Source organism: Salipiger bermudensis (assembly GCF_020171625.1).
Lineage (GTDB): Bacteria > Pseudomonadota > Alphaproteobacteria > Rhodobacterales > Rhodobacteraceae > Salipiger > Salipiger bermudensis_B.
This window is the reverse complement of sequence record NZ_JAIUZY010000018.1, coordinates 1-52,197: the sequence shown is the minus strand read 5'-3', so window position 1 is coordinate 52,197 and position 52,197 is coordinate 1. Positions and strand designations below refer to the sequence as shown.

Below are 52,197 nucleotides of genomic sequence, written 5' to 3'. Positions count from 1 at the left end.
TTGTAGTCAGACCAGTTGGTGGTGCGGTAGCGGGCGGGCTCGGGCTTGCTCATGCCGCCCGTCTAACTGCATGGATTCGTAATGTGAATCCTTCATGGCGAGAGTTCTGCAACAACGCCTATTCGAGGGCAAATCGCTCGCTTGAAGCGAAACTGTTCGCAACCCTACTCGTCTGGGTCACATAAATAGTGAGGGAGATAGTTGAAGCCGCCCACCAATATTCTTCCATCATACCTATATGACTCACAGTTCTTTAAGAAGCTATCGCGCTCCTCTTCCTTGTCTATTATCTCCATAATTTGCTTATTATCCAAATTTCCACCAACAATGCTACCGCGCCAGTTCCGCTTGGCGTATAATAAGATGAACTTCGAATGCACAATATCAAATGTTATCTCTTTGACTTCAAATGGACCGTCCAGAACCCCCTCGCCCTCTATTTGGAGACCGTAGAACGGCAAGAAGGAAAGCTCTATTTCTTTAGCTCTTCGATAAATGACATATCGATCGCGCTCTAACCAAGCCGCATTATACTTCTCACTCTCGAACGAAACTCTCCGATACTGGTCCTCTTGCAGTATGCACTGATACGATACCTTCTTTCTGAACACGACCTAAACCTCGCCCGAAACACTTGGCTGGAGTTATATTTTAGGTCGAGCTCATTGCCAAGTGATCGTGGAAAAATTCCGCAAACCTATTCCCTCCGAAAGCACACTACGCTCGACCATCGGTTCAGCGTTATTTTATTTGACCTGAAATAAGTTGAGTTCAGACATGTCCCGCTGCCACCGCCGCGCGTGCTTCTGGGTGCGCCGCCAAGAGTTTCTGATCGTGCGCGCCGCGATCGTTCTGCTGCTGCTGGTGCACGCGGCGCTGCTGCTCCGCTGAATGAGACGCGCCCGCGTGAGACCCGCGGGCGCTTTTCGGCCACCTGTGTGCGGGGACTCGGGTGGGCGTCCGCCGTGTCGGTTGTTCATTGCCCGAACAGGAAAGGACTCCGCCGATGCCGCTCGACAGACTGATCGACCTTCTCGCAGAAGCCGCAGTCCGCAAGCTCTCGCAGGAGCGGGAGGCAAAGGACGCAACGCCTGACGCGATGTTTCCACTCTACTCGAGATTGCGGCCATACGATGTCCTCATTCTCCTGAGACACAAGATTCAACAGCGCCTTGCGCTCGACAGACCAAAGACGGAATGACCATGACTGCCCAGACCACCGCCCTTCTCTACCTGCGCGCGGCAAGCGCGGGCGTAGCCGCCATCGCCGAACAGCGTCGGCTCTGCATCGGCTACGCCGAAGCGCGCGGGTGGCGTATCCTCGGCGTCGTCGTCGACAACGGGGTTAGCGGGATGCGTGACGCCCCCGGCCTGACGATCTTGCGGGTGCGCATTGCGGGCGGCGAAGCGCAGGCCGTCATCGCGACGGATCTGGCGCGCATCTCGCGCGATCCCGAACGGGTTCAGGCGTTCGCCCGGTTCTGCCGGCAGCACGGGGCGGACTTGTGCTTCGCCGAGCACAAGGTCAATCTCGACGCCCTTCTCAGAGAGACTGATTGCGCCGAAGCGGACGATGACGACAGCCTCTACGCCGCCCGGGAGCCCCGCCAATGATCACATCCCTCGAAGCCCCCCGCCGCGTCGCGCTCTACGCCCGCTACTCGACCGACTTGCAGAATCCGATGTCGGTCGAGGACCAGTTCCGGCAAGCGGAGCGCTACGCCAGGCAGCAAGGCTGGACGATCGTCGAGCGCTTCTCGGACAGCGCGGTCAGCGGCACGGCGGGCCGGACCCGGCCGGACTTCACGCGCCTGTCAGACGCGCTCCACCAGGGGAGGTTCGACATCGTCCTTGCCGAGTCCCTCGACCGGATTTCCCGCGACCAGGAGCACCTGGCCGGCTTCTACAAGGCCGCGAAGACCGCGCGGGTCGAGATCCACACGGTCGGGCGCGGCAAGGTGGATGCGCTCACGCTGGGGCTCTCGTCGATGATGAGCGCCATGTTCCTCGAGGAGCTCTCGGACAAGGTGCGCCGCGGCATCGAGGGCAAGGTGCTGAAGGGTCTGAGCGGCGGCGGTCGTATCTACGGATACCGCCCCGGCACCGACGAGCGCTGTGCCCCGGTGAAGGGCACACTGGCCATCGACGAGATCGAAGCCGCGGTCGTGCGGAGCATCTTTCGCGACTACGCCGCCGGCCTGTCGCCCATCAAGATCGCCAGTCGCCTCAACGAGGAAGGGATCGCCTCTCCGTCGGTGGGCTCGAAGCGCAAGTCGTCGGGGCACTGGAAGCAGAACACGATCAACGGCAACCGCGCGCGCGGCACCGGCATCCTGAACAACGAACTCTATGTCGTGACCCGCATCTGGAACCGGCTGACCTACACGAAGCACCACCAAACCGAGAAGAAGCGCTCGACGCTGAACCCAGAGAGCGTGTGGCACGTATTCGAGGTGCCCGAGCTCAGGATCGTCGATCAGGACCTCTGGGACGCCGTGAAGGCGCGCCAGGCGGCGCAGACGAGGCGACGGTCCAAGGTGCCCACCACCGACCGGAACCGCCTGTCATCGGGCCAGACGCTCCGGCGCCGGAAGTATCTGCTGTCGGGGCTCCTGCACTGCGGGCTCTGTGGCGGACGGATGACCGTCTCCGGGGCCGGCAAATACAAGACCTATTACTGCGCCGACGCCAAGGAGAAGGGCCCGAGCGTCTGCACGGGCTTCCGGGGCCTCAGGGAGAGCGTCGCCCTGCCCCTGATCCTGTCGGCCCTGAAGGCCGACCTGATGAAGCCCGAGGCCTACGCACGATTCCGGGATCGCGTGCATCACCAACTGAAGGCAGGCCAGAGCACCGCGGACGATACGCTGCGTCTTCACGACGCGCGGGTGCGGCAGCTGGAGGTGGAACAACGCAACCTGGTCGCCCTGGCGAAGCAGGGGCTGGGCTCGGAGTCGCTCGTCGCCGAGCTTCAGAAGATCGATGCCGACCTCGCGCGCCTCGCGGCCACCCGCGACGAGATCGTCCCGCCGGATATCGAGCTGCCCGAGGGGCTGCCCGAGCTCTATCAGGAGATGGTCGCGAGCCTGGCGGCGAGCCTCTCAGAGGAGAGCGTTGTCGGTCGAGCGGCCGACGAGCTGCATGAGCTGGTCGACCGGATTGAGGTCGATTGGGACGATGAGGCGAAGGCGCATCTTCTGACCATCGAGGGCAATCTGCTGGAGATGCTACGCAAATCGGCGCCGGAGGATCTCGGCGCCGTGCGTGGTTCTGCGATTTTCGCGGAAGTTGGTTGCGGGAGCAGGCAACCGCCGTTACCTACCTGACCTTGTCTGCGCCGTATGAATGTTCTTTTCGCATTAGCGACGAGAAGGAACCTGACCAGTGCGTAGGGGCGGCAGCGTGCCCAGAGCCGCGCGGCACACCTTAACGAGCGAGAGCCGCTTAGCATCTGCCCGAACGGCACCAAACGTAGAAAGGGTCAATGGCGGCAGGTGTGTCCGTAACCTGCCTTTCCCTCGCTCCCAGCCCCAACCTGCCGTTCAGCCCCTCGCCGATCGCCGCGGTGCGGCTTCACCATACCGGCCATTCGTCCATCGCGCAGCATTTTCGGAGGCTGAAGGTCGGCTGGGCGGGACCTTTCTGCCGTTCGCCGCAACGCAACAAGGGGGTGCGGGCGGTCCTCCGGGCACCTGCGCCCGAAGGAATTCCACCGAGGAGCTCACGTGTGGTTGTACCAGATCGGCGAGGAATAGGCGCGCTCGGTGATGAGCATGGGCACTTCATCGGCCATCAAGACGCCGTACCGCTTGGCCGTTCATGTCAGTGTGACGAATTCAGCAGCGTATGCGCCAGTCTGACCAACTCGTCCTCAAACTCGGGAGACCCGATGAAGGAGGACTCCTCCATGATCGCTGCGCGCAGGGTACCTACAATTGCGCGCGTCGCAACAAAGGCTGTCACCGGGCGCACTTTGGGTATCGTGCCACTTGGCAATCTCGGCGCATTTGAAAGAACGTCCTGCATCGCTTCATCCACGGGGCGGGTCAGCTCTTCCGACAGGCCGTTTGCAATAAGTGCCTCGATCAGGGCCTTGCGGGTTCTCTGTCGGCCATGGAACCCTTCGATGAGCGCCCGAATGGCAAGCCTCAGACGCTCGTCCAGCTCACATCCTGTTTCGCGTTGAGAAAGGCTGTCGGTAACCGCTGACCCTGTGAGGGAAAGCTCCTGTCGCGCCAGGGCGATCAAGATGGCGTTCTTGTCAGGAAAATACTGATAGAGCGTGCCGATACTGACCCCGGCGCGCTCAGCCACGGCATTGGTGGTGAACCTACCATCACCCCCCTGCAGAATCCGAGCAGCGGCCTCGAGAATGGCGTCAACACTTGCCAGGGCCCGTGCCTGCCTCGGGATTTTTCGATAAGTATCAGTACTTTTCATCACGACACCTGAGTTACGCCGGCTACCGGGAAAGCGAGTAGGGAAATCTGAGCATAGCTCATATTTTCTCTTCAAGACATCATTCTTCCCGCAAGGACCCGATACTATGAAACTCGATCTTCTCCTCTTCATCCTCTCACGGAAACTGCGCGCTGCGTCGCGAGGCAACGATGCAACCCGCGCGCTCCTGCGGGGGCGCACCACCTCGGTCCGCATCCGGACCGCGGATAACAAGGCCGGCAGGCTGTTTGTCTTCAGCGATGGCGCTGTGTTCAGCAAATCTGGTGCCAGCGGCGATGCGGACGTGACGATGACATGGAAAAACGCGGCCACCGCGTTCCGCGCAATGAAATCGGGCGATGCTTCGGTCATGGCACGCGCACTCGAGGTCGGCGATCTTCAGCTCGACGGCGATATGGAGGCGGCGCAATGGTTACGCAGTCTGACCCAGTCCATGAACGGCGCGCCTGAACGCCTTGGGAGCGATGAAACGGTGGCGGTGCTTGGCCTCGGCAAGATGGGCTCCGGCCTGGCGCACAACATCCAGCGGGCCGGTTTCGATCTGGTTGTCTACAACCGTACCGCCTCCAAGGCGCAGCCTTTTGTCGATGCGGGCGGGCGCCTTACCGAAACACCCCGCGATGCCGCAGCTGAGGCCTCGATCATTGTCACGAGTCTGATGGACGACACCTCCGTGCGCGACATCGTCACCTCGCCGGAGGGCATCCTCGCAGGCATGAAGCCCGGTACCATCCACATGTGTGCAACCACCATCTCACCAGAACTGGCACAAGAGATGGCTGAGCTGCACCACGAGAAGGGCTGCCATTTCGTCTCCGCCGCAGTCGTCGGGCGTCCGGACTCGGCCGAGGCCGGGAAGTTGATCTCCCTCCTGTCGGGGGACGACACCGCGGTGGCGCGCTGCATGCCGGTCTGCGAGAGCTATTCGGCGACCACGATGCGCCTCGGCGAGCGCGCCGGCCTCGCAAATTACGCGAAGCTCTCGGTCAACTACTTCGCCGTGTCGAGCATGGAGCTCATGGGCCAGATCTATGCCTATGGCGACGCGGTCGGCATTGACCGTGCCTTCTACGGCCGGCTGTTCGAAAGCAGCTACGCCAACCCTACCCTGAAAATGTATGCTGCGAAAATTCGCGATAGGGACTTCTCGGAGAATGTCGGCTTCGAACTCACCGCCGGACTAAAGGATGTGAAGCTGATGAACGACGCATCCGCCGCGACCTCGGGCTCTCTCGACTTTGCCCCAATCATTATCGAGAAGATGCAGAAGGCGATTGCCAGAGGCTGGGACCATCGTGACTGGTGTGCCTTCACCGAGCTTTCCCGGCCCTCGAAAGGCTGAGCGGTCGCGGGCGCATGGCTGAAAGCTGCCATGCGCCCGGTCCTTGGCATGGCTGCGGTACTGCTGATGTCTCCAAGAAAGCATCGAGCGTCGCGGGATCCTTCCAACGTCCTTCATGATGGATGATTGAACGAGGCCTGCGCCGCGTCTGTCGCCGTTCTACCCTGTCGAGTGGCTCGAAAGTGCGTAGCTGGTGGGCGATCCGATCCGAGAGTTCTGCCCAAATGTCATTGTCACCACATCGGGTTTGCAGCGAAGCCCTAAGGACCCGAGAAATTGTTGGAAAACCCCGTCAGTGTGGCGCGTATCAAGCCGGACAAACTGGCCCTTGAGATCGGCCAGCAGGGACGTTGCGAGCGCGACTGCATCGCTTCCGAGCTCCGCCGTGATCGGCCCGATGACGTACCCCCGTCCGAACCTTCGCCGCATTGCGAAGCCGACCACTTTCCCCGCACGCTCGATCACTCGAATATCCGATATCGCCAGCAGTCCCGACAAAACCGCAGTCCGGTCGGCGTCGTAGGACATCTGGTCGAGCTCCAGCACTTTGGAAAAATCTCCAGGGGCGAAATCCCGGATCGGGGCAAAGGCAATCAAGTCGACCTTCAGCACACCTTCGTACTTGAAGACCGGCTCACCTCGTTTCGCGCCGAGCCCGCGATAGAAAAGTACGTCGCCCTGGCAGGCATTGAGGAATGCCCTTGGGCCGCCACTGCGTTCTACGGCCTCACGTGCCAACATATCGGCAAGACCCGAGGAGCGGAGCTTTGGATTTGCGATAACCATGCCGACCGCGGCGGCGCCATCGCCGTAGGGAAAGCACATTGCCGAGCCATGCACGCGCTGCATTTCGTCGACCGCAACAATCCCGATGCCTGTCTCCAGGTTCGCCGCCCAGTCGGACCGACGGTGAGGCCAGCCCACACAAGCTGAAAGGCGATGCAGAGCATCGAGATGGCACGCACGCATTGCAGTGATGCTGAGACAGTAGCTGTCAATTTGGCGCTGAAAGGAAATGTAGGTCATTCTCTGGTTTCCCTGCGCGGTCGGGCGCGCTTGCATCGCGATCATTCGGACCGAATGCACTCGCAGGCAAGGTTGCAGTATTAGGCGCCAACAGCAAGGCCAGGGGCGTTGTAAGCCTCACGACCTTCGCACGACCAAGCGCCGCGATGCAGCATCCAGACGGGCCAAGAAGGTCAGCAGGGCGGACAAAGCGGACTTTTTCCTTACGCTGGCTCCCGCATTCAAGGCCCATGATCCTGCTATCCCTTGTCCTCTATGATCTCGGTCTGCAACCCCACGAGGATCAGCGTGTTCTCATGGTCGAGAAAGGTCCTCTCGTCCGGATAGACCTTTTGCTCGTAGGTCTCGGAGCCGAGCACGGCTCGCATGCCTTCGGGACTGTCGAACCAGATCTCGGCGGTGCCGTCGAAATTGGCCTGCGGAACGGGTAAGTCGCCATCAACCGGGTGGGTCTGTATATAGCGCAGCACATGAGTCTGCGCTTCGGGGATCGAGCGGAAGAGAGGACCGTGCGTTTCGCGATGGTGCCGCACGAAAGCGGCGTGGTCGATCTCTGGATTGCGCTTGAGCAGCATGGTCATCTTGATCATTGTGTGGTTCCTTCAGGGATGTGGGGTCCAGCGGGGCGCCACGGCATCCGCAGGCAGGTCAATACCGCCGGGATAGCTCAGGAGTTCGAACAGCGTGCCCCATGGGGCGCGGCCGTAAATGCCCGCATTGCCGACCTTGTCCTCGTTATTGGCAAGCGGATGCGGCCCCTTCAGCAATGTGCCTCCGGCCGCGGTGAAGGCGGCGCAGGCCGCATCTATGTCGTCAACGTAGAGGCCGAGGTGTGTAAGCCCCAGATCTTGAAGGCTTGCAGGATCGGATTGCGCCCCATCCTTCATCCGGAAAAGCTCGAGGCAGGGCCCATTCCCGATCCGGACGAGGCGCATGTGGGTGATCCGTGTGCCCGAAGAGAGGCCGAGTTCGGCTTCCGGACCTTCGCCTTCCATGTCGGGGCCGTCTGCCGGCAGCACGTCGTAAAGCGTGACGGCCCCGAAGGCTTCGGACAGGAAACGGGTCGCCGCATCGATGTCGGGCACCGTTAGGCCCGCGTGATCAACCCCGCGAATGCCGGGCGAGGCGAACTGCTCGCTGGCAAGGCTGGCGAGGTCGGTCACGGTTGACGCGCCTCCTGTCGCCACTTCCTCGAGCGCTGCGTTGAATTCTTGGGTATGGGGCTGGACGAGGTGCGTCTTGAAGGCGTCGTCGTCGCGGTATTCCTCAAGCATCACCACTGCACCGCCGTCTTCGGCAAAGGCCTCGAAGCGAATGTTACCAGCCTCGCGGCGCACCTGTTCCGCCAGCGTCTCCACCAGCGCTGCCAGTCTTTCGGCTTGCCCGGCTTTGGGTGTGGCCCTTGCGATCATAGTCCGTGTCATATTTGTCTCCGTTTTGCGATGCCGCGCTGCGGCAGTCACAGGGCCAACAGGAGCATGACCAGCTCTGTTCCGGAAAGTTCTGGTATAAATAGAAAATCTATCAATATTTTATCAAAACTTCATTCATGTGGAACTTTAACGGCCAATGATCCAGTCGATCACCCGCGCGCTTGAGATCCTCGACGCTGTTGCCCACGCAGGCGGCGCTGCGCCGCTCGGAGAAATTGCGGCCAAGACGGGCCTCAAGACGACGACCGCTCACAATATTCTGAGGACACTACAGGACGCCGGTTACATCCGCCGTCGCCCCGGCGACATGCGCTATCACCTTGGGGATCGCATCCTGAACCTCGCCCGCGTGGTGGGCGACGACGATGCCTTGCGCCGCCGTTTGCGTCCCACGCTCGAGCAGATGGCAGCCCGCACCAGTAAGACGGTTTTCCTCGCTGTGCCCTCTGGCGACGAAGTCTTCTTTCTCGATGCGATAGAGAGCCCACGCACGCTCCGAGCCTCAAGCCAACGTGGTGAGCGCCTCCCAATGGCGGGCTCAGCCATCGGTCTTCTTTTCCTCGCATTCCTCCCGGCTCTTCGCCGCCGAATGTTCGAGGTTCACGCGCACCGCATCGGCCCCGGGATTGAAGCCGAGATTGGCACCATAGCTACACGCGGCCAAGCCCTCGACCGCGAGAACTGGTCTCCCGGCCTAAATTGCGTCGCCGTTCCTTGGCGCGACGACGGAGAAGTCCGCGCGGGCTTCGGGCTCGCCGGGCCAAGCAGCCGCCTGACTGCCAGTCGTCTGGAAGAGATGGCCCAGATCATGCGTGAGCTTGCGTCGGATGCGGGTGGCGGCAGTCAAGAATAAGGAAATTGGATGTCGTAGAAGGGCTCGAACCGGACATCCGCTGCGCTTGGTTCGAAGGTCCGCAGACCGCAGCGAACGGGCGGACGACCGTAGTCTAAAAAATGCCCGGCACGAAGGGCCGTGCGCAGACGTCGGCCGCGTATGCTTCAAGGTCAGGAGTGCAGGACAGAGCCGACCTTTACCTCAATTGGTCTTAACGGCGGCTGTCGGTGGCGAGCATCAGCAGAGCTGGCCCTTCAGGCGCGGCGTAGGAATGCGCGACGTCTCCGGGAAACCGGAAGTAATCGCCGACGGAAAGTTTCACGATCTCGTCCGGAAGGCCGAGTTCAATCTGCCCCTGGCAGACGACAGCGTGTTCGACCGTGCCCGGCGGATGCGGTTCGGAATGCCGGATAGCACCTGCCGCCAGAGTAACGCGGAACAAATCACGCCGCTGATCGGCGTTCCCCCTGTTCAGCAGCACCACTGCGTAGTCGGACTGCTCCGAACGCATGGCTGTCCCGTCGTGTGCGCGGATCAAAGTGCGCTCCTGCGATGCCCCCTCGAAAAGCGCGCTTACGGGGATCCCGAGCGAAGTTGCGATCGCCCACATGGTCTCAACGCTGGGATTGCCTTTGCCCGCTTCCAGTTGCGACAGCGTCGACTTCGCCAGCCCGGCTTGTGCCGCCAATGCCGAGAGAGACAGGTTGGCCATTTCCCGCTCTCGGCGGACTGCGGCTGCGATGAGGTCATTCAGTGTCATGTGTTCGATATAGAATATTTTCGTTCGCCTTGACAAACAAACTTTCACGTTCATTTAATCGAACATCGTTCATCATGGGATGAAAAGCATGACCTGCAGCGCCCTTCCAGAACAGACCCGGCATGACGCTTTTCGCTCTGGTCTCTGCGATGCGATCCCGATTTCTCTCGGGGTCGGCATTTACGGCTTGGCATTCGGCATCCTCGCAGCGGGCCAGGGCCTGTCCGCAGCGATGACAGGCTTCATGAGCGCTTTTGTCTTTGCCGGGGCCGGCCAGATCGTCGCGCTGGAGCGGCTTGGGACTAGTGCTGGCGCCATGATCGCACTGGTGGCCGGGCTTGCGCTCAACCTTCGGCTGCTGCTGATGACTGCTTCCCTTCGGGACGAATTGGGGGGAAGGCCCTTGTGGCAGATCGTGTTGGGATTACACCTGACGGCTGACGAGAACTGGGTGTTGATGCACGCAGCGCGCAATCGGGGTGTCCCGGCGGGATATCATTATCTGCTGGGGGCCGGTGTCAGTCTCTTCCTGGCGTGGGTGGCGGCGACGACCGCCGGGGCTGCGTTCTCCGGAAATATCCCCGACCTTGGTACCGGCGTCATGGATTTCGCCTTCACGGCGGCTTTCATCCTATTGCTAACGAGCCTCTGGCAGCGGCGTGGCGATCTTGCTCCGTGGATGATCTCTGCATCCGTTGCAGCGCTCTGGAGCCTCGTGCTGCCTTTTGATCCTTCGTGGGGCCTGCTCTTCGGGGCGATCGTCGGGGCTGCGTATGCCGGGGTGCGATCCCATGACTGATCACGCCATCGTCATCACCGGATTGATTGCCGGGACAGCCGCGATACGTGGGGTCGGTTATCTGATCGGCTCACGGCTGCCGTCCAAGGGGCCTTGGGCCGTGGGCCTGAACGCACTGCCCGGCTGCATGATCGCGGCGCTTCTTGCGATCACGCTCGCCCCGGCAGGCCCCCCGGAATGGGGCGCTGCCTTGGTCTCGCTGGGTGTCGCACTCTGGTCGCGGAGCTTGCCGCTGACGATGGCCATCGGCGTTGCAACAATAGCCCTGTTGAATTCCATACTCTAACCTTGGAGGCGACACGGGACGCGGCGCTGATCCGGGAGGAGCCCTTTCGCGTAGACCTTGGCGAGGCACGCTGCCTTACGGAGTCGAACTGTCCCTTCTGCCCGGCCATCCCTCGAGTCCCTGCTGCGCCACGGCCATCAAGGTCTTGCATGGAAATCCGGCCTTGGCCTGAACGGCTATGCCGTGGGCCAGAGCGAGCACATAGGCAGCGAGGGTCTCGCAGTCGGTATCGGGCGGCAGGTCACCTTCTTCTTGCGCGCGCTCGAAACGATGTCGCAACGCGGCCTCGCCCTCGGCACGCCATGCGACAAGCGCCCGTCTGGCAGGTTCGGCCTCGTCAGAGCCCGCCAACCCTCCGTTGAGACCGAAGCATCCCATTCTGTCGTCATAGCGCGTGCTGAGCTCGACCGCGCCGAAGAGCACCGCTTTCGCGACCTCTATCGATGTTGCCAGTTCCAGCGCCTTCGAGACGTAGTCGGCGTAATGTTCGGTATATCGCGTGAGGGCCCGAAGGAAGAGGGCTTCCTTGTTGCCGAAGGCGGAGTATAGCGAGGGACGCTCGAGACCGGTTGCCGCAACGAGGTCGGCGTAGGACGTTCCCTCGTAGCCCTTGCGCCAGAAGACCGCGAGCGCGGCATCAAGCGCCTGCTCTACGTTGAAGGTGCGTTTGCGCCCCATAGTCATCACCAGTTTCCATTCATAACGATCATTATGAAACGCTTGACGACGCGTGTCCAGTTTTGTAACGGCCATTAAATAATGACCGTTACAAAATGGAAAGACCGTTATGCCCGCCACAAATCGCAAGTTCACCCTCGCAGCACGCCCCGAGGGCGCAGCCAGACGTAGTGACTTTGCCTTTATCGAAGACGCCGTGCCGTCACCGGCGGAAGGAGAAGTCCTGCTTCGCAACATCCTGTTCTCGATCGATCCCTATCAGCGGAACCTGATGGGGAATGGCTCGTCAGAGTGGCCGGTCATCGATATCGGCGCTCCGATGGGAGGACCGACTGTCGCAGTGATCGAGGAGAGCCGGCATCCGGGGTTTGCCACCGGGAACTACGTGCAAAGTTGGTCGGGTTGGCAGGATTATGCCATCTCTGACGGCTCTGACCTGCGCAAACTAGATCCCGACACGGCTCCGCTTCCGACAGCGCTTGGCCCCCTCGGCCTGACCGGGTTCACCGCCTGGTACGGCATGACGAATGTGCATGAGTTCAAGGCCGGCGGCACGCTGGTCATCACCGGCGCTGCGGGTTCCGTCGGATCGATGGCTGTCCAACTGGGCAAGCGGCGTGGGCTGCGCGTCGTCGGCGTCGCTGGTGGCAAGGATAAGGTTGCCTACCTCAAGGACACGCTCGGGGTGGACGCGGCCATCGACTACAAGGCTGAAGACTTCGAGGAGCAAGTGAGGCGCGCTCTACCTGAAGGGATCGACGCGCTTTTCGAAAACGTTGGCGGGCCCATATTTCCGGTACTGATGGAGCATTTCAACACGAACGCAAAGATGGTGATTTGCGGAACAATCTCCGACTACAGCGAGACGGAGCCGCCCGCGGGGCCCAACTACCTGCCGCGCCTGATCTCCCTGATCCACTACCGCTTTGTCGACATCAAGGCGTTCGCGACACCTTTCGTCATGCACCTCATGCCCGAGTTCCTCGACGAGATGACACCATTGGTGGTGAATGGAGAGATCACGTATCGCGAAGACCTCCTAGAGGGCTTCGACAGTTTGCCCAATACATTCATGACTCTTTTCGACGGGACGCACAGCGGTAAGAAACTCATTGTGAAAGCGTGATTTGTGGCTGGCTGGCCGACCAAGCGGTCCGCCAGCCCCTGGTGTGAGCAAGCGTGGTAGCCCGGCTTGCAATCACTGGCCGCGCGAACGGATGAGCCAAAGGCTTGCGCAATCTTGGCAGCGCTGTGCTCGGCGGCCATGCGGGCGACAAGCAATTCTCGACGATGGCGAAGAGGCGGGAGTCCGATGCGGAGTGTCGTTTCCTGAGCGTCCCAAGCTCGGGTTTACCGACTGACGTCCCGTTTTACCGGAAGAATACCTTTCTGAGATATCACTATCAGACCTGCCAGCGTACTGTTTGCAAACATCCACTCATGCCTACTCCACCGTTCCCAGCGGCAGCGTCGTGCGGTCGCGTAGCCGCTCGAGGGCGAAGACCGTCTCGACCTTTCTCAGCGTCACCGCCGAGGTGAGTGCCTCGTAGAACCGGTCGAAGGCGGCCATGTCCGGAACCACCACGCGCAACAGGTAATCGTACGATCCCGCCATGCGGTAGACGTCGCGGATGGCCTCGATCTCGTCCACCGCCCTGAGGAACGCCGACCGCCACGCAGCGCTGTGCTCGGCCGTCTCGAGCGAGACGAAGGCTGTCACCCCCAGACCGAACGCGTCGGGGTCGAGCAGCGCGACGCGGCCACGGATCGTGCCCGCCTCCTCGTGCTTCTGGATGCGCTTCCAGCAGGGGGTCTGCGACAGGCCCACGCGGTCGGCGATCCGCGCCACCGGCATGGTTGCGTCATGCTGCAGCAAGTCGAGGATCTTAAGGTCGATGCGGTCGAACGGCATGGTCCCTCCCTGGTCCATCCGGGCCACCCGGCCCTGAGTCGACCAGAGCATGGCACAATTCACCTAAATGTCGACCGCTTTTATCGTGTTTATCGGTTAAGGCTCGCTTCACGGCTTTTTTGCCTGTAGATTGAATGGGCCCGCCCCAGGACCAAGGCTTCGTGACCGATGATCACCCACAAGACCAAGTACGCGCTCAAGGCCCTTACGGTGCTGGCAGACGAAGCCGCCGGAGACGCCGCCGCCCTTCGGATCGAGGAGGTCGCGGACCGCTCCGGCGCCCCGAAGCGGTTCCTCGAGCACATCCTTCTGGATCTCAAACGCGCCGGGCTGATCGGAAGCCGCCGCGGGCGCAACGGCGGTTACGTCCTCATCAAGGAGCCGAAGCTGGTGTCTCTGGCTGAGATCCTGCGGCTGATCGACGGACCGCTGGCGCCCCTGCCCTGCCTGTCACGGCGGGCCTACCAGAAATGCGCCGATTGCGACGAGGCGACCTGCCGCGTACGGGCGGTTTTCGGCGACTTTTATGCCACCTACATCCTGATGATCGAATCCCTCACGCTTGCCGATCTTCAGCAGGACTTGGATCCGCTCGAGCGGTTTGCCCTGCCCGGGCCCGGCGCCGGAGAATAATCTTCCACCGCGGCGGATAAAAACGCCACGGATTTGCTTTTGCAATACACGACTAACCCTGTCGATATTTAGGTGTCAGGCGACGCTGGCGGTCTCCCCGGCCCATGAGGCCGGCTCTGCCCCGTCCGCCTGACACGAAACCGACAGGGTGACGCAAAGGAAATCCGCATGCCCAGAAGCCAGACAACCGCCGGCACGCCGTTCCATCGCCGCGCGATCCTCGCACTGATCGCCGCCGGCCTCGCCGCGACCACCGCTCCCGGTGCCCGCGCGCAGGAAGAGGTCCAGATCCTCAACGTGTCCTACGATCCGACGCGGGAATTCTACCGCGAGTACAATGCCTGGTTTGCCGACTGGTGGCAGGCCGAGGGCAATGGCCGGCTGACGCTGCGCCAGTCCCATGGCGGGTCCGGCGGACAGGCCCGCGCGGTCATCGACGGGCTCGAGGCGTCGGTGGTCACGCTGGCGCTCTCCGCCGACATCGACGCCATCGCGACACGCACCGGCAAAATCCCGGAGGACTGGCAGAGCCGGCTTGCGCACAACTCGGCGCCCTATACCTCGACCATCGTGTTCCTGGTGCGGGACGGGAACCCCAAGGGCATCACCGACTGGGGTGACCTCGTGGCCGAGGACGTGGAGGTCATCACCCCCAACCCCAAGACCTCGGGCGGCGCGCGCTGGAACTTCCTCGCGGCCTGGGCCTGGGCGCTCGACGCCTACGGCGGAGACGAGGCGCAGGCGCGCGACTACATGGCGCAGCTCTTTGCCAACGTGCCGGTGCTCGACACCGGGGCGCGCGGGGCGACCAACACCTTCGCGCAGCGCGGCCTCGGCGACGTGCTGCTGGCCTGGGAGAACGAGGCCTTCCTCGCGCTCGAGGAACAGGGCGAGAATGCCTTCGACATTGTGGTGCCGTCGATCTCCATGCTGGCGGAGCCGCCGGTGACGGTGGTGGATGGCAACATCACCTCCAATGCACAGCGCGAGGCCGCCTTCGCCTACCTTCGGCAGCTCTACAGCCCCGAGGCGCAAGCCCTGGCGGTCCGGCATCACTACCGCGCCTGGGACACCTCGAAGGTGCCGCAGGACGAGCTGGACCGCTTCCCGCAGCTGACCCGCATCTCCATCGACGAATTCGGCGGCTGGGCCGAGGCGCAGCCGAGGTTCTTCGGTGACGGCGGGATCTTCGACCAGATCTACGAGGGCAGATGACATGGCCACCCACCGCTTCGTCGCACCCTCGCCGTTGCCGGGCTTTGGCCTCGGCTTCGGCATCACCATGGCGGCGCTGTCCGCCGTGGTGCTCCTGCCCATCGCCTTCCTGCTGGGGCGGGGCATCGCCCTTGGCCCGACAGAGCTGTGGGGCATGGTGAACACGCCGCGCATCTGGGCCGCGCTGGGGCTGTCGTTCCGGGCAGCGTTGATCGCGTCACTGGTCAACCTGGTCTTCGGCCTGCTGCTGGCCTGGGTGCTGGTGCGCTACCGATTTCCGGGGCGCCGCCTCATCGACGCGGCGGTGGACCTGCCCTTCGCGCTGCCCACGGCGGTGGCAGGCATCGCGCTGACCGCGCTCTACGCCCCGAACGGCGCCTTCGGGCAGCTCCTGCCGGTGCGGGTCGCCTATGCCGAGCCGGGCATCTGGCTGGCGCTGATCTTCATCGGACTGCCCTTCGTGGTGCGCAGCGTGCAGCCGGTGCTCGAAGAGCTCGACCCCGAGCTCGAGGAAGCGTCGGCCACCCTTGGCGCCTCCCGCGCGGTGACGCTGCGGCGGGTGGTGCTGCCGACCCTGACACCGGCCCTTCTGACCGGCTTCGCGCTCGCACTGGCGCGGTCGGTCGGAGAATACGGCTCGGTGATCTTCATCGCCGGTAACCTGCCCTTCGAGACCGAGATCGCGCCGCTGCTCATCGTGATCCGGCTCGAGGAATACAACTACGACGCCGCTGCCGCGATCGGGATCGCCATGCTGATGATCTCGTTTGCCATGCTGCTTGCCCTCAACCTCATCCAGACCGGGACCAGACGGAGGACCGGACATGCCTGACCCCCATCGCCCCGCCCCGGGATCGGGGATCGCCCTCGCCATCGCCTGCGGGCTTTGCGGCCTTGCCATAGCATCCTTTGTCGGCGCGTCCGGCGCTGGATGGGGGTGGGTGCTGCTTGCATGGGCGCTCGGCGGGCCCGCAACGCTTGGCGGGTTCCTCACCACGATGGCGGTGCAGGACGCCATCCATCGGAGGCCCCGGTGTCCCCACTGGCCCCGGCACGCCAGGAGATCCGTGAATGTCTGATGTCGTCCACCCTGTTCCCGTCACCACCGAGCCACGCGGAGTGCGCTTTCTGGTGATCCTGCTGGTGCTGTCGCTGGTCGCCGTACTGCTGCTCGCCCCCCTCGCCGCGGTGTTCTCCGAGGCGCTGGCAGACGGCCTGCCCGCGGCGCTGCAGGCGCTGGCCCAGCCCGACGCCCGCTCGGCCATCGGCCTGACGCTGCTGGTGGCAGTGATCACTGTGCCGCTCAATGCCGCTGTCGGCATCGCCGCCGCATGGGCCATTGCCCGCTTCGACTTCCGCGGCAAGGCGTTTCTGGTGACGCTCATCGACCTGCCCTTCTCGGTCTCGCCGGTGGTGGCAGGGCTGGCACTGGTGCTGCTCTTCGGCAGCAACAGCACCCTTGGCGGCTGGCTGATCACCCATGACATGCGGATCGTCTTCGCCCTGCCCGGCATCATCCTGGCGACCCTCTTCGTCACCTTCCCCTTCGTGGCCCGCGAGCTCATCCCCGTGATGATCGAACAGGGCCGCGCCGAGGAAGAGGCGGCGCTGACCCTCGGGGCCTCGGGCTGGCGCGCCTTCCGCACCGTGACCCTGCCCAACATCCGCTGGGCGCTGCTCTATGGCGTGCTTCTGTGCAATGCCCGCGCGATGGGTGAATTCGGCGCCGTGGCCGTCGTCTCGGGCAAGATACGGGGCGAGACCACCACCATGCCGATCATGGTCGAGATGCTCTACAACGAGTACCTCGCCACCGCCGCCTTCAGCCTTGCCGCCGCGCTTGCGCTGCTGGCCCTCGTCACGCTTGCCCTGAAATCGTTGCTGGAATGGCGCCACGCCGACCTGCTGGCCGCCACCCGCCGTCACTGAGAGGACCGAATCCATGAACATCGACATCGAAGACCTCACCAAGAGCTTCGGCGCCCAGACCGCGCTGCACCCGGTGTCCCTCACCATCCCGTCCGGGGCGCTGGTGGCGCTGCTTGGCCCCTCGGGGTCCGGCAAGACCACGCTGCTGCGCATCCTTGGCGGGCTCGAGATCCCGAGCGCGGGGCGCGTGCGCTTCGACGGGCAGGATGCCACCGGCCTCAGGGTACAGGATCGGCGCGCGGGGTTCGTGTTCCAGCACTACGCCCTCTTCCGACACATGACGGTGTTCGAGAACATCGCCTACGGGCTGCGCGCCCGCCCCCGCCGCAGCCGCCCGACCAAGGCCGAGATCGACCGGCGCGTGCTACGCCTGCTGGACCTCATCCAGCTGCCGGACATCGGGCCGCGCTATCCATCGCAGCTGTCCGGCGGCCAGCGCCAGCGCGTTGCCCTCGCGCGGGCGCTAGCGATCGACCCGCGCATGTTGCTGCTGGACGAGCCCTTCGGCGCGCTCGACGCCAAGGTCCGCAAGGACCTGCGCCAGGGCCTGCGCGAGATCCACGACAGCACCGGGCTCACCACGGTCTTCGTCACGCACGACCAGGACGAGGCGATGGAGCTGGCGGACGTGGTGGTGGTGATGTCCATGGGCCGGATCGAGCAGGTCGGCCCCCCGGTCGAGCTCCGCAGCCGCCCCGCAAGCCGCTTCGTGGAGATGTTCTTGGCGCGGTGAAGACCGGGCGTGGGGGCATGGTAGCACAGCTGCAGTAACGGCCGGTCAGAGCACCGCCCGGATAAGACCGAGGAGCGGTGTCGGAAGACACGACTGGAGGTGCTGCCATGTCTCCCTTCGGCCCTCTCCGGACATTCGCCAAGCTGGCTTTGCTGCAGCGCAGCTTCCCCAAACCGGCCATCCGTGGCATCGTGCAGCAAGGTCTGGCACACCGAGGTCAGCTCCGCGAACAAGTGCGCTTTCGCTGCGGCTTCACGAAAGTCCACTTCTTGTCCTTAGAATGAATTTGATTTGAATCGCTCAAGCAGACGCCGCCGAACGAAAATGCATCGATCGCGTGATGGAAGCGCCATCTTCAAAGGCTCTCTGCGAGTTTTCATCATCCAATAATGTGTTATAGCAAGAAACACTGAGTTGATTTAGCGCCACCTTACATGTCCGTTGCCCCATCCCATCCTCAGCAAACCGAACGCCTCGCCGCGCTTTACGCTTACGAAATCCTCGAAACCGAGCGGGAACGCGAATTCGATGACATCGTGCAGCTTGCCGCCGCCGCCTGCGGCACCTCGATCTCCGTGATCAATTTCATCGATGCCGAGCGGCAGTGGTTCAAGGCCGAAACAGGCCTCGGTGTGCGCGAAACGCCTTTGGCCACGTCGCTATGCTCGCACGTCATTCTGGAGGATGAGTTTGTCGAAATCCACGACACGTTGCTGGATCAGAGAATGTCCGACAACCCGCTCTGCTGCGGCGATCCCGGGCTGCGGTTCTATGCCGGCGCGCTTTTGAAGACAGCCGAAGGACTACCGCTCGGGACATTGTGCGTTCTCGACTACGAGCCGAGGGAGCTGACGCCACTCCAGCGCGACACGCTCCGCGTCTTGGCTAACCAGGTCATGGCGCAACTCGATCTCCGAAAGATGCTCAGACACGCCGAAATGCTGCGGAAAGAGGTAGACCATCGAGTAAAAAACTCGCTGCAGTCCCTGTCGTCGCTCGTTCGCCTCGCGGGTCGAAACGCAAAGGCGGAGGAGACGACAGAGGCGCTTGCAACGATAGGGTCCAGGATCGACGCAGTCACGATGCTCCACCAGGAACTCTACCGCACGGATGCGGGACATATCATCGAGATCGGTCGGTACATCGAAAACCTGATGTCGCACTTCCGGCAGATTGCGCCGGACAACGTCACGCTAAAATGTCAGGTGACCGATACGAAAGTGACCTCGAACCAGGCTGTCGCGGTTGGCACGCTGATCAACGAGTTCGTCGCGAACGCGTTCAAGCATGCGTTCCCTGACAATCGCCCCGGACAGATCGACGTCATCGTGACGCGGAATGCGGATACTCGCATTCTGGTGACTTGCCGGGACAACGGTGTTGGGCTGTCGAAGGACGCCGAGCTGTCGACCGGCGGTCTTGGCATGCAGATCGCGGCGGTGATATCAGCGGAACTTGACGCCAAGCTCGACGTGGACACGAAGTTAGATGGCCTCATCGTGACCTTCGAGTTCGACAGCATGCTGTCACAATAGGGGCATTGGGTTCCTAGCAGTTTGCCGCGCAGAGGTGGCTCGGTTTGTCTGAACAGGTTCCGGGAGTTCTCTAAGTGGTTTTCCGCCTCGGTTATGCCGCTGCCAGCTCGGGCAGCGGCAAGTTGAAGTAAGCTCGATCCGGCGTCCTGCCGTCAAGGGATCAATGGGGGCGGCGTCCGTTGTAGAAGCCGATGTAGCGACCGATGCCGGTGCGCGCCTCGGAGACGCTGGCGTAGGCCCGGAGGTAGACCTCCTCGTACTTGATGCTCCGCCACAGGCGCTCGACGAAGACGTTGTCATGCCACGCGCCCTTGCCGTCCATGCTGATTTTGATCTGCCGGGCCGCCAGAACCTTGATGAAGTCGGTGGATGTGAACTGGCTGCCCTGATCGCTGTTGAAGATCTCGGGCTGACTGTGCTTCGCCAAGGCTTCCTCCAGCGCCTCGATGCAGAAGCTCGCATCCAGCGTGATTGATACCCGCCAGGCCAGGACACGGCGCTTGGCCCAGTCGACCACCGCCGCGAGGTAGATGAAACCTCGGGCCATCGGGATGTAGGTAGTATCCATTGCCCAGACAGGGTTGGGGCGCGTGATGGAGAGGTTCCTGAGCAGGTAGGGGTAGATCTTGTGGCCCGGGGCTGGTTTCGAGGTGTTGGGCTTGCGATACAGGGCCTCGATGCCCATGTGCTTCATCAGCGTGGCGACGTGAAGGCGTCCCACGACGAACCCCTCCCGGACAAGCAGACCTTGTAGCATCCGGCTGCCCGCGAATGGTAATTCCATGTGCAACTGGTCGATTCGGTGCATCAGCTTCAGATCAGCATCGCCAACCGGCTGGGGCTGATAGTAGATGCTGCTCCGGCTGGTCCCGAGGACCCTGGCCTGGCGCGACAAACCGAGCTTTGCTTTCCGATCCATCATCTTTTCGCGCTCGGCAGCAGACCCGCCTTGCCAAGCGCATCGGATAAAAAATCGTTCTCAAGCGTTAACTCTCCGATCTTTGCATGCAGAGTCTTCACGTCGATCTTGGGCTCGCCATCGCCCTTTGGGGCTTCGCCGAATACGCCAGTCGCACCTTCCAAGAGTTGGTCTCGCCATTATTTAATCTGGTTCGGGTGCAGGTCGAAATCCTGCGCCAGCTCGACCAGTGTCTTCTCACCCTTGATCGCTGCCACCGCCACTTTCGCCTTGAACGCCGGGCCGTGATTCCGGCGCGATCGTCTTGCCATGGGTCTTCTCCTTGCTCGCAGCATCATACCGCTGTTGCGCGGAAAATCCACTTATCTCGGCTGTTCAGATTTCCCCGGCCACCTCTCCTTTGCCTGGACGGATCGGCTCCGCCGGTCCAGCGTGCGCATATCGATGGACGGGAAGGACCGCTTCCTCGACAACATCTTCATCGAGAGATTTTGGCGTAGCCCGAAATACGAATGCGTCTTCCTGCATGCCTGGGAGACCGGTTTTAAGACAAAGGCAGCCATCCGGAAATGGATGAGCTTCTACAACCACCAGCGCCCGCATTCAGCCCTGGGCGGCCAGCCTCCAGCGCTGGTCTACTGGCAGAGAAATGATAACAACCAACCCGATCAGCAGGTGCAACGAGTAGCTTAAATTATGCCAGATCCTGTCCAAGGGACGGGGAGTGGCTCAAACTTCGGCTGCCAGCCCGTGCGGGTGCCGAACAGAGTGGCGACCGTCTCGGGCTTGCCGCGGGCTCACAACAGGCGGTCTCTGCCGACCCTTGGCCTACCGGCCCCGGCAGGGTATCCCGATGCCGGATGATCTCTGGAGACCCGACGTGAGCGCGCAAGGCACAGACAGCAGGCACCCGGAATTCGCGGCAGATCCCTATGACGAGATGGCGTATAACCGCGTCTGGTTCAATCTGATGCGGATCCAGCGCAGTCTTGGCCCCGACATCGCGCGCGCGCTCAAGGGCGAGGGCGTCGACGATCCGGTCTGGTACGAGATCCTGCTCGAGCTCGAGCGCGCCGGACCGGATGGCATCGCGATGGCCACGCTGGAAGACAAGCTGTTCATGCCGCAATACTCGCTCTCGCGGCATGCCGCCCGGCTCGAGGCGACCGGCTGGATTCGCCGCAGCCCGCGGCCGGGCCCGGGGCGCGGGCAGTTGCTGGCGCTGACCGAGGCCGGGCAAGGGCTGCACGCACGCCTCTGGACGGTCTACGAGGAGGCCATTCGCGCGCGGCTCGGCCCCCGGATGAGCACCGAGGAGGCCTATGCGCTGTCACGCATGCTGATCCGGCTCTATCCCTGACCGGCGGGGAACCGCGCCCGGCGTCCGGGCGCGGCGGGAGGCTCAGAAGCGGCTGATGACGGTGAGCGAGTACGTCCGCCCCGGCTCGTTGATCGGGGTGAACCCGGCGTATTCGTTGCCATAGGTGGCGCGATCCGCGTAGTCCCTGTCGAACAGGTTCTCGACGGACGCGCGCACGGTGATGTTGTCGAGCCGCGGCGGCACGTATTCGGCATAGGCGTTGAACACGGTGTAGCCGTCGAGATCCTCGAGGCCCGAGGGCATCTCGTAATCGAGCGCGGCATCGATGCCGCCGCCGACGTTCAGCCCGTCGATACCGGTCTCCTGATCGATCTCGAATGCCATGACCGTTCCAAGCGGGGCACCGAAATCAAGCTGGTCGTAGCTGTCGGTCCGGTCTCCGTCGACGGTGGTGTCGCTCTTCGAGAGGGTGAAGCGGGCAAAGCCGGTGTCCCAGCCATAGCTGGCGCCGATGTTGAAGCCGCGGCTCTCGAAATCGAAATTCTCGCTGCCATTGCGGGCATTGTCGATCTGGGTGATGAAGAGTTCACCGCCAAGCTTGAGCCTGCCGCGCTCCCAGTCGAGGCCGAGCGAGGCGTTGCGGGCGCGCGACGGATCAAGCGTGCCGTAGTCGAAGGGCAGGACAAATCTCTCGAAGATGTAGTTGTCCTCGATGTCGATGCCACCGAAGACCGACGAGACACCGCCGCGCAGCGTCAGCTGATCGGTCACCGCGTAGGTCGCCGAGACGTTGCCCGATGCACCGGAATGAGACACCTCCTCGCCGGTCACGCCCTCGAACTCCTGCCAGTCGTAGCGGGCGCCGAAGGACAGGCCGAGCGCGTCGGTCGGACTCAGACGGGCCTGCGCGAAAAGGCCTTGAGTGACACTTTGCTCTGTCAGGTAAGTCTCATAGGCGGGGCTGTCGTATTCCCCGAAGCGCTCGCGCCAGTCGTAGCCCGCGTTGACAGTGCCAGTCGCGAGGTTGAACGTGTTCATCAACGTCGCCGACTTGGTCCAAGACAGACCGTTGCTGTCATACGGAAAATCGATGATGATGTCACTTTCCGAGTAGCCGATATGCGCCGAGGGATCCCACAGCCCCGTGGCGGCGGTGTTCTCGTAGCGCAGCGAGTAGCTGGTGCGCGTGGTGTCATAGGTGCGCAGGTTCGTGTCATCGCCACCGAAATTGGCTCGGTACTGGCGCAACGTGTCATCGCGAAGCTGCTGGCCCGAGTACTCGAGGCGATGACCGCTCTTGCTCTCGTAGGCGATCTTGCCGAGCAGGCTGTCGAGATCGGCAGCGGTGCCGCCCATGGTGTCGCCACCACCTGTGACATAATCCTCGCCGGCCGCGCGCTTGGCATAGCCCAGCACCGACAGCCCGCCGGTGCGGCCCGCAAGCGTCAGCGCGCGCTGGAAGGTCTCGCCGTTGTCGCCGTAGCTCAGACGCAGATTGCCGCCGAAGTTTCGTTCCTCGCCCAGCAGGCGCTCGGGGTCTATTGTCTCGAGCACCACCGAACCGGCCAGCGCGTAGGGCCCGGCATCGGCGGGCGAGACGGTGGCATCGACGCGCACCTCCTCCAGCAGGCCGGGATCGATGGCGTTCGCGGTGGCGTGGTGGAAGGTGCGGTTGTTCTGCGCGGTCCCGTCGACCACAACGCCGAGATTGAGCATGTCGACGCCGTTGACGAAGATCTTCTGGGCGATCGGAATGGCGCCGCCGACGCTGACCGGGGCGATGCCGGAGAACAGGTCCTTGAGATCGCCGGTGCGCGCATGTTCAAGCTCGCGCCCCGACACGTACATCGAGGTGGCGCGGTCCGCAGCACCGGACAAGCTGTCGAGCTGTTCGAAATACAGCGGATCGAGCGCGTAATAGCCCTCGAGCTGCTGCGCGTGTGCCGGCGCGGTGCAGGCCACGCTTGCGGTGCCGGCGAGCAATATCGTTCTCGTGTTGATCGAGGCCATAGTCCCTGTTCCCTTCACTGATCCCCAAAGGTTCGCTTGGCAGGGCCTGGCTGAGGGAGGGGTTAGTCGATCCCGTCATAACATGCAATTGCATGTTATGACTTTGACGCAGATGTTGCAGAGGTGCCAGTCTTGCGCAGAGAGCAGGACCGTGTGGCCGGGCGCGCGCCGATAACGGCCCACAGGGGGTGCGCGCTACCATCAAGTGCGACTTCCGTTAGAAAACAGTTGATTATCTAATGGAGACAGTCTGCCATGGGAGCGGTATACGCGCAACTGAGCGTCAATGAACGTGTCCAGATCGAACGCTGGAAACTGGCAAAGGCCCCTGTCCGGGAGATGGCGCGCGTGTTGCAGCGCTCGAAAGCCACGATCTGTCGCAAGATCAAGCGGAACTGGTACAGCGATGAGTGTTTGCCGGGTTATGACGGCTACTACGGCGCCGCCGCGCATCAGAAAGCCGCCAATCGGCGTGTTTGGCAGCGCAAGCTGATCCGGCATCCGCAGCTACGAAATCAGGTCGTCGAGCGGATCAAGAACGGCCCCCTCTCGGCAGCATGCTGCGCATGCGCCTGCCGGTCGACGGGACGCCTGAGCAGATCGGCAACCGATTGATCCACGAAGGTGCAAAGCTCCGGGTCTGCCAAGAGACGATCTACCGCTACATCTATTCGAACGAAGGCATGGCGCAGGAGTTTTGGTGGTATCTGCCCGAGCACCGCAAGGCCCGCCGTCAGCGTCGCGCCCGCAAGCGCCGAGCGCCAAAATTCGACCATGATGTCAGTATCCTGTTCCGCCCCGACGACGTGGCGCACCGCAGGGAATTCGGGCACTGATGGTGTGGATACCTCACCCCGCAACGGCATCGCGATGTGCCAAGATGGTGATGTTGAAACGCACCAGCATGGAGGAGGTATCCGTGGAAGAGGTACAGGCATCGGCATCGACTTGGCAAAGTCGGTCTTTCAGCTTCACGGCGCGGCAGCGTCAGGACGGCCCGTATTCCGCAAGAAGCTCTCGCGGGCCCAGCTAACCCGGTTCATGGCTGACCACCCGCCCTGCCTCGTCGCCATGGAGGCTTGCGCTTCGTCGCACTATTGGGGCCGGGAGTTCATGAAACGCGGCCACGAAGTGCGGCTCATCCCGCCGATCTACGTGAAGCCCTTTGTGAAGCGGCAGAAAACGATGCAAATGACGCCGAGGCCGTTGCGGAGGCCGTGGTGCGTCCGATGAATAGCCCCGAGTTTCTTAGACGCCCTCATGTCTCAGTTTCTGCTGCCTCTCGAACTCGACAGACGACAGCATTCCGTTTCGCGCGTGCTTGCGCTTTGGGTTGTAGAACATCTCGATGTAGTTCGACCACGTCGCGACGCGCTTCTTGGCGGGTCCGGTAGGTGCGGCGCCTGATCCTCTCGCGCTTGCGGAGGTTGAAGAAGCTCTCGGCAACGGCGTTGTCGTGGCAATTGCCGCGTAGGCTCATGGAAACCAGCGAGCACAATGTGCTGGCCTACATGTCCTTCCCCCGCCTGAACCGCACCAAGCTGCACCCCACGAACCGGATCGAACGCCTGAACAAGGAGGTGAAACGCCGCGCCGACGTCGTGGGCATCTTCCCCAACGAGGCCTCCATCATGCGCCTGATCGGCGCCGTGCTGTTTGAGCAGAACGACGAATGGCAGACCGCCAGCCGCTACATGATGGTCGAAGCCTTCGCCCAGATCGACAAGGAGGAGATCGACCCCATTCTCAGCATTACCACGAAAGCCGCCTGATCATGACCTCAGGCCATCTGAGAAATTACACCACATTGACGGATGCTACCCGATCTAGCGGCGTGCGGCTGACCCCGGCCATGGGCCGCGATGGCGCACGCCGCTCTGGCTTTTGGCGTCTGCCACATCTCGAGCGGACTACGCCAAGGCGCTTGCCGAAACAGATGCGCTGGACGCGAATCTCCTGTCTGTCTAGCGGACGTTGCGCCTCAGAAGGTCGCGGTACCGCTCGAGACTGCCTTCGAGATGCGCCTTCATCGCTTGCTCTGCTGCGTCGGCGTCGCCGACGATGATCGCATCGATGATCCGATCGTGCTCCTTCACCAGTTCCGGGTTCGGCACATATGGGCGCGGCGGCCCGCGCCGCGGTTCGAGCTCGACTCGGGGCACCAGCCCCGGCCGGATCAGCGAAAGGAACTCCGGAAAGCGTTTGTTCTGCGAGGCCTCGGCGATGGCGTAGTGAAAGGCGAAATCCGCCTCCCGGGTCGAGGTGCCGGTCTCGAAGCACTTGGCCACCTCGCCCTGAGCCTTGACGATCTTGTCGATCTGCGCGCCCGAGCGCCGGGTCGCGGCCAGCGCCGCCGAGCGGATCTCGAAGGCGGAGCGCAGCTCGAAAAGCTCGATCACGCCAGACAGCCGCTCGGTGTCGAGATCCGAGAACGGGTGCCGTTTCGCCTTCGACGGGTCGAGCACATAGACCCCCGATCCCTTGCGGGCCTCGATCAGCCCCTCCGAGCGCAGCTGCGCGAAGACCTCTCGCACGACGGTGCGGCTGACGGAATGCCGGCGCGTGAGCTCCGATTCGCTGGGCAGACGGTCGCCCGGCGCGAACTCACCCTTGACGATGACCTCCCGCAGTTCGTCGGCGATCACCGCGACGCGGGTGCGGGCGGGAGGCGCCTCTGCGATCGGGGCCGTCATCTCGGCTGGACCTGTCTTGGACACGCTGCACGGCCCTTCTTTCTGTTACACAGATCTAAAAGCTACCGGAAAGCGCGGCGCGCCGTCCAGCCCCGTGCTTGGTGGAATTCGCCCGATGCACACGCAATCCTGTATTGACCGCGCCAAATAATCTGTAATACAACTTGTCATACAGAATTGAAGACCCGCAACCGCCTCGGCGCTTGCGGCACGGGAGGACCAACACGTGATCATCACCGACGTCACCGCGCGGGTGTTCCGGCACAAGACGCGACGCCATTCCGACAGCGCTGGCCACGCCCATCCGGGCCCCGAGCACGAGGTGCATCAGGGCATCCTGACGATCCGCACCGAGGACGGCCACGAGGGCCACAGCTTTGCCCCACCCGAGGTGATGCGTCCGCATGTGCTCGACAAATACGTCCGCAAGGTGCTCATCGGTCAAGACCACCGCGACCGCGAGCGGCTTTGGCAGGATCTGGCCCACTGGCAGCGCGGCTCGGCGGCGCAGCTGACCGACCGCACGCTGGCGGTGGTCGATTGCGCGCTTTGGGATCTGGCCGGGCGCACGCTAGGCCAGCCGGTCTACAAGCTGATCGGCGGCTATCGCGACAAGGTGCTGGCCTACGGCTCGACCATGTGCGGCGACGAGATCGAGGGCGGACTTGCCACGCCGGAGGACTACGGCCGCTTTGCAGAAAAGCTCGTGGCGCGCGGCTACAAGGGCATCAAGCTGCACACCTGGATGCCGCCGGTGAGCTGGTCGCCGGACGTGAAGATGGACCTCAAGGCCTGCGCCGCCGTGCGCGAGGCGGTGGGGCCGGACATCCGCCTGATGATCGACGCCTTCCACTGGTATTCGCGCACCGACGCGCTGGAGCTGGGCCGCGGGCTGGAAAAGCTCGGCTTCGACTGGATCGAAGAGCCGATGGACGAGCAATCGATGTCGTCCTACAAGTGGCTGGCAGATCAGCTCGACATTCCGGTGCTCGGCCCCGAAAGCGCCGCCGGCAAGCACTGGCAGCGCGCCGAATGGGTCAAGGCCGAGGCCTGCGACATCCTGCGCACCGGGGTCAACGACGTGGGCGGCATCACGCCCGCACTCAAGACCCTGCACATGGCCGAGACGTTCGGGATGCACTGCGAGGTCCACGGCAACACCGCGATGAACCTTCACGTGGTCGCCGCGGTGCGCAATTGCCGCTGGTACGAGCGCGGCCTGCTGCACCCGTTCCTCGAATACGATGACGGGTTCGACTACCTGAAATCGCTGTCCGACCCGATGGATGAGGATGGCTATGTCCATCTGCCCGACCGCCCCGGTCTGGGCGAGGACATCGATTTTGACCATATCGAGAACAACCGCGTGGCCTGAGGCCGCGCGCATCGCGATGTCACGAAACCTGAGGGAGGAGACATGAGACATCTGCTTGCAAGCGCCGCGATGGCGGTGCTGATGGCCGGGGCCAGCCCCGTGCTGGCCGAAACGCCCGAGGATCAGCTGATCGTGGCGTTCAACATGAACAACGTCCTGACCATGGACCCGGCGGCCATCACGGGAGGCGAGGCCGTCCAGATCCTGAACAACGTCTACGACGCGCTCGTCGATCTCAACCCCGAGACCCGCGTGCTCGAGCCACGACTGGCGGAAAGCTGGGAGATCTCGGACGACAACATGTCCGTAACCTTTACCCTGCGCGACGACGCCGTCTTCGCCTCGGGCAACCCGGTCACCGCGTATGACGTGGAATACAGCCTCAAGCGCCTCCTGACGCTGAACCTCGCGCAGGCCTCGGCGCTGAAATCGCGCGGCTTCGTCACCGAGGACATCGACACCTACTTCGTCGCCGAGGATGACAAAACCTTCGTTCTCACCCTGCCGCAGCCGGACGATCCCAAACTGATCATGATGAACCTCGCCGAGGCCGGGCGCGGCTCGATCCTCGACAGCGAAATGGTCAAGGAGCATGAGCAGAACGGCGACTGGGGGCAGGCCTGGCTCACCAACAACGCCGCGGGCTCCGGCGCGTTCGAGTTGACCCGCTGGCAGCCCAACGAATACGTCATCCTGACCCGCAACGAGCAGTTCTGGGATGACGCCCCCGCGATGACGCGCGTGCTCATGCGTCACCTGCCCGAAAGCCAGTCTCAACGTCTGGGACTCGAGCAGGGCGATATCGACGTGGGCTTCTCGCTCGCTGCGCCGGATCTGAAGGCGCTCGAGGCCAACGAGGACATTACCGTCGAGACCGTGCCCTCGGCCGGGTTCTACTACCTCGCCGCGTCTGCAAAGGACGAGAAATACGCCGACCCCAAGGTGCGCGAGGCGCTGCGGTACCTGATCGACTATGACGGCATCAACGGCGCAATCATGCCCTTCTTCGGCGTGAAGAAGCAGCGCCCGATCAATTCCGGCGCCTTCGGCCTGCTGCCCGATCCGGGCTATGCGCTGGACGTCGAGAAGGCCAAGGCGTTGCTTGCCGAAGCCGGTTACCCAGATGGGTTCGACACCTCGATCCGGGTGATCTCGACCCAGCAGTTCCTCGACAGCGCCACCGCGATCCAGGGCACGCTGGCGCAGGCCGGGATCAATGCCGAGATCATCACCGGCGACGGCGGGCAGATCTACGGCGCCATGCGCGAGCGCAATTTCGAGCTGCTCGTCGGGCGTGGCGGTGGCGGCCAACAGCCGCATCCGGACAGCAACCTGCGGGCGCTGATCTACAACCCCGACAACTCCGACGCGGCGGGGCTGACCAACTACCAGGGCTGGCGCACCTCGTTCTACGACGAAGGGCTGAACCAGCAGATCGAGGCCGCGCTTGTCGAGGCCGACGGCGACCGGCAGATCGAGCTCTACAAGGAGATCCAGCAGACCATCGACGAGGTCGTACCCTCGATTCAGCCTTTCTCCGAGCGCGTCGTCACCGCCGCGTATCAGGACGGGATCGAGGGCATCGTGGTCGACCCGTGGGTGACCCGCTTCGAAGACGTCACAAAGACTCCCTGACGTCGGCACCTCGCTGACGCTGAAAGGCGCGGGCCAGTCCCGCGCCTTTCGTTTTGCCATGTTCGGGTTGCGGCTTCCGGTCTCCCGGAGGCTCAGAGCTGACGGGACAGGAACGCCACCGCCTCGTCAAGCGTCTCCGAGGGGCAGGTATGGGCATGATCGTGAAAACCGGTGTCGGGCTGCGGCGCGCCGGCTGCGGCGGCAATGGCCGAAAGCGTCTCCCACGCCCGCACCACGCTGCCCTCCGGCATGTGCCGATCGCCGCGCCCGGAGCGATAGAACTGTGGCTTTGCCCCGCAAAGCCCTGCGAGGTCGGGGAAATCAGCCTGATGAGCAAGGCCGGGATGCAGCATCCAGAAGGCCGACTGCCCACGCAAGAGCGGCGCTCCGGGGCGCATGAGATCGGCCCTGCAGGCCATCCATGACAGGCTCGCATGCGCCTTGACCAAGCCGCAGAGCGCCGCCACCTGCCACGCCCGGAATCCACCCCACGAGAACCCGAAGGCGCCGATCCGAGCGGCATCGATGCCGGGCTGTCGTGCCAGCCAGAGCGCCGCCTGAACGTCCTCGGCCGCGACAAGGCCCGCAAGTGACCAGCCGAGGCCCATGGCGTTGGCCGCCAGCGCCTGCTGCGCCTCCGCCCCGCCCTGCCAGCGCTGGCCCCAGCCCGGAGCGTCGAGGCAGAGCACCGCGAAACCGGCCTCGAGAAGCGCCTGCGCCGGCGCGCGCCCCTCGTAGAGACGCCCACGCGTCTTCTGCGAGGCTGGCAGGTCGACCATCTTCTCCCAGCCGCAATCGAAGCTGCCGCCATGCTCGTGCAGAAGCAGGACCGCCGGATGCGGACCCGGACCCGAGGGCCGCAGAAACACCCCTGCGGCCTTCGCACCGGTGGCAAACGCAAGCGTCACGCTCTCCCCATCGCACAGCCCCTCGGCGGGCGCATCGCACTCGGGCAGTTCCGCGCGCCACAGCGTACCCAGCCGCTCCTGCCAGACGCGAAAGGGCCCTCGCGCGGCGGCGAAGGCCAGGGACATCGGCAGATCCTGCCGCCGGCGCTCGAGGAACGCCGGCAGCAAGGGTGGTTCAGATCGCGCTTTCATACTCGAGGCTCGCGTCGATGAGCTGCTTGGCGTAGGGCTGCGTCGCCCCGCCGCCGGTGATCGCCGCGCGGTCAAGCACTTCGACGATGCGCCCGTGCTGCATGATGGCGAAGCGGTCACACATATGATCGACCACCGCGAGATCGTGGCTCACCATGAGGTAGGTGAAGCCCTTCTCCTGTTGCAGCCGCACCAGCAAGTTCAGCACCTCCGCCTGCACCGAGACGTCGAGCGCCGAGGTCGGCTCGTCGAGGAACAGCACATCCGGTTCAAGGATCAGCGCCCGGGCGATGGCGACACGCTGGCGTTGACCACCCGAAAGCTGGTGTGGGTAGCGGTCGAGGAACTCGACCGGCAGACCCACGTCGCGCATCGCCTGCGCCAGTCGCGCCTCGCGGTCGTCGAAGCCATTGATCCGGAGGCCCTCGTCCAGCGCGGTGCGGATCGAGTGGCGCGGGTGCAGCGAGCCGTAGGGATCCTGGAAGACCATCTGCACCGTGCGGCAGCGCTCGGCCACCGGCATCTTGCGCACATCCTGACCTTCGATGCGCACCCTGCCCTCCCAGATATCGGTCAGCATCGAGGCGCAGCGCAGGATCGTCGATTTGCCCGAGCCGGATTCCCCCACGAGCCCGAAGCACTCGCCCGCGGCCACGTCGAAACTGACATCGTGCAGCACCCGGACCGGTCCGAAGCTGATCGCGAGCCTGTCGATGGTGATGGGTTTCATGCCTGCGCCTCCAGGGGTTCGAGCCAGCTGTCCTGCCGCGCCAGCACCGGCAGCGGCTCACGGGTGCCGCCGATGCGCGGCTGCGCCGCGAGCAGTCCGCGCGAATAGGGGTGCTGCGCGTTGTCGAGATCGCGCGCGTCGAGCGCTTCGACCACCCGTCCCGCATACATGATCAGCACCCGGTCGCAGAACGCCCGCACGAGGTTGAGGTCATGGCTGATCATGATCAGCCCGATGCCCTTGTCGCGCACCAGCCCGTCGAGGATGCGCAGCACCTGCAGGCGCACCGTGACGTCGAGCGCCGAGGTCGGCTCGTCGGCGATCACAAGGTCGGGGTCGGTTAGCAGCATCATCGCGATCATCACCCGCTGCCCCATGCCGCCCGAGACCTCGTGCGGATAGAGATCATAGACCCGCTCGGGGTCGCGGATATGCACCTGCTCGAGCATCGCGATGGCCCGTGCGCGGGCCTCGGATTTCGAGCATTTCACATGAGTGCGGTAGGCCTCGGCGATCTGGTGACCGCAGCGCTGGATCGGGTTCAGCGAGAACTTCGGATCCTGCAGGATCATCGACATACGCTTGCCGCGCACGTCGAGCATCTGCCTTTCGGGCGCGTTGTGAAGGTCGACCTCCTCGAACTGCATCCGGTCGGCGGTGATCTCGGCGGTGTCGAGCAGGCGCATGATCGCCCGCCCCACGGTGGATTTGCCCGAGCCGCTTTCGCCGACGATGCCGAGCCGCTCACGCCCGAGGGTGAAGCTCACGTCCCTGACCGCGGGCGCGGGCGCCCCGGCATAGCGGATCGAGAGCCGTTGAATGTCGAGAACCGGGTCCATGAATTACCTCTTGTTCATCTGCTTGGGATCGAGCGCGTCGCGCAGGCCATCGCCCAGAAGGTTGAAGGCGAGGCTGACGCAGAGGATCGCGATGCCCGGGAAGGTCACCAGCCACCAGCTGTCGATCATGTAGCGCCGCCCGGTGGCGATCATCGCGCCCCATTCCGGCAGCGGCGGTTGCGCGCCGAGTCCGAGAAAGCCGAGCCCCGCCGCGGTGAGGATCACCGTCGCCATGTTGAGGGTCAGGCGAATGGTCACCGAGGGCAGGCACATCGGCACGATGCTCTTCCAGATGATCCGCGCCGCGGAGGCCCCCTGAAGCCGCGCCGCCGAGATGTAGTCGGCCTGCCGAAAGGTCAGGGTCTCGGCCCGTGCCAACCGCGCGATCGGCGGCCAGGCGGTCAGGGCGATGGCAATGATTGCATTGTTGAGGCTCGGTCCGAGGGCCGCGACGAAGGCTAGCGACAGGATCAGCGAGGGGAAGGACAGGAAGATGTCGGTGATCCGCATCAGCACGGTGTCGACCTTGCCGCCGAAATAGCCGGCGACGGTGCCGAAGAAGAGGCCCAGCGGCCCTACCACAACGGTCACCAGCGAGATGATCGTGAGCGTGATGCGCGAGCCGTGGACGAGCCGCGAGAAGATGTCCCTGCCAAGCTCGTCGGTGCCGAAGAAATGCGTGCCCGAGGGCGGCTGCAGGGTCGCCTGCAAGTCCTGCGCATAAGGGTCATGCGTCGCGATCAGCGGCGCGAAGAGCGCCACGAGGATCAGCAGGGCCAGCACCACGAGCCCGAAGAGCGAGGTGGGAGAGCGGGTCAGGAAAGCCACGATGTTGCGGGCCGCGATCAGGCTCTGCGGCATCCGGCGGCGCGGTGCGGGGGCGGGTATGTCGCGGGTCATGCTCATCTCGTCCTCGGGTCGAATACGCGGTAAAGAATGTCGGAGAGGATGTTCAGCCCGATGAAGATGACGCCCACGATCAGCACGCAGGTCATCACGGCATTCATGTCTCCGATCAGCAGGTTGGAGGTCAGGTACTGGCCGAAGCCCGGCCAGGCGAAGACCGTCTCGATCAGCACCGCCCCCTCGAGCAGCGCGCCATAGGCCAGCGCCACGATGGTCACGAGCTGCACGCGGATGTTGCCGAAGGCGTGGCGCCACACGGTCTGGCGGCGGCTCAGCCCCTTGACCCGCGCGGTGGTCACATATTCCTGCCCCAGCTGGTCGAGCATGAAGCTCCGGGTCATGCGGGTGATATAAGCCGAGGAGGAATAGCCCAGAAGCGCCGCCGGCAGGATGATGTGGTTGATGGCACTGCGGAACACCTCCCATTCCCCGGCCAGCGCGCTGTCGATCAGCAGGAAGTTCGTACGCTCCGGCACCAGCCCGATATAGAACTGGCTCATCCGCCCAGACCCGCCGACCCAGCCGAGATTGGCATAAAACACCAGCAGCGCGATCATCCCGGTCCAGAAGATCGGCATCGAGTGACCCATCAGGCTGATCACCCGGATCAACTGGTCGGGCCAGCGGTCCTTGTTGACCGCGGCGATCACCCCGAGCGGCGTGCCGAGACCGGCACCGATGAGGATGGCGAAGGTGGCAAGCTCGATGGTTGCTGGGAGCACGCGGGCAATATCCTGAAGCACAGGCTGACCGGTGCGGATCGAGGTGCCGAAATCCAGCGTCACCACGTCCCGCAGGTAGAGCAGGAACTGCTGCCACATCGGCTTGTCGAGCCCGAGCTGGCGGTAGACGGTTTCATATACCTCGCGGGTGGCGTCCTCGCCGACGATGGCGCGAACCGGATCGACCGGCATGATGCGCCCGATCACGAAAGTCAGTATCAAGAGGCCGAAGAGGGTCACGAAGATCGAGATTCCCTGTTCGGCAATGCCATTCAGGCGGCGCCTGTCGAGCCGCATGTTCCCCTCCCTTGCCGCCGAATCTGACGGCCTCCTTCAGTCATACACATCCACATACTTGTTATACAGGTTATGATCTGTCAAGGTTTCTTAACAATCTCTGGCGTCCGCGACGAAAACAGAACCGTCACCACACATCGCGGAAGTCGCATGGACAAGTTTTTCGACAGGTGTCATACTTCATGACGCCATCCTGTATGAGAAGTGAGCAAGCAAGCCATGGATATGCCAGCCAAGATGCGCCGTTCTGACCGCTCCGAAAACGGGCGGACGCTGGTCGAGACGGTGCGCGAAGCGCTGCGCGACCAGATCCGCGCTGGCAACTATCCGCCGGGCACGCGCCTCCCGAGCGAGGCGCAGATGACGCAGGACTTCAACGTCAGCCGGACAGTGATCCGCGAGGCGATCGCCTCGCTGCGCGCCGATGGGCTGGTCGAGCCGCGACAGGGCGCCGGGGTCTTCGTGCTCACGCCCCCTGCCCCGGTGGAATTGCCATTCCAGAACATCGACTTCGTACGCATCTCCTCGATGATTGAACTGCTCGAGCTGCGCACCGCGGTCGAGGCCGAGGCCGCGGCACTGGCCGCGTTGCGCCGCTCGCCAGCGCAGGAAGAGGGCATCATCGGCTGCCTGCGCGAGGTCGATCGTGCCGCGAATGCCGGCGAACTGACGGTCGAAGCCGATTTCGCCCTGCATCTGGCCATCGCCGAGGCTACCAACAACCCGCGGTTCGGCGACTTCCTGTCGATGATCGGATCGAGCCTGATCCCGCGGAAGGTGCTCACCGAGAGCGACTCCGAGCCGGTCCCGCGCGAATATCTCGACGTGATCTCGGCCGAGCACCACAAGATCGTCAACGCCATCCTCGACGGGAATGACGACGCCGCCCGCGCCGCCATGCGCCAGCATCTCAAGGGTAGCCAGGGACGCTATCGGGGGCTGCTGCGTGCCGGCAGTTTCGGCAAGGCTTGACGCGCCGCAGGCTGTAATACATATCCGTCATACATATTGCAAAACGGCCGATCGTGCCGCAGAAAGGAGGGATCATGACTGAACCCCTGAAGACCTTCCCGGTGGTTTCGCCCGACGCGGGCGTGCAGCGCCAAGTTCTGGCGGACGCGCCCGAGTTGATGGTGGTGTCTTTCCGGTTCGAAGAGGGTGCCAAAGGCGCGCTGCACAATCACCCGCATGTCCAGTCGACCTATGTCGAAAGCGGGCGCTTTCGCTTTCACCTCTCGGGGGAGGAGTTCGAGGTCGGGCCAGGCGACAGCTTCGTCATTCCCTCGGGTGCGCGGCACGGCTGCGTCTGCCTCGAAGCCGGGCAGCTCGTCGATTGCTTCACCCCGCGCCGGGACGATTTCCTCTAAGCGCGGCCTCCTGCTCGGGCTCGTCCAACCCCATCAGCTGCCCGTCGCGCGACAGCGCCACCCGGCGCAGATGCGCACGCGGGCTCAGCCCCATGATGCGCTTGAAGCAGCGTGAGAAGTAGTAGGGATCAGCATAGCCGACCTCGGCCCCTGCCGCGCCGACGGCAAGGCCGGATTCCAGCAGGTGCGCCGCCCGCTCGATGCGGCAGAATTCCTGGTATTGCTTCGGCGTGCGCCCGATCCGGTCGCGGAAGGCGCGGTGGAAATAGTCGGGGTTGTAGGGCGCATGCTCGACAACCTGCGCGGCGATCTCCGCCTCCAGCGGTGCGGCGGCGATCCGCGACGCGGCCTTCATCACCGCAAGATCGATGCCCGCGCCGGGATCCACCGGCACCGCCTCCTGGCGCCAGCCGAGAAACGCATCGTCGACGAACGAGAGCAGCATCACCATGAACAGGTGATGCTGCGGCAACGTGACCGAGGCCGGCGGTGCGCTCTGCCTATAGTGCCGGATCATCGGCCCGAGCACCTCCCAGCGAGAGAGGCGCACCTTCGGACGCAAGCACATCTGTCCGATCAGATCCTGCGCCCCGTGCGCCGAGAGGGTGAAGTGCTGCGCCACGCCGAGATAGGTCTCCGGCCCGTCGTTCCAGCCTTCGAAGGGCGTGTTACGCGGCAGCAGCATCGCCTCGCCCGCAGACAGCGTTTGCAGCCGGCCCCCGATCCGGTACTGGCCCTGCCCCTCGAGCGCAATGACAAGATCCTCGACCGGGTTTTCCTTCTCGATCCGCCAGGTCGTGGCGTGTTGCATCCGGATCGCCGCACGGGTGAGCGTCAGCGTCAGGGCGCCCGGAGGAAACCGGGCCAGAACACCGCCTTCGATTTCGTCCATGTTTTCCCCCATGATCGTCAATTTATCTCTCGCCCCCAATCTGTCACTAATTCATCATACAACTTCGGATGGCGCAACGCTGCGGGCCGGAGGAGGCCCGCCGCGCCATCGGGTAGAGCGCCGAAAGCCGGGCGCAAACCGCAGTTCAAGGAGGAGAAAGTGACTATTATCTCAGGAAACTTAGCCATTTCGCGAGGCGCGCCATGACCCGCAAACGCGCTCTAGGCTTGATCTATCTGAGCCCCTACATCATCGGGCTAATGGCGTTCACCGCGATTCCATTCATCGCATCATTCTATCTGAGCTTCACCGATTACAATCTGATGCGATCCCCGAAATGGACGGGGCTGGAGAACTATATCAAGCTTTTCACCTCTGACCGGACCTTTCGCCGGTCGCTCTCGGTGACGTTGCTCTACGTGTTCCTGACGGTGCCTCTGAAGCTCGCCTTCGCGCTCTTCATCGCCTACATCCTCAACTACAAGCTGCGCTGCATCAACCTATTCCGCACCGCCTTCTACGTGCCCTCGATCCTCGGCGGATCGATCGCCATCGCGGTGCTGTGGCGCTACATCTTCGCGACCGAGGGGCTAGTGAACATGGTGCTGGCGTGGTTCGGAATCGAGCCGGTTAACTGGTTCGGCGACCCCACCAACGCGCTTTTCACCATCACGCTGCTGCGCTGCTGGCAGTTCGGCTCGGCGATGGTGATCTTCCTCGCAGCGCTTCAGAGCATCGACAAGTCGCTCTACGAGGCCGCCGCCATCGACGGGGCGAGCAAGCTGCGCAGCTTCGTCTTCATCACCATCCCGCTGATCACGCCGGTGATCTTCTTCAACCTGATCATGCAGATGGTCCAAGCCTTCCAGGAGTTCAACGGCCCCTACATCATCACCCAGGGCGGGCCACTCAAATCCACCTACCTGCTGCCGCTCTACATCTACGACGAGGCCTTCAAGCGCTTCGACATGGGCTATGCCTCGGCCATCGCGTGGGTGCTCTTCCTCATCATCATGGCGCTGACCCTCGTGGCCTTCTGGTCCTCGAAGAAATGGGTCTTCTATGCCGGCGACAAGCGGAGCTGAGCCGATGACCGACATTTCACAAGCCTCCGACGTCTTCACCGCTGGAGCCGACGCGCTTGCCGAGGCCCGCCGCCACCAGCGCATCCAGCAGCGCCGGGCCCGGATTTCGGCGATCATGCGCTACGCCATCCTCTTCGGCGTCGGGCTGGTCATGCTCTACCCGCTGATCTGGCTGGTCGGCGCCTCGTTCAAGACCAATGCCGAGATCTTCGCCAACCCCGGCTTCATCCCGCGCGAGCCCACCACCGAGGGCTACGTGCAGGGCTGGGAGACCTCGACGCCCTACACCTTCGGGCGCTTCTTCTGGAATTCGTTCCTGATCATCCTGCCCAAGACCATCGGCACGGCGATCTCCTGCACCATGGTGGCCTACGGCTTCGCTCGGTTCGACTTCCCGCTTAAGAAACTGCTGTTCAGCAGCGTCATCGCAATCCTCTTGCTGCCCAACGTGGTCACCCGGATCCCGCAATACATCCTCTTCCGCGAGCTCGGCTGGCTCGACAGCTTCCTGCCGCTCTGGGTGCCCTCGGCGATGGCGGGCGACGCGTTCTTCGTCTTCATGCTGGTGCAGTTCCTGCGCGCCATTCCCGACGACATGGAACAGGCCGCCCGCGTCGATGGCTGCAACTCGTGGCAGACGCTGCTCTTCGTGGTCGTCCCGATGCTGGCGCCGGCGCTGATCTCGGTCTGCCTGTTCCAGTTCATGTGGACGATGAACGATTTCCTCGGCCCGCTGATCTATATCAGCTCGGTCGACAAGTACCCGGTGAGCCTCGCTCTGAAGCTCTCCATCGACACCACCGAGGCCTTCGAATGGAACCGCATTCTGGCCATGTCGGTGCTCACCATCACGCCCGCGCTGGCCGTGTTCTTCATGGCGCAGAAGTACTTCATCGAGGGCATTTCCGCAGGGGGAATCAAGGGATAATGGCACGGCTTCAACTGAGAAATCTCGAAAAGGTCTATGGCGGTGCCTTCAAGGCGGTGCATGGGATCAACCTCGATGTCGAGGAAGGCGAGTTCATGGTGCTGGTGGGGCCCTCGGGCTGCGCCAAGTCCACCACGCTGCGGATGATCGCCGGGCTCGAGGAGATCACCGCCGGTGAAATCCGCATCGGTGACCGCATCGTCAACACGCTCGAGCCGGGCAAGCGCGGCATTGCGATGGTGTTCCAGAACTACGCGCTTTACCCGCATATGAAGGTGCGCACCAACCTCGCCTTCGGGCTGCGCATCGGCGGTGCTTCCAAGGCCGAGGCCGCGAAGGCGGTCGAGGAGGTCGCAAAGATCCTCGAGATCGAGCCGCTCCTCGACCGGCTGCCCAAGCAGCTCTCGGGCGGCCAGGCGCAGCGCGTGGCCCTCGGTCGCGCGCTGATCAAGAAGCCGGACGTGTTCCTCTTCGATGAGCCGCTGTCGAACCTCGATGCCAAGCTGCGGGCCTCGATGCGGGTGCGGATCACCGACCTGCACAAACGCCTCAAGCGCGAGGGCATGGCCAGCACGGTGGTCTATGTCACCCACGACCAGACAGAGGCGATGACCATGGGCGACCGCATCTGCGTGATGAAGGACGGCCACATCATGCAGGTGGCGACGCCGAAGGAGCTCTACGAGCAGCCCGCCAACCTCTTCGTCGCGGGCTTCATCGGCAGCCCTGAGATGAACGTCATCGAGGGGCACGTGGATGGCAGCGACTTCCGCACCGGCGGGCAGGTGATCCCGCTCGGCGAGGCGCTGACCGGCAGGCTCACGGCCCGGCCCGAGCGCGCCGCGCTGGGGATCCGGCCGCAGCATCTGGCGTTGGCCACCGGCATCAACGGCGCGCTCTCGGCGCAGCTGCGCGGCGTCGAGTTCATGGGGCACGAGGTCTATCTCCACGCCCTGCTCGACGGGCGTGAGGTGACCACCGTTGCCAGCGCCGCCGAGTTCGAACGTATGGACCGCTCGCTCGACACCATCCGGCTGCTGCCCGAGGCCGCCAACATGCACATCTTCGACCGCGACAGCGGTCGCAATGTCTCCCTGCGCGCGCAGGGCTGACCCTTTGGGAGGAGGACCCCGATGAAACTGCATCTGACAACCGCGCTGGCGCTGACGCTGGCCTCGCAGGCCACCGCGGCCGATCTGCGCATGTCGTGGTGGGGCGGCGACAGCCGCCACATCGCAACGCAGGAGGCGCTCAAGGTCTGTGGCGAGAAATACGGCCACACGGTCGCGCCGGAATTCACCGGCTTCGACGGCTATCTCGAGAAGCTGACCACCCAGATGGCCGGAAGCACCGAAGCCGATATCGTGCAGGTGAACTGGCCGTGGCTGCCGCTGTTCTCGCAGGATGGCGAGGGCTTCTATGATCTGACCGAGCTGTCGGAGACCATCGACCTGTCGCAATGGTCCGATGACCAGCTCGCCACTGTCACCGTGCAGGGCAAGCTCAACGGCCTGCCGTTGTCGACCACGGGGCGTGTGTTCTTCTTCAACACCACCACGCTCGAGGCGGCTGGCATTCCGGTGCCCTCGACTTGGGAAGAGTTCTTCTCCGCCGCTGCCGCGCTCCGCGAAAGCCAGGGCGAGGGCTACAACCTCTTCAACGCGGTGAAGGAGACCGCGCAGCTTCTGGTGACGCTGGCGGTGGTGCAGAAAACCGGCAAGGATCTGGTCGATCCCGAGACCAACCGCGTCGCATGGACGCCGGAAGAGCTGGCTGCAGGCATCGCCTTCTATGGCCGCCTGATCGAGACCGGCGCGGTGCGCAGCCAGCAGCAGGAGGCCGGTGAGGGGAACGTCAATCTCTACGAGAAACAGGACTGGGCACAGGGCCGCATCGCCGGCTCCTACGAGTGGGACACGACCTATTTCAAGTATGCCGACACCCTCGAAGAGGGCCAGACCATCGACAGCGTCACCCCGATCCGCTTCGAGGACGCGGTGACCGATGGTGCGTATCGCAAGCCCTCGATGCTGTTCGCGATCTCGCGCAATTCCGACAATCCGGAGGCGGCGGCAGAGATCCTGAACTGCATGCTGACCGAGCCAGAGGGCATCGATGCCCTCAAGGACACGCGCGGCCTGCCCGCCTCGAAAGTGGCGGCGGACCGGCTGATCGAGGCCGGCATGATCAAGCCCGAGATCGTCAAGGCGCATGAGATCGCGATGGCGGCCAGCGGCCCGGCGATCTCGCCCTTCAACGAGCATCCGGAGCTGCGCGGCGCCTTCATCGACACGCTCGAGGAGTATTCCTACGGCATGATCGACGAGGTCGAGGCTGCCGAAGCGATCATCGATGCCGCCAACGACGTGCTGAGCGACTTCGACTCCTGACCGTCCGGCCGCCCCGGCCACGCGCCGGGGCGGCCCTCTTTCCAGACCCGAGGTCCGACCCATGCCCAGCATCCGATTTGCCGCGCGTTCCGCGCGGTCGGTGGCCCTATGCCTGCCGCAGCCAGGCGCGCGCTACACGCTTTCTCCTGCTGTTCCCTGGCAGCTGACGCACGCCGGGAAGACGGTCGCCCGGGGGGTGGCGGCGCAGGTGAGCCTCGCGCTGCACGACCTCGCGCCCGCCATGCGCTACGAACTCGAAGCGGAGGGCTTCGCACCCTTCGCCTTCGAGACCGCGCCGTGCGCCGGGTTGGTGGACATCCGCGATCACGGCGCCATCCCAGACACGGCAGACACGCCCGAGGCGGCGGCCGAGACGGCCCGTGCCATCGCCGCGGCCATCGCCGCCGTGCCCGAGGGCGGCACGGTGCTGGTGCCGCTGGGGCGCTATGTCGCCGGGCCGGTGGAACTGCGCAGCCGCATGACGCTGCACCTTGCCGAGGGCGCCGTGCTTGCCGCGCCGCGTGACCGCGAAGGCTGGCCGATCCTGCCTGCCTGGCGGGACGGCGAGATGCTCGGAAGCTGGGAGGGCCTGCCGGAGCCCTGCTTCGCCGCGCCGCTCCACGCCATCGGCACAAGCGACCTCACCATCTCCGGCCCGGGTACCCTCGACGGTGGCGGTGACCGGGGCGACTGGTGGACCTGGCCAAAGGAGACACGTCAGGGCGCGCGCCGTCCGCGCGGCCTGCACCTGATCGACTGCACCGACACCACGCTGCTCGGCTTCACCATCCGCAACGCGCCGTCCTGGACGATCCACCCCCAGGGCTGCCAAAGGCTTACCGCCGCCGCGGTGCGCATCGAGGCGCCGCACGACAGCCCCAACACCGACGGCTTCAATCCCGAGATGTGCGAGGATGTCGAGATCACCGGCACGCATTTCTCGGTCGGCGACGACTGCATCGCCATCAAAGCCGGCAAGCGCGGGCCCAATGGCGAAAGCGCCCACCTGCGCCCCACCACCGGCATCAGGGTGCAACATTGCCTGATGGAGCGCGGCCATGGTGGCGTGGTGATCGGATCGGAGATGTCGGGCGGCGTGCGCGACGTGACCGTCTCTCACTGCGAAATGCGCGGCACGGACCGCGGCCTGCGCATCAAGACCCGCCGCGGCCGTGGCGGCGCGGTCGAGGACATCCGCTTTCACGACGTCACGATGGAGGGCGTGCAGACCGCCTTTGCAGCCAACGGGCACTATTTCTGCGACGCGGACGGCCACGCCCCATGGGTGCAAGACCGCGCCCCCGCGCCAGTCGGGGAAAGCACGCCCCATGTCGGCAGAATCGCGATCTCCGACGTCGAGATCAGCGGACTGGCCCACGCGCTCGGCGCCTTTCTCGGCCTCGCCGAAGCCCCCTTCGGGCCGATCCGGATCGAGCGGGTGCGCGTGCTCTCGCATGACCCGGCGGCCCGACCCGTACCACCGCTGATGGCCGCGGGCATCACCCCGCTCCGGCACGCGGGCCTGCTTGCCGAACAGGCCGAGGTCATCGCGCCCGGCCTCCAGATCCAGCCCGGCGGGCTGACCGCCGCCGAAGCCCTTGAAACAGCCAGAGCCCCGGAGCGCCAATGACCCCTTTCTCCTATTTCGACGCCTACGCCAGCCGCTACGAGCCCTACAAGGACGGCCGCTGGTGCTACGAGGATGGCTGCATCTATCGCGGTCTCGTGCTGCTGCACCGGGCCACCGGCGAGGCGCGCTGGCGCGACCACCTGTTGCGCCTGACCGCCCCGCAGATCGCCGCCGATGGCACGTTGCAGGGCTTCGATCCGGAGGAGTTCAACATCGACAACATCCTCGCCGGGCGCTGCCTGTTCCACCTCGCCGATCAAACCGGCGACCCGCGTTACATGGCCGCCGCCGACCGGCTGGCCGATCAGCTTGCCCGTCATCCCCGCACCCAAGCCGGCAATTACTGGCACAAGAAGCGCTACCCCGAGCAGGTCTGGCTCGACGGCATCTACATGGGCCTGCCGTTTCAGGTCGAATACGCGCAGCGCCGCGACCGGCCCGAACTGATCGACGACGCCATGGCCCAGCTGGAGCGGGCGCTCGATCTCACCGAGGGGCCGGCGGGGCTTTATGTGCATGGCTACGATGCGGTGCGGGCGCAGGACTGGGCCGACCCCGAGACCGGGCGCTCGGCCGCGGTCTGGGCGCGTGCGGTGGGCTGGCTCGCCATGGCGCTGGTCGATCTGGCCGAGCTCGTCCCCGAGCGCGCGCCCCTGCCCCGCACCAAGGCGCTGCTCGACGCGATTGTGGCGCAACAGGCACCCTCGGGGCTCTGGCCGCAGGTCCTCGACGCGCCGGCTCTGGACGGCAATTACGAGGAAAGCTCGGCCTCTGCGATGTTCGCCTATGCCCTGCTCGGCGCCGCCCGCGTGGACCTCGCGCCCGAGGCGGCAGCGGGACGGCGAGCGTGGGAGGCGCTGGTCGCGACCCGGCTCGAAGAGACCAAGGGCGTGACGCGGCTGACCCGGATCTGCCACGTGGCGGGGCTCGGTGGTTTCGAAGGTGTCTATCGCGACGGCTCGCCGGGCTATTACACGCGCGAGAAGATCGTCGCCGATGACGCCAAGGGCGTCGGGCCGCTGATGATGGCCGGAGCGGAAGTCGTGCGGGCGGGGCTGGCGGCCGAAACCGCCTGACCCCCGCCAAGCGTCGGCCCCTCAGGCCGGCGCGAAACCGAAAAGCGCGCGCGGCGTGTCGACCAGTGTCATGCGCCGCGCCTCGTCATCGGGCAGCCACGACATCGCAAGATCGAGCAGATGGGCGTCGTCGGGATAGTCCTCGGTCTTTTGTGCGGCGTTGTGCGGCCAGTTGGTGCCCCAGACGATCCGGTCCGGCGCGTGCGCCCCGATCTCGCGCGCGACCTCGGCGATGTCGGGGAAATCCGGCCCGCCGCTGCGCGAGCTTTCGTAGCAGCCCGCGAACTTGAACCAGCAGCGCCCGCCGTCGAGCAGCCGCTTGATGACATCGACATGCGCGGGCGTCGCGCCGTCGAAGATCTTGGCATGGTGGTCCAGCACCCAGCGCGATTTCAGCGCCGCGAGCCGCGGCTCGAGCTCCGGCAGGGCCGAACCGTCGAACTGCACCGCCAGCATCCAGCCGGCGTCGGCGGCGATGGCATCCACCGCCTCGAGTGCGTCGAGCCCGACCGCGCCGCCGGGCAGGTCCATGATCCGCGCCCCCACGATGCCGCCGTCGGAGAGCCGCGCGATCTCGGCTTCCGTCGTCTCTGGGGTGATCACTGCCACACCGCGGGCGCAGTCGCCCATCTCGGCGAGGCAGGCCAGCAGGCTGGCATTGTCGGTGCCATGCGCATTGCCCTGGGTGACCACCACCGCGTCGAGCCCGAGCCAGCGCATGGACTCGCGATACATCTCGGGGGTCGGCAGTGGATCGGCCGGGCGGCCCGCCCCATCCGCCCGCATGGCGAAGCCCGGCAGGTACATGTGCATCTGGGTGTCCACCGCGCCTTTCGGCATTGGCGTCCGGGGCTTCGCTCCCGAGAGCTTGCGGTCGATCATGCGGCCTCCGGTGCAAAGCGTGTCAGCGCGGCACGGTCGATCTCGATGCCGAGGCCGGGCGCGTCGGGGATGCGGACGACTCCCTGCTCGTGCTCGATGGGGGTCGTCACGACCGCCTGCCGGAACGGGTTGTGGGTGCGGTCGAACTCCATAATCGGCTCGACCGGGTTCACCCGCATTGGGTTCGGCACCATCGCCGCCATGAACTGCAACGCCGCCGCGATCTGCACCGCGGTGCCCCAGACATGTGGCACCAGCCGCACCCCGTGCAGGGTGCAGAGATCGGCCACCCGCCGAGCCTCGGTGAAGCCGCCGACCCCGCAGAGATCCGGCTGGGCGATGTCGACGCAGCCCGAGGCTAGCGGCTCGGCAAAGCCCCAGCGGGTGTGCCAGGTCTCGCCGCCCGCAACCGGGATCGGCTGGCTTTCGCGGACCTTGCGATAGGCGGCGAGCTGCTCGGGGACCACCGGCTCCTCGAACCAGTCGATGCCATATTTGGCCGCGCTTTGACCGAGGCGGATCGCCTCGATCGTGTCGTAGCCGTGATTGGCGTCGATCATCAGCCGGGTCTTGGGCCCGATGGCCTCGCGCACGGCCTCGATGACCCGCAGATCCTCGTCGACGCCAAAGCCGATCTTGATCTTCACCGCCTGGAAGCCGGCCTTGACGTGGCCGGCGCATTCCTCGGCATTGTCGGACACCCGGTCGACCCCGTCGCGCTTGAACGAGCCGGTGGCATAGGCGCGCACGCTGTCGCGCCAGCGCCCGCCCAGCAGCACCGAGACCGGCTGGCCAAGCGCCTTGCCCTTGATGTCCCAGAGCGCGATGTCGATGGCCGAAAGCGCCGTCACCGTCACCCCGCGCTGCCCCTGATCGCGCAACACGTTGTAAAGCGTCGCCCAGACCTTCTCGGTCTCAAGCGAGTTCATGCCCTTGAGCCAGCCGGCATAGGCTGCGATGGCGGCGGCGTTGGGCCCGGCCGGGCCGAGCGCCTCGCCCCAGCCGGTGGTGCCGTCCTCGCAGATCACCTCGACCAGCAGGTGCGCCCGCTTGTCGAAGCGCATCGAGGCGCTTTCGAAGGCGGTGTCGAGCTTGTGCTCGAGCAGGTGGGTGCGGATCTCGGCAATCTTCATTTGTGCGCCTCGATCAGGTCCTTGAGGATCTCCTCCTCCTCGCCGGTGAGATCCGAGAGCGGCGAGCGCACCGGGCCGGCATCGAAGCCTGCGAGACGGACACCCGCCTTGATGGCCGCGACCGCGTAGCCCTTGCGGCGGGCGCGCAGCTCCATGAACGGGTAGAAGAAGCTCTTGAGGATGCCCTCGCAGGTGGCGCGGTCGCCGGCCCGCAGCGCGGCGTAGAACTTGTTGGCGAGCTGCGGGACGAAATTGAACACGGCAGAGCTGTAGGTGGTGAAACCGGCGCCGAGATAGGCCTCGGCGAAAAGCTCGGCAGTGGGCATCCCGCCAAGGTAGGTCAGTCGGTCGCCCATCTTGGCGGTGACCTGACGCACCAGGCCGATATCGCCGGTGCCGTCCTTGAAGCCCACGAGGTTGGGGCAGGCATCGCAGAGGCGGGCCAGCGTGTCGGCCTGCAGCACCGCGTTGTCGCGGTTGTAGACCATAACTCCCATCCCGGTCGCATCGCAGACCGCCTTGACGTGCGCGTAGAGCCCTTCCTGCGGCGCGTCGATGAGGTAGTGCGGCAGCAGAAGGATGCCATCGCCGCCGGCCTTCTCGACCGATTTCGCGATCGAGACCGCGATCTCGGTGCCGTAGCCACAGCCCGAGACGATGGCGGTGTCGCCAGCGGCTTCCTTGGCGGCGGAGACGATGGTGGGGATCTCCTCGGGAGTGAGCGAGAAGAACTCACCGGTGCCGCCTGCGGCGAAGAGCACCGGGGCGTCATAGCCCGAGAGCCATTCCACATGCGCCTTGTAGGGCTCCGGGGCGAAGCGGTTCTCGGCGTCGAAGGGCGTCACCGGGAAGGAGAGAAGGCCCGATCCGAGGGCGGTCTTGATCTGTTGCGGGTCCATTGGGCAGTCCTCTATTGGCGGGGTGCAGGGGCGCTGCCCCTCTTGGCCTGCGGCCAATTCACCCCGGGATATTTTCGGCCAGAAGAAAAGCGGGCCGGTTGAGAGCGGGGCGCCGTTTGCGCGGCGCGCCCCGCGGAAGGTCAGGTCAGGTCGTCGGGCAGCACACCTTCAGGGATGTTCTGGTAGCAGACCGGCCGCAGGAAGCGGCGGATCGACAGCGTGCCCACGGAGGTGGCGCCGAAGTTCGTGCTGGCCGGGTAGGGCCCGCCATGGACCATGGTGTCCGCGACCTCGACGCCGGTGGGGAAGCCGTTGACCAGCACCCGGCCGGCCTTGCGCTCGAGGATCGGCAGAAGCGCACGGGCGTCTGCGGTGTCGCCCTCGTCCATGTGGATGGTGGCGGTGAGCTGGCCTTCGAAACCGCGGGCGAGCGCGCTGCGCTCGTCGTCGGAGGCGACGCGGATCACCAGCCCGAGCGGGCCGAAGACCTCTTCGCCGAGCGCGTGATCCTGCAGGTAGCTGGCGGCGTCGGTCTCGTAGAGGTTGGGGGTCGCGTTGCGGCCCTCCGGCTCGGTCGTGAGCACCGGCTTGACCGTGTTGCGCCCGTCGAACCGGGCCTTGCCGTCGCGATAGGCCTGCGCGATGCCCTCGGTCAGCATGACCTGCGCCGGCGCGTCGCTCAGCGCCGCCTTCGCGGCGGCGACGAAGGCATCGCCCTCGGCGCCGGTGCCGATCACCGCGATGCCGGGATTGGTGCAGAACTGGCCGGCGCCCATGGTGAGCGAGCCGGCCCAGCCGCTGCCGATCTCGCCACCGCGGGCGCGGGCCGCCTCGGGCAGGATGAACATCGGGTTGACCGAGCCCAGTTCGCCGAAGAACGGGATCGGCTCGGGGCGTTGGGCGCAGAGATCGAAGAGCGCCCGGCCGCCGCCCAGCGAGCCGGTGAAGCCCACCGCCTTGATCAGCGGGTGCTGCACCAGCGCCTGACCGACATCGCGCTTGCCGCCCTGGATCAGCGAAAACACGCCCTCGGGCATGCCGCACGACGCGATGGCGGCGTGGATCGCCTCGGCGACGATCTCGCCGGTGCCGGGATGGGCGGAGTGGCCCTTGACCACCACCGGGCAACCGGCGGCCAGCGCCGCGGCGGTGTCGCCGCCGGCGGTGGAGAAGGCCAGCGGGAAGTTCGAGGCGCCGAACACCGCCACCGGGCCGATCGGACGCTGCATCATGCGCAGGTCGGGGCGCGGCAGCGGCGCGCGGTCGGGCAGCGCCTCGTCGTGGCGGCGGTCGAGGTAGTCGCCCTTGCGGATATGCTCGGCGAACAGGCGCAGCTGGCCGGTGGTGCGGCCGCGCTCGCCCTGAAGCCGGGCCTCTGGCAGGCCGGTCTCCTGGGTGCCGATCGCGGTGATCGCCTCGGCGCGGGCCTCGATCTCGTCGGCGATGGCGTCGAGGAAGGCGGCGCGCTGCTCACGGCTGGTGTAGCCGTAGCTCCAGAAGGCCTCCTCGGCGGCCTTGCAGGCGCGGTCGACCAGATCCGGTGTGCCGACGGAGAAGTCATGCGCGGGCCCGTGCGCCGGCTCGGAGGGGAAGGTCGCGTCGGAGGCGACCCACGCGCCGGCGATCAGGTGCTTGCCGTGGGGGGTGAAGGTGTCGTCGAGCATGTCAGTCCTCCTTGCGGGATGGATGAATGGGTTCATCAGTGAAGACGCCGCCCTGATAGCGGGCGATCGCGTCGTTCGGATCGGGGCGCGGGACGGTGCGGGCGATCTCTTCGGCGAAGGCGGCGGCGTTGTCCTTTGGCCGCCAACCGAGGAAGCCCGCGTGGGAATTGTCCCACCAGCCGTGATCGTTGGCCGACACACCCCAGACCATGGTGCAACCGAGCCGCGGCGCGGCGAAGACCGCCTCGATCAACGAGACGAAATCGTCATGGCTGAACCAGACCGACAGGATGCGCCAGTTCTCGGGCTTGGGCGTGCAGAAGCCGATGCGCACCAGCGCGCTCTCCTGTCCGAACTTGTCGTGGTAGAGGCTAGCCACCGCCTCGCCAAAGATCTTCGACACGCCGTAGAGACTATCTGGCCGGTAAGGCGCCGTGTGGTCGAGCCGCGTGGTCTGGTCGTGGAAGCCGATAGTGTGGTTCGAGGAGGCGAACACGATGCGCGGCATCCCATGCAACCGTGCCGCCTCGTAGAGATTGTAGACGCCGCGCAGGTTGGCAGCCTCGATCAGGTCGAAGCTGCGCTCGACGCTGATGCCGCCAAGATGCACGATGCCGTCGCAGCCCTCGACGAGCCGCATCACCGCATCGCCATCACTCAGGTCGCAGGGCACCACCTCTTCGCCTGCGCCCGCGGGTGGCATCTCGGCGACATCCGACAGGCGCAATATCCTTGCCTGGCCGCGCAGCTTGTCGCGCAGCATGGTGCCGAGGGCACCGGCGGCGCCGGTGATCAGAATCCGGTTCATAATTTGTGTCACTCCATCAGCCCCGGCAGGATCATCGAGAAGGCGGGCACGTAGGTGACCAGCATGAGCGCGCCGAAGATCGCAAGGTAGAAGGGCCAGATCGTCCGCACTGCCTCGTCAATGCGCACCCCGCCGACGACGCAGCCGACGAAGAGGCAGGCGCCCACGGGTGGGGTACAGAGGCCGAGCCCGAGGTTCATCATCAGGATGACACCGAACTGGATCGGGTCCATGCCAAGGCCCACGACCACCGGCAGGAAAATCGGCGTGGTGATCAGGATCAGCGCCGCCATGTCCATGATCATCCCCAGACCGAGCAGAACGAGGTTGAGCAGCAGAAGGATGATGATCGGATTGTCAGAGATCCCGGTCACCGCGGTCGCCAGCAGATCGGGCACGCGATAGAGCGTCAGAAGGTAGGAGAAGGCCGAAGCCGTCGCCACCAGCAGCATCACCAGCGCGGTGGTGCGCACCGAGGTCACCACGGCAGCGCGGAACTTTTCCCAGGTCAGCTCGCGGTAGACCAGCACCGTCACGAGGATGGCCCAGATCGCGCCGAAGGCGCCGCTTTCGGTGACCGTCATCACGCCGGAGAGCACGCCACCCACGATGATCACCGCGGTCATCAGGCCCGGCAGGGCGACGATGGTCGAAATCGCAAGCGACTTGAAGCCGGGAAAGGTCTCGGCCGGGTAGCCGCGCTTGACGGCGACAACGTAGGCCACGACTCCGAGGCAGAGGCACATCAGCACGCCGGGCACGATGCCCGCGATGAACAGCTTTGAGACCGAGACGCCGCCCGCCGCCACTGCGAAGAGGATCATGTTGTGCGAGGGCGGAATGACCACGCCGGCCACCGACGACGTCACGGTGACGTTGACCGCGTAGTCGGCATCGTAGCCCTTCTCCTTCATCACCGGCATCAGGATCGAGCCGAGCGCGGAGGTGTCAGCCACCGCCGAGCCCGAGATGCCGCCGAACAGCATCGACGATGCCACGTTGACCACGCCGAGCCCGCCGCGCATCCAGCCGACGGCATAGCTCGCGAGGCGCACGAGGCGTCCGGCGATGCCACCCTGCATCATCAGCTCGCCTGCGAAGATGAAGAACGGGATCGCCAGCAGCGAGAACACCGAGATTCCCGACAGCACGCGCTGGAAGCCGATGAAGAGCGGCAGACCCTCGTAGAGGAACCCTCCCACCGTCGCGAGCCCAAGCGCAAAGGCCACCGGCATCCCGGTCAGCAGGCCGAAGAAGAACAGCCCGAAGAGAAGTGCCAGACCCATGGGTTCAGTCCTTGCCAGTCAAGTATTGCGTGTGGCCAGCGCCACCGCTTGGTAAAGTGTGAAAACCGCCGTCAGCGCGCCACAGATCGCCATCGGCACCGCCCGGAGCCCCTCGCTGATGCCCAGCATCGGGACGCGGCGGGGCCAGAGGCTCTGCGCCAGCGTCCAGCCCTGCCAGAACAGCACGATGCCGAAGACCAGCATCCCCACCAGCGCCAGCCAGTGCAACGGCACGCGCAGGACCGGCGGCAGCATCTCGCGGACGAAGTCGATCGAGAGGTGGCTCTGCGTCCAGACGCCGGCAGCGCCGCCGAGGAAGGTGATCCAGACCACCAGCAGCAGGGCCACCTGCTCGACCCATGTGGGGGTGTCGTTCATCACGTAGCGCCCCCAGACCAGCCAGCCGAAGATCGCCACCAGCACGACCAGTCCGGTCCCGGCCACGCCGACGCAGCCCTTGGCGAGCAGATCCAACACTCGCTCGACGGGCCCCATATGGGCGACCGCCTTGTCCTGAGGTAACATCGCGTCTTCCCCTCAATTCGGCCCCGAGTGCGGCCACTTGCTGCGGCAGACCCCGGCCCGCAGGCCGGGGTGCGAGCGGTGCTTACTCGACAGCCTGGATGTCGCGGATCAGTTGCTCGAGATCCGGGTTTGCCTCGATGAACTTGGCATAGACCGGCTCCATCGCGTCCTGGAACGCCATCGGATCCTCGACTTCGTTGATCTCGACACCGGCCTCGGTGACTTGGGCACGGGAGGCCTCCGAGCGCTCGGCCCAGAGCTGGCGCTGCTCCTCGGCGGCGGCGATCGCCGCTTCGCGCACCAGCTCCTGATCCTCGGGCGAGGTCTCGTCCCACACCGACTTGGCGACGCAGATGCACTCGGGGATGATCAGGTGGTTGGTGATCGAGTAGTACTTCGCCACCTCGTAGTGGTTCGAGGATTCAAAGCTCGGGTAGTTGTTCTCGGCCCCGTCGATCACGCCGGTCTTGAGCGACTGGTAGACCTCGCCATAGGCCATCGGCGTGGCGTTGCCGCCAAGGCTGTCGACCATCTGGACATAGAGATCATTGCTCATGACGCGGAACTTCAGTCCGTCCATGTCGGCGGGAGTCATGATCGGCTTCTTGGTGTTGTAGAAGCTGCGCGAGCCGCTATCCATCCACGACAGCGCCACGATGCCCGCCTCCGACAGAGCATCCGAGAAGCGCTGGCCGATCTCGCCATCCATCGCCGCGTGCATGTGATCGACGTCGCGGAAGATGAACGGCAGCGACAGCACGTTGGTCGCGGGCACGATCTCGCCCATCGGTCCCATGTTGAAATTGCCGACGGCGATGGCGCCAGCACGCAGCTGCTCGATGGCGTCGGGCTGGGCGCCCAGAACACCACCCGGATAGACCTGCGGCTCGATGCGGCCCTCGGTGGCTTCGGCAACGTCCTCGGCAAAGCTCTCGAGCGCGGTCACGTTGGGGTAGCCCTCGGGATGGATCGCCCAGGTGCGCCAGGTCTCGGCCATGGCGGGGGCGGCAATCATAGCAAGCGCAAGCGCGGACGTGGTGATACGAAACATGGTTTTGTCCTCCCTGACAGTCGGCAGAGTCGAGTCTGCCTGCGCAATATATGCCCAACTTGTATGATAACTGTCAAGCACGGCGGCAAACTTCATTATTACCTAAATATAACAGCAACTTAACCCCGCCCATTTTGCACCTGCAGAAAGTTCTTTCGCAATATTGATATGACAGGTTGCGCGCCCCAAAACGAAAAGGCCCCGTCGCCTCCGACGCGGCCCCTTCACGGCATCAGGCAGGCTCAGCGCGCCAGCCAGCCGCCGTCGACGTTGAGCACGGCCCCGGTGATGTATGTCGCCGCCGGGGAGGCGAGGAAGGCCGCCGTCCCGCCTATATCCGCGGGATCGCCCCAACGCCCGGCGGGGATGCGGTCGAGGATCGCGGCAGAGCGGTCGGGATCGTCGCGCAGGGCCTGGGTGTTGTTGGTCGCGATATAGCCCGGCGCGATGGCGTTGACGG

General features: G+C 64.5%; 52 protein-coding genes and 5 pseudogenes. 30 read left to right on the top strand and 27 right to left on the bottom strand.

Annotated features, from left to right (window positions below; all coding sequences use genetic code 11):
• The 3 genes from LCM15_RS21175 to LCM15_RS21165 all read left to right on the top strand — a co-directional run.
• A partial coding sequence (locus LCM15_RS21175) for a hypothetical protein (protein WP_224859815.1) occupies positions 1-185 on the top strand: 185 nt, incomplete at its 5' end.
• Positions 186-1,203: 1,018 nt separating this feature from the next.
• On the top strand, positions 1,204-1,614 hold the full coding sequence (locus LCM15_RS21170) for a recombinase family protein (RefSeq protein WP_224859814.1): 411 nt from the start codon (positions 1,204-1,206) through the stop codon (positions 1,612-1,614).
• Positions 1,611-3,323 carry a recombinase family protein gene (locus LCM15_RS21165; protein ID WP_224859813.1) on the top strand — a complete coding sequence of 571 codons (1,713 nt, stop codon included), beginning with the start codon at positions 1,611-1,613 and terminating at the stop codon, positions 3,321-3,323. Before LCM15_RS21170 ends, LCM15_RS21165 begins: the two co-directional genes overlap by 4 nt.
• A gap of 395 nt (positions 3,324-3,718) precedes the next feature.
• Here LCM15_RS21165 and LCM15_RS22925 read toward each other — a convergent pair.
• Positions 3,719-3,799: pseudogene (locus LCM15_RS22925) on the bottom strand (DUF3604 domain-containing protein); the annotation flags it as partial.
• A gap of 20 nt (positions 3,800-3,819) precedes the next feature.
• Positions 3,820-4,437 (bottom strand): TetR/AcrR family transcriptional regulator, encoded by a 618-nt coding sequence (locus LCM15_RS21155; protein ID WP_224859812.1) that lies wholly within the window; start codon positions 4,435-4,437, stop codon positions 3,820-3,822.
• Between the two features lie 106 nt (positions 4,438-4,543).
• On the opposite strand from LCM15_RS21155, the gene LCM15_RS21150 reads away from it, so the two are divergent.
• Positions 4,544-5,800 carry an NAD(P)-binding domain-containing protein gene (locus LCM15_RS21150; protein WP_224859811.1) on the top strand — a complete coding sequence of 419 codons (1,257 nt, stop codon included), beginning with the start codon at positions 4,544-4,546 and terminating at the stop codon, positions 5,798-5,800.
• 159 nt (positions 5,801-5,959) lie between these two features.
• Here the strand turns inward: LCM15_RS21150 and LCM15_RS21145 are convergent, their stop codons facing one another.
• The 3 genes from LCM15_RS21145 to LCM15_RS21135 all read right to left on the bottom strand — a co-directional run bounded on the left by LCM15_RS21145 (position 5,960) and on the right by LCM15_RS21135 (position 8,250).
• Positions 5,960-6,826, bottom strand: coding sequence for a hypothetical protein (locus LCM15_RS21145; RefSeq protein ID WP_194138021.1), 867 nt, complete (start codon positions 6,824-6,826; stop codon positions 5,960-5,962).
• Between the two features lie 239 nt (positions 6,827-7,065).
• Positions 7,066-7,416, bottom strand: a complete 351-nt coding sequence (locus LCM15_RS21140; RefSeq protein WP_224859810.1) for an EthD domain-containing protein — start codon at positions 7,414-7,416, stop codon at positions 7,066-7,068.
• 12 nt (positions 7,417-7,428) lie between these two features.
• On the bottom strand, positions 7,429-8,250 hold the full coding sequence (locus LCM15_RS21135) for an antibiotic biosynthesis monooxygenase (RefSeq protein ID WP_224859809.1): 822 nt from the start codon (positions 8,248-8,250) through the stop codon (positions 7,429-7,431).
• 145 nt (positions 8,251-8,395) lie between these two features.
• Between LCM15_RS21135 and LCM15_RS21130 the strand changes: the two genes are divergently transcribed.
• On the top strand, positions 8,396-9,112 hold the full coding sequence (locus tag LCM15_RS21130; protein ID WP_224859808.1) for an IclR family transcriptional regulator: 717 nt from the start codon (positions 8,396-8,398) through the stop codon (positions 9,110-9,112).
• Between the two features lie 193 nt (positions 9,113-9,305).
• Here the strand turns inward: LCM15_RS21130 and LCM15_RS21125 are convergent, their stop codons facing one another.
• Positions 9,306-9,908, bottom strand: coding sequence for a helix-turn-helix domain-containing protein (locus LCM15_RS21125; protein ID WP_224859807.1), 603 nt, complete (start codon positions 9,906-9,908; stop codon positions 9,306-9,308).
• 34 nt (positions 9,909-9,942) lie between these two features.
• Here LCM15_RS21125 and LCM15_RS21120 point away from each other — a divergent pair, with 34 nt between their 5' ends.
• Both LCM15_RS21120 and LCM15_RS21115 read left to right on the top strand, forming a co-directional pair.
• Complete coding sequence (locus tag LCM15_RS21120) at positions 9,943-10,653, top strand: AzlC family ABC transporter permease (protein ID WP_224859806.1); 711 nt, start codon at positions 9,943-9,945, stop codon at positions 10,651-10,653.
• Positions 10,646-10,939, top strand: a complete 294-nt coding sequence (locus LCM15_RS21115; RefSeq protein WP_224859805.1) for an AzlD family protein — start codon at positions 10,646-10,648, stop codon at positions 10,937-10,939. The genes LCM15_RS21120 and LCM15_RS21115 overlap by 8 nt, the downstream gene beginning before the upstream one ends.
• 75 nt (positions 10,940-11,014) lie before the next feature.
• Here the strand turns inward: LCM15_RS21115 and LCM15_RS21110 are convergent, their stop codons facing one another.
• Complete coding sequence (locus tag LCM15_RS21110; RefSeq protein ID WP_224859804.1) at positions 11,015-11,692, bottom strand: TetR/AcrR family transcriptional regulator; 678 nt, start codon at positions 11,690-11,692, stop codon at positions 11,015-11,017.
• Between the two features lie 34 nt (positions 11,693-11,726).
• Between LCM15_RS21110 and LCM15_RS21105 the strand changes: the two genes are divergently transcribed.
• Positions 11,727-12,743, top strand: a complete 1,017-nt coding sequence (locus LCM15_RS21105; RefSeq protein WP_224859803.1) for an NADP-dependent oxidoreductase — start codon at positions 11,727-11,729, stop codon at positions 12,741-12,743.
• A gap of 318 nt (positions 12,744-13,061) precedes the next feature.
• Here LCM15_RS21105 and LCM15_RS21100 read toward each other — a convergent pair whose 3' ends face one another.
• Positions 13,062-13,580, bottom strand: a complete 519-nt coding sequence (locus tag LCM15_RS21100; protein WP_224859802.1) for an Lrp/AsnC family transcriptional regulator — start codon at positions 13,578-13,580, stop codon at positions 13,062-13,064.
• Between the two features lie 117 nt (positions 13,581-13,697).
• Here LCM15_RS21100 and LCM15_RS21095 point away from each other — a divergent pair, with 117 nt between their 5' ends.
• The 6 genes from LCM15_RS21095 (at position 13,698) to LCM15_RS21070 (ending at position 19,574) form a co-directional block, all read left to right on the top strand.
• Positions 13,698-14,162 (top strand): RrF2 family transcriptional regulator, encoded by a 465-nt coding sequence (locus LCM15_RS21095; protein ID WP_224859801.1) that lies wholly within the window; start codon positions 13,698-13,700, stop codon positions 14,160-14,162.
• A gap of 168 nt (positions 14,163-14,330) precedes the next feature.
• Positions 14,331-15,377 (top strand): sulfate ABC transporter substrate-binding protein, encoded by a 1,047-nt coding sequence (locus LCM15_RS21090; RefSeq protein WP_224859800.1) that lies wholly within the window; start codon positions 14,331-14,333, stop codon positions 15,375-15,377.
• 1 nt (position 15,378) lies between these two features.
• On the top strand, positions 15,379-16,209 hold the full coding sequence (gene cysT / locus LCM15_RS21085) for a sulfate ABC transporter permease subunit CysT (RefSeq protein WP_224859799.1): 831 nt from the start codon (positions 15,379-15,381) through the stop codon (positions 16,207-16,209).
• 239 nt (positions 16,210-16,448) lie between these two features.
• A complete protein-coding gene (cysW, locus tag LCM15_RS21080; protein ID WP_224859798.1) occupies positions 16,449-17,306 on the top strand; it encodes a sulfate ABC transporter permease subunit CysW in 858 nt (285 codons plus the stop codon).
• Between the two features lie 13 nt (positions 17,307-17,319).
• Positions 17,320-18,039, top strand: a complete 720-nt coding sequence (locus tag LCM15_RS21075) for a sulfate/molybdate ABC transporter ATP-binding protein (RefSeq protein WP_224859797.1) — start codon at positions 17,320-17,322, stop codon at positions 18,037-18,039.
• Between the two features lie 434 nt (positions 18,040-18,473).
• Positions 18,474-19,574 (top strand): sensor histidine kinase, encoded by a 1,101-nt coding sequence (locus tag LCM15_RS21070; protein ID WP_224859796.1) that lies wholly within the window; start codon positions 18,474-18,476, stop codon positions 19,572-19,574.
• A gap of 91 nt (positions 19,575-19,665) precedes the next feature.
• Here the strand turns inward: LCM15_RS21070 and LCM15_RS21065 are convergent.
• Positions 19,666-20,804 (bottom strand): annotated as a pseudogene (locus LCM15_RS21065) (IS3 family transposase).
• On the opposite strand from LCM15_RS21065, the gene LCM15_RS22920 reads away from it, so the two are divergent.
• Both LCM15_RS22920 and LCM15_RS21055 read left to right on the top strand, forming a co-directional pair.
• The gene (locus LCM15_RS22920) at positions 20,803-21,186 is read left to right on the top strand and encodes an integrase core domain-containing protein (RefSeq protein ID WP_412103310.1); all 384 of its coding nucleotides are present in this window, start codon (positions 20,803-20,805) and stop codon (positions 21,184-21,186) included. The pseudogene LCM15_RS21065 and the gene LCM15_RS22920 overlap by 2 nt on opposite strands.
• Before the next feature lie 247 nt (positions 21,187-21,433).
• Positions 21,434-21,853, top strand: a complete 420-nt coding sequence (locus LCM15_RS21055) for a MarR family winged helix-turn-helix transcriptional regulator (protein WP_224859817.1) — start codon at positions 21,434-21,436, stop codon at positions 21,851-21,853.
• A 42-nt stretch (positions 21,854-21,895) separates the two neighbouring features.
• Here the strand turns inward: LCM15_RS21055 and LCM15_RS21050 are convergent, their stop codons facing one another.
• Positions 21,896-23,824 carry a TonB-dependent receptor plug domain-containing protein gene (locus LCM15_RS21050; RefSeq protein ID WP_224859795.1) on the bottom strand — a complete coding sequence of 643 codons (1,929 nt, stop codon included), beginning with the start codon at positions 23,822-23,824 and terminating at the stop codon, positions 21,896-21,898.
• 255 nt (positions 23,825-24,079) lie between these two features.
• Between LCM15_RS21050 and LCM15_RS21045 the strand changes: the two genes are divergently transcribed.
• From LCM15_RS21045 to LCM15_RS21035, 3 genes and pseudogenes are all read left to right on the top strand, one after another.
• A complete protein-coding gene (locus LCM15_RS21045) occupies positions 24,080-24,439 on the top strand; it encodes a helix-turn-helix domain-containing protein (protein WP_224859794.1) in 360 nt (119 codons plus the stop codon).
• Entirely contained in the window at positions 24,391-24,660 is a 270-nt protein-coding gene (locus tag LCM15_RS21040) for a hypothetical protein (protein ID WP_224859793.1), read from the top strand. The genes LCM15_RS21045 and LCM15_RS21040 overlap by 49 nt, the downstream gene beginning before the upstream one ends.
• 34 nt (positions 24,661-24,694) lie before the next feature.
• Positions 24,695-25,053, top strand: a pseudogene (locus LCM15_RS21035) (IS110 family transposase); the annotation flags it as partial.
• A 19-nt stretch (positions 25,054-25,072) separates the two neighbouring features.
• Here the strand turns inward: LCM15_RS21035 and LCM15_RS21030 are convergent.
• Positions 25,073-25,307 (bottom strand): annotated as a pseudogene (locus LCM15_RS21030) (IS3 family transposase); the annotation flags it as partial.
• Positions 25,308-25,314: 7 nt separating this feature from the next.
• Here LCM15_RS21030 and LCM15_RS21025 point away from each other — a divergent pair.
• Positions 25,315-25,596, top strand: a pseudogene (locus LCM15_RS21025) (transposase); the annotation flags it as partial.
• Between the two features lie 192 nt (positions 25,597-25,788).
• Here LCM15_RS21025 and LCM15_RS21020 read toward each other — a convergent pair.
• Positions 25,789-26,517 carry a FadR/GntR family transcriptional regulator gene (locus LCM15_RS21020; RefSeq protein WP_224859792.1) on the bottom strand — a complete coding sequence of 243 codons (729 nt, stop codon included), beginning with the start codon at positions 26,515-26,517 and terminating at the stop codon, positions 25,789-25,791.
• A 226-nt stretch (positions 26,518-26,743) separates the two neighbouring features.
• On the opposite strand from LCM15_RS21020, the gene LCM15_RS21015 reads away from it, so the two are divergent.
• Both LCM15_RS21015 and LCM15_RS21010 read left to right on the top strand, forming a co-directional pair.
• Positions 26,744-27,892: a mandelate racemase family protein gene (locus tag LCM15_RS21015; RefSeq protein WP_224859791.1), complete on the top strand. Its 1,149-nt coding sequence runs from the start codon at positions 26,744-26,746 to the stop codon at positions 27,890-27,892.
• Between the two features lie 42 nt (positions 27,893-27,934).
• Complete coding sequence (locus tag LCM15_RS21010; protein ID WP_224859790.1) at positions 27,935-29,527, top strand: ABC transporter substrate-binding protein; 1,593 nt, start codon at positions 27,935-27,937, stop codon at positions 29,525-29,527.
• A 92-nt stretch (positions 29,528-29,619) separates the two neighbouring features.
• On the opposite strand, the gene LCM15_RS21005 is transcribed toward LCM15_RS21010, so the two are convergent.
• From LCM15_RS21005 to LCM15_RS20985, 5 genes are read right to left on the bottom strand one after another with little or no spacing between them, the layout of a single operon-like run.
• Positions 29,620-30,561: a dienelactone hydrolase family protein gene (locus LCM15_RS21005; RefSeq protein ID WP_224859789.1), complete on the bottom strand. Its 942-nt coding sequence runs from the start codon at positions 30,559-30,561 to the stop codon at positions 29,620-29,622.
• Positions 30,562-30,610: 49 nt separating this feature from the next.
• Positions 30,611-31,357 carry an ABC transporter ATP-binding protein gene (locus LCM15_RS21000; RefSeq protein WP_224859788.1) on the bottom strand — a complete coding sequence of 249 codons (747 nt, stop codon included), beginning with the start codon at positions 31,355-31,357 and terminating at the stop codon, positions 30,611-30,613.
• Positions 31,354-32,196, bottom strand: coding sequence for an ABC transporter ATP-binding protein (locus LCM15_RS20995; RefSeq protein ID WP_224859787.1), 843 nt, complete (start codon positions 32,194-32,196; stop codon positions 31,354-31,356). Before LCM15_RS20995 ends, LCM15_RS21000 begins: the two co-directional genes overlap by 4 nt.
• A gap of 3 nt (positions 32,197-32,199) precedes the next feature.
• Entirely contained in the window at positions 32,200-33,102 is a 903-nt protein-coding gene (locus tag LCM15_RS20990) for an ABC transporter permease (protein WP_412103309.1), read from the bottom strand.
• Positions 33,099-34,121, bottom strand: coding sequence for an ABC transporter permease (locus LCM15_RS20985; RefSeq protein ID WP_224859786.1), 1,023 nt, complete (start codon positions 34,119-34,121; stop codon positions 33,099-33,101). The genes LCM15_RS20990 and LCM15_RS20985 overlap by 4 nt, the downstream gene beginning before the upstream one ends.
• Positions 34,122-34,358: 237 nt before the next feature.
• Between LCM15_RS20985 and LCM15_RS20980 the strand changes: the two genes are divergently transcribed.
• Together LCM15_RS20980 and LCM15_RS20975 are read left to right on the top strand one after the other, a co-directional pair.
• Positions 34,359-35,093, top strand: a complete 735-nt coding sequence (locus tag LCM15_RS20980; RefSeq protein WP_224859785.1) for a FadR/GntR family transcriptional regulator — start codon at positions 34,359-34,361, stop codon at positions 35,091-35,093.
• Between the two features lie 74 nt (positions 35,094-35,167).
• On the top strand, positions 35,168-35,488 hold the full coding sequence (locus LCM15_RS20975) for a cupin domain-containing protein (RefSeq protein WP_224859784.1): 321 nt from the start codon (positions 35,168-35,170) through the stop codon (positions 35,486-35,488).
• On the opposite strand, the gene LCM15_RS20970 is transcribed toward LCM15_RS20975, so the two are convergent.
• On the bottom strand, positions 35,460-36,380 hold the full coding sequence (locus LCM15_RS20970; RefSeq protein WP_224859783.1) for an AraC family transcriptional regulator: 921 nt from the start codon (positions 36,378-36,380) through the stop codon (positions 35,460-35,462). The genes LCM15_RS20975 and LCM15_RS20970 overlap by 29 nt on opposite strands.
• Positions 36,381-36,583: 203 nt before the next feature.
• On the opposite strand from LCM15_RS20970, the gene LCM15_RS20965 reads away from it, so the two are divergent.
• From LCM15_RS20965 to LCM15_RS20940, 6 genes are all read left to right on the top strand, one after another.
• Entirely contained in the window at positions 36,584-37,465 is an 882-nt protein-coding gene (locus LCM15_RS20965; protein ID WP_224859782.1) for a carbohydrate ABC transporter permease, read from the top strand.
• 4 nt (positions 37,466-37,469) lie between these two features.
• Complete coding sequence (locus LCM15_RS20960) at positions 37,470-38,393, top strand: carbohydrate ABC transporter permease (protein ID WP_224859781.1); 924 nt, start codon at positions 37,470-37,472, stop codon at positions 38,391-38,393.
• Positions 38,393-39,505: an ABC transporter ATP-binding protein gene (locus LCM15_RS20955; protein WP_224859780.1), complete on the top strand. Its 1,113-nt coding sequence runs from the start codon at positions 38,393-38,395 to the stop codon at positions 39,503-39,505. Before LCM15_RS20960 ends, LCM15_RS20955 begins: the two co-directional genes overlap by 1 nt.
• Positions 39,506-39,526: 21 nt before the next feature.
• Positions 39,527-40,783: an ABC transporter substrate-binding protein gene (locus LCM15_RS20950; protein ID WP_224859779.1), complete on the top strand. Its 1,257-nt coding sequence runs from the start codon at positions 39,527-39,529 to the stop codon at positions 40,781-40,783.
• Positions 40,784-40,991: 208 nt separating this feature from the next.
• The gene (locus LCM15_RS20945; RefSeq protein ID WP_224859778.1) at positions 40,992-42,413 is read left to right on the top strand and encodes a glycoside hydrolase family 28 protein; all 1,422 of its coding nucleotides are present in this window, start codon (positions 40,992-40,994) and stop codon (positions 42,411-42,413) included.
• Positions 42,410-43,489, top strand: a complete 1,080-nt coding sequence (locus LCM15_RS20940) for a glycoside hydrolase family 105 protein (RefSeq protein WP_224859777.1) — start codon at positions 42,410-42,412, stop codon at positions 43,487-43,489. Before LCM15_RS20945 ends, LCM15_RS20940 begins: the two co-directional genes overlap by 4 nt.
• 21 nt (positions 43,490-43,510) lie before the next feature.
• Here the strand turns inward: LCM15_RS20940 and LCM15_RS20935 are convergent, their stop codons facing one another.
• The 9 genes from LCM15_RS20935 to LCM15_RS20895 form a co-directional block, all read right to left on the bottom strand.
• The gene (locus LCM15_RS20935; protein ID WP_224859776.1) at positions 43,511-44,371 is read right to left on the bottom strand and encodes an amidohydrolase family protein; all 861 of its coding nucleotides are present in this window, start codon (positions 44,369-44,371) and stop codon (positions 43,511-43,513) included.
• Positions 44,368-45,504 carry a mandelate racemase/muconate lactonizing enzyme family protein gene (locus tag LCM15_RS20930; protein ID WP_224859775.1) on the bottom strand — a complete coding sequence of 379 codons (1,137 nt, stop codon included), beginning with the start codon at positions 45,502-45,504 and terminating at the stop codon, positions 44,368-44,370. The genes LCM15_RS20935 and LCM15_RS20930 overlap by 4 nt, the downstream gene beginning before the upstream one ends.
• A complete protein-coding gene (kdgD, locus tag LCM15_RS20925) occupies positions 45,501-46,403 on the bottom strand; it encodes a 5-dehydro-4-deoxyglucarate dehydratase (RefSeq protein ID WP_224859774.1) in 903 nt (300 codons plus the stop codon). The genes LCM15_RS20930 and kdgD overlap by 4 nt, the downstream gene beginning before the upstream one ends.
• 140 nt (positions 46,404-46,543) lie before the next feature.
• The gene (locus tag LCM15_RS20920) at positions 46,544-48,067 is read right to left on the bottom strand and encodes an aldehyde dehydrogenase (NADP(+)) (RefSeq protein ID WP_224859773.1); all 1,524 of its coding nucleotides are present in this window, start codon (positions 48,065-48,067) and stop codon (positions 46,544-46,546) included.
• 1 nt (position 48,068) lies between these two features.
• The gene (locus LCM15_RS20915) at positions 48,069-48,875 is read right to left on the bottom strand and encodes an NAD-dependent epimerase/dehydratase family protein (protein ID WP_224859772.1); all 807 of its coding nucleotides are present in this window, start codon (positions 48,873-48,875) and stop codon (positions 48,069-48,071) included.
• Positions 48,876-48,883: 8 nt separating this feature from the next.
• Positions 48,884-50,161 carry a TRAP transporter large permease gene (locus LCM15_RS20910; RefSeq protein ID WP_224859771.1) on the bottom strand — a complete coding sequence of 426 codons (1,278 nt, stop codon included), beginning with the start codon at positions 50,159-50,161 and terminating at the stop codon, positions 48,884-48,886.
• An 18-nt stretch (positions 50,162-50,179) separates the two neighbouring features.
• The gene (locus tag LCM15_RS20905; RefSeq protein ID WP_224859770.1) at positions 50,180-50,638 is read right to left on the bottom strand and encodes a TRAP transporter small permease; all 459 of its coding nucleotides are present in this window, start codon (positions 50,636-50,638) and stop codon (positions 50,180-50,182) included.
• Positions 50,639-50,768: 130 nt separating this feature from the next.
• Positions 50,769-51,737: a TRAP transporter substrate-binding protein gene (locus LCM15_RS20900; protein WP_224859769.1), complete on the bottom strand. Its 969-nt coding sequence runs from the start codon at positions 51,735-51,737 to the stop codon at positions 50,769-50,771.
• Positions 51,738-51,979: 242 nt separating this feature from the next.
• On the bottom strand, positions 51,980-52,197 hold a 218-nt coding region (locus tag LCM15_RS20895), incomplete at its 5' end, for an SDR family oxidoreductase (protein WP_224859768.1).

Coding starts and splice junctions, on each gene's coding strand:
- LCM15_RS21170 (WP_224859814.1), top strand. CDS start 1,204: ATGACTGCCCAGACCACCGCCCTTCTCTACCTGCGCGCGGCAAGCGCG.
- LCM15_RS21165 (WP_224859813.1), top strand. CDS start 1,611: ATGATCACATCCCTCGAAGCCCCCCGCCGCGTCGCGCTCTACGCCCGC.
- LCM15_RS21155 (WP_224859812.1), bottom strand. CDS start 4,437: ATGAAAAGTACTGATACTTATCGAAAAATCCCGAGGCAGGCACGGGCC.
- LCM15_RS21150 (WP_224859811.1), top strand. CDS start 4,544: ATGAAACTCGATCTTCTCCTCTTCATCCTCTCACGGAAACTGCGCGCT.
- LCM15_RS21145 (WP_194138021.1), bottom strand. CDS start 6,826: ATGACCTACATTTCCTTTCAGCGCCAAATTGACAGCTACTGTCTCAGC.
- LCM15_RS21140 (WP_224859810.1), bottom strand. CDS start 7,416: ATGATCAAGATGACCATGCTGCTCAAGCGCAATCCAGAGATCGACCAC.
- LCM15_RS21135 (WP_224859809.1), bottom strand. CDS start 8,250: ATGACACGGACTATGATCGCAAGGGCCACACCCAAAGCCGGGCAAGCC.
- LCM15_RS21130 (WP_224859808.1), top strand. CDS start 8,396: ATGATCCAGTCGATCACCCGCGCGCTTGAGATCCTCGACGCTGTTGCC.
- LCM15_RS21125 (WP_224859807.1), bottom strand. CDS start 9,908: ATGAACGTGAAAGTTTGTTTGTCAAGGCGAACGAAAATATTCTATATC.
- LCM15_RS21120 (WP_224859806.1), top strand. CDS start 9,943: ATGACCTGCAGCGCCCTTCCAGAACAGACCCGGCATGACGCTTTTCGC.
- LCM15_RS21115 (WP_224859805.1), top strand. CDS start 10,646: ATGACTGATCACGCCATCGTCATCACCGGATTGATTGCCGGGACAGCC.
- LCM15_RS21110 (WP_224859804.1), bottom strand. CDS start 11,692: ATGGCCGTTACAAAACTGGACACGCGTCGTCAAGCGTTTCATAATGAT.
- LCM15_RS21105 (WP_224859803.1), top strand. CDS start 11,727: ATGCCCGCCACAAATCGCAAGTTCACCCTCGCAGCACGCCCCGAGGGC.
- LCM15_RS21100 (WP_224859802.1), bottom strand. CDS start 13,580: ATGCTCTGGTCGACTCAGGGCCGGGTGGCCCGGATGGACCAGGGAGGG.
- LCM15_RS21095 (WP_224859801.1), top strand. CDS start 13,698: ATGATCACCCACAAGACCAAGTACGCGCTCAAGGCCCTTACGGTGCTG.
- LCM15_RS21090 (WP_224859800.1), top strand. CDS start 14,331: ATGCCCAGAAGCCAGACAACCGCCGGCACGCCGTTCCATCGCCGCGCG.
- cysT (WP_224859799.1), top strand. CDS start 15,379: ATGGCCACCCACCGCTTCGTCGCACCCTCGCCGTTGCCGGGCTTTGGC.
- cysW (WP_224859798.1), top strand. CDS start 16,449: ATGTCTGATGTCGTCCACCCTGTTCCCGTCACCACCGAGCCACGCGGA.
- LCM15_RS21075 (WP_224859797.1), top strand. CDS start 17,320: ATGAACATCGACATCGAAGACCTCACCAAGAGCTTCGGCGCCCAGACC.
- LCM15_RS21070 (WP_224859796.1), top strand. CDS start 18,474: ATGTCCGTTGCCCCATCCCATCCTCAGCAAACCGAACGCCTCGCCGCG.
- LCM15_RS22920 (WP_412103310.1), top strand. CDS start 20,803: ATGGGTCTTCTCCTTGCTCGCAGCATCATACCGCTGTTGCGCGGAAAA.
- LCM15_RS21055 (WP_224859817.1), top strand. CDS start 21,434: ATGGCGTATAACCGCGTCTGGTTCAATCTGATGCGGATCCAGCGCAGT.
- LCM15_RS21050 (WP_224859795.1), bottom strand. CDS start 23,824: ATGGCCTCGATCAACACGAGAACGATATTGCTCGCCGGCACCGCAAGC.
- LCM15_RS21045 (WP_224859794.1), top strand. CDS start 24,080: ATGGGAGCGGTATACGCGCAACTGAGCGTCAATGAACGTGTCCAGATC.
- LCM15_RS21040 (WP_224859793.1), top strand. CDS start 24,391: ATGCGCCTGCCGGTCGACGGGACGCCTGAGCAGATCGGCAACCGATTG.
- LCM15_RS21020 (WP_224859792.1), bottom strand. CDS start 26,517: ATGACGGCCCCGATCGCAGAGGCGCCTCCCGCCCGCACCCGCGTCGCG.
- LCM15_RS21010 (WP_224859790.1), top strand. CDS start 27,935: ATGAGACATCTGCTTGCAAGCGCCGCGATGGCGGTGCTGATGGCCGGG.
- LCM15_RS21005 (WP_224859789.1), bottom strand. CDS start 30,561: ATGTCCCTGGCCTTCGCCGCCGCGCGAGGGCCCTTTCGCGTCTGGCAG.
- LCM15_RS21000 (WP_224859788.1), bottom strand. CDS start 31,357: ATGAAACCCATCACCATCGACAGGCTCGCGATCAGCTTCGGACCGGTC.
- LCM15_RS20995 (WP_224859787.1), bottom strand. CDS start 32,196: ATGGACCCGGTTCTCGACATTCAACGGCTCTCGATCCGCTATGCCGGG.
- LCM15_RS20990 (WP_412103309.1), bottom strand. CDS start 33,102: ATGAGCATGACCCGCGACATACCCGCCCCCGCACCGCGCCGCCGGATG.
- LCM15_RS20985 (WP_224859786.1), bottom strand. CDS start 34,121: ATGCGGCTCGACAGGCGCCGCCTGAATGGCATTGCCGAACAGGGAATC.
- LCM15_RS20980 (WP_224859785.1), top strand. CDS start 34,359: ATGCGCCGTTCTGACCGCTCCGAAAACGGGCGGACGCTGGTCGAGACG.
- LCM15_RS20975 (WP_224859784.1), top strand. CDS start 35,168: ATGACTGAACCCCTGAAGACCTTCCCGGTGGTTTCGCCCGACGCGGGC.
- LCM15_RS20970 (WP_224859783.1), bottom strand. CDS start 36,380: ATGGACGAAATCGAAGGCGGTGTTCTGGCCCGGTTTCCTCCGGGCGCC.
- LCM15_RS20965 (WP_224859782.1), top strand. CDS start 36,584: ATGACCCGCAAACGCGCTCTAGGCTTGATCTATCTGAGCCCCTACATC.
- LCM15_RS20960 (WP_224859781.1), top strand. CDS start 37,470: ATGACCGACATTTCACAAGCCTCCGACGTCTTCACCGCTGGAGCCGAC.
- LCM15_RS20955 (WP_224859780.1), top strand. CDS start 38,393: ATGGCACGGCTTCAACTGAGAAATCTCGAAAAGGTCTATGGCGGTGCC.
- LCM15_RS20950 (WP_224859779.1), top strand. CDS start 39,527: ATGAAACTGCATCTGACAACCGCGCTGGCGCTGACGCTGGCCTCGCAG.
- LCM15_RS20940 (WP_224859777.1), top strand. CDS start 42,410: ATGACCCCTTTCTCCTATTTCGACGCCTACGCCAGCCGCTACGAGCCC.
- LCM15_RS20935 (WP_224859776.1), bottom strand. CDS start 44,371: ATGATCGACCGCAAGCTCTCGGGAGCGAAGCCCCGGACGCCAATGCCG.
- LCM15_RS20930 (WP_224859775.1), bottom strand. CDS start 45,504: ATGAAGATTGCCGAGATCCGCACCCACCTGCTCGAGCACAAGCTCGAC.
- kdgD (WP_224859774.1), bottom strand. CDS start 46,403: ATGGACCCGCAACAGATCAAGACCGCCCTCGGATCGGGCCTTCTCTCC.
- LCM15_RS20920 (WP_224859773.1), bottom strand. CDS start 48,067: ATGCTCGACGACACCTTCACCCCCCACGGCAAGCACCTGATCGCCGGC.
- LCM15_RS20915 (WP_224859772.1), bottom strand. CDS start 48,875: ATGAACCGGATTCTGATCACCGGCGCCGCCGGTGCCCTCGGCACCATG.
- LCM15_RS20910 (WP_224859771.1), bottom strand. CDS start 50,161: ATGGGTCTGGCACTTCTCTTCGGGCTGTTCTTCTTCGGCCTGCTGACC.
- LCM15_RS20900 (WP_224859769.1), bottom strand. CDS start 51,737: ATGTTTCGTATCACCACGTCCGCGCTTGCGCTTGCTATGATTGCCGCC.